The organism is Micromonospora sp. NPDC048887, from assembly GCF_040649715.1.
In the GTDB taxonomy this organism is placed as follows: Bacteria; Actinomycetota; Actinomycetes; order Mycobacteriales; family Micromonosporaceae; genus Micromonospora.
In genome coordinates, this window is record NZ_JBEZGA010000003.1 from 106064 (window position 1) to 158715 (window position 52652).

A 52652-nucleotide genomic window follows, 5' to 3' on the forward strand; every position below is an offset into this window, starting at 1 on the left:
CCAGGAAACGGGTGGCGGGGTGGGGGAGCGGGGCGCAGGATTGGCGGGTGATCGAGGCGTACCCGAAGCAGGCTCCTGTCCGTGCGGCCAGCGCCGTGCGCCGACAGCGCACCCTGCCGCCGGTCGCCTCGCCGCACCTTCCGTCGTCGTGACCGGGGCGTTCCTCGCCGGCCTGGTCGCCGGTTACGGCGTCGCCATCCCGGTCGGTGCGATCGCGATCCTCATCCTCGGGCTCAGCGCCCGTACATCCTTCCGCGTCGGTGCGGGGGCGGCGCTCGGCGTGGCGAGCGCCGACGGTCTCTACGCGGCGGTCGCGGCTCTCGGCGGCACCGCGGTGGCGAGCGGCCTCGCGCCGTTCGCGGGTTCGCTGCGATTGCTCGCCGCGGGCGTGCTGCTGGTCCTCGCCGGCCTCACCGCCTGGCGCGCCCTGCGCCCGCCGGTCACGACCCCCGAGCCGAGCGTGCGGGGTGGTCTGGACACGCCGGTGCGGGCGTTCGGCGCGGTGCTCGCGTTGACCCTGCTCAACCCGGCCACAGTGGTCTACTTCGTGGCGCTCGTCCTCGGCCGGGGCGACGTGCTCGGCCCTGGTCCGGCGGGCGCGGCCGTCTTCACGGCCGGGGTGTTCCTGGCCTCGGCCAGTTGGCAGTTGCTGATCGCCGGGGGCGGCTCGCTGATCGGCCGGGCCCTCACCGGGCCCCGCGCGCGGCGGGTCACCGCGCTGCTGTCCAGCGTCATCGTCGCGGGCCTCGCGGTCGCCACGCTGCTCGGTGTGTGACCGGCGTGGACATGCCCGTGTGTCAGCCGGATTGCGGACCGGTTCATGATCCGTTACCGGGGGATCGGCCGAAACGGCAGTTCCGGACGGCGGAAAGATCCATTGATGGTCCCGCATCCGACCAAAGGTGTTCTCGGCCGTCAGGTCGGCCGGCTCTGTCCTCGGAAGCGCGGATCCCGCGTGCCGGGACGACGCGGATCACCGTCCAGGTAGAACCGCATCCACCTTCCGGGTGATGTCCGCGGTCGCGGGTGGTCCTAGGGTCACGGAACAATCCGTGGGCCGTACACGTACGTCCGGTCATCCCCGCCGGTCGTATGGCAGTCCATACTCGACCCAGCAGGGAGAAGACTTGAGGATCACCCTGTGGCGTCCGCCGCGCGACCGGCAACTCGCCGGTCGGCCTGGGCGCGGACGGACCGCTGCCCTCCTCGTCGCCGCGCTCGCCGCCGCGACGCTTCCCGTTCTCGCGGCGCCCGCGCCCGCCTCCGCCGCACCCGGCGTCCACGGACCGTGGCAGAAGGTGGACGGCAAGCCGGCCGCCACCAAGGCGGGGCGCAAGGCCGCCGTCAAGGCCAAGCGGCTGGCCGCGTACAAGCTGGACCGCGGCACCATGAAGGGCCTGCTCGACAAGGCGCCCGCCGAGAAGCGCGTGGCGGTGGCCCGCGTGGCGAAGCAGGTCGTGTCGCTGCCCGCTCCGGACGGCACGTTCCAGCGTTTCGAGCTGGTCGACTCACCGGTCATGGAGGCCGGCCTGGCCGCCAAGCACCCGGAGATCACCACGTACGCCGGCAAGGGTCTGGACGACCCGGCGGCGACCGTCCGCGCGGACCTCACCCCGCTCGGGTTCCACGCGTCGGTCCGGTCGGCCAAGGGCAACTGGTACATCGACCCGTACTACCAGCGCGACCAGAGCCTCTACGCGAGCTACTTCGCCCGCGACCTGGAGCACCCGGAGGGCGAGTTCGTCGAGCGTGAGGACGTCACGCAGGAGGCGCACGCGCTGGCCGGGGAGATCGCCACGGCGGAGGTTCCGGCCGGGCCGCTGGTGAAGCTGCGCACCTACCGGGTGGCGCTGGTGACCGACCCGTCGTACGCCACCTACTTCGGCGCGGAGAACGTCACCGCCGCGAAGGTGACGCTGATGAACCGGGTCACCCAGATCTACGAGGACGAGACCGCGATCCGGCTCGTGCTGATCAACGACACCGACAAGACCAACCTGAACACGCCGGCCCTGGCCACCGAGCCGAACGGCCCGTGCGGCGCGGCGGCCTGCTTCACGCCGGCGCAGCTCACCTCGTGCGGCAGCGGCACGCTCAGCCGTAACCGGATCGTGCTCGGCCAGCTGGTCGGCGCGAGCAACTACGACGTGGGCCACATCGGCCTTGGCGTCAACGGCGGCGGCGTGGCCAGCCTCGGCGTGATCGGCGGCAACGGCAAGGCGCAGGGCTGCACCGGCCTGCCGACGCCGGTCGGCGACTTCTACGCGGTCGACTACGTCTCGCACGAGATGGGTCACCAGTTCGCCGGCAACCACACCTTCAACGGCACCCAGTACAACTGCTCGGGCGGCAACCGCAGCGCGGCCAACTCGTACGAGCCGGGCAGCGGCTCGTCGATCATGGCGTACGCGGGTATCTGCCAGCAGGACAACCTCCAGCCGCACAGCGACCCGTACTGGTCGCACCGCAGCTACACCGAGATCACCAACTACGTGACCTCGAACCGCCCGGCGATCAACGAGGTGCAGACCGTCTCGCTGTACGGGTTCGACGCCGACGGTGAGTCCTTCACCGTCCGCTACGCGGGCAACGACTCGGCGCCGATCGTGCGGGGCGTCAACTACACCACCGCCGGCATCAAGGCGGCCGTCGAGGGCATCGCCGGCTGGCCGGCCGGCGCGACCGTCACGGTGGCCGCGTTCGGTGGCAGCGGCGCGCTCAACGACAACGGCTTCCAGGTGACCTTCGGCGGCACGCTGGCGACCACGAACGTGGCGTCGCTGGAGCTGACGAACGTCTCCGGCGCCTCCGGCTTCGTCGGCGAGACGGCCAAGGGCGGCGCCATCGACAACGGCGGCTGGCTGGTCGAGGAGACCGGCAACCACGCCCCGGTGGTCACCGTGCCGGACACCGTCACCATCCCGGTGCGTACGCCGTTCGCGCTGACCGGCAGCGCCACCGACGCCGACGACGACACCGTGACGTACCTGTGGGAGCAGAACGACAGGGGCGCCTCGGCCGGCACCGCGCTGGTGAACAACACGAAGGTGAACGGTCCGCTGTTCCGGGTGTTCGGCGAGGCGGCGATCGTGTCGCCGACCGACACGCTGAAGTACCACTCGCCGGGCCTGAACTCGGTCACCACCGACTCGACCCGGGTCTTCCCGGACATGCGGCAGATCCTGGCCGGCAACACCAACGCCGCGACCGGCGCCTGCCCGGCCGCTCCGGCGCCCCCGGCCACCGGTGGCGCGTCGAACGTGCCGGCCGAGCTGGTGGACTGCTACTCCGAGTTCCTGCCCACCCGCGACTGGGTCGGCATGGCCGGCGACCGGACCCTGCACTTCAAGCTCACCGCCCGGGACGGGCGGCTGGGTGGCGGCGGCATCGGCAGCGCCGACGTCGCCGTGGTGCTGGCGCCGGACGCGGGCCCGTTCCTGGTGACCTCGCAGGACACCGCCGCCGTCCTGGACGGCGGCTCGACCCAGACCGTGACGTGGGACGTAGCCGGCACCGACGTGGCGCCGGTGAACGCCGCGCAGGTGAAGATCTCGCTGTCCGCCGACGGCGGGCAGACCTTCCCGTACGTGCTGGCCGAGCAGACCGCCAACACCGGCACCGCGACCGTGTCGCTGCCGAACGTGGCCACCGAGAAGGCCCGGATCAAGATCGAGGCGGTCGGTAACGTCTTCTTCGACGTCAACGACGCCGACTTCACGATCCGGTCCGCCCCGGTCGTCACCAGCACCGCCCCCGACGGTGGTGTGAGCGTGCAGTACAGCGACGCGCTCTCGCCGGCCGTCACCGTCACCGCCACCGACGGCGACACCGCCGGCGCGGACCTGAGCGCTGCGGCCACCGGGCTGCCCGCCGGCCTGTCCCTGGCCGTCACGAACACCTCCGCGACCGACGCCCGTCCGGGTACGCGTACCTGGGCGGTCGCCGGCACCACCACGGCGGCACCGGGTGACTACCCGGTCACCGTGACCGTGTCCGACGGCTCCGGGCTGACCGGCAGCACCTCGTTCACCGTCACCGTCGCCGCCGAGGACGCGGCGGTCAGCTGGGCCGGTGACACGCTGGTGAACACCGCGACCGGCGGCGCGTCCGGCACGGCGCTGCTGCGGGCCGTGGTCCGGGACGGCTCGGTGCTGCCCGGTGCCACGGACACCACGGCGGGCGACATCCGTACCGCCACCGTCACCTTCACCAAGGACGGCGTGACGCTCTGCACCGCCGCGCCGGCCCTGCTCGGCACGGCCACCACCAGCGCGTCCGCGGCGTGTGAGGCCACCCTGCCGAAGGGCACGCACACCGTCACCGCGACAGTGGGCGGCAACTACACGGGCAGCACCACCGCCCAGGTGACAGTGGCCGTCTCCGACGGTGGATTCCTCACCGGCGGCGGGGAGTTCACCGCCACCCGCTCGGCGGGAAGCTACCCGGCCGACGTGAACTCCACTGTCGAGGTGGAGCTGAACGCGAAGCCGGGTAAGGCGAACAAGGCCCCGTCGGGCAAGGCCGAGGTCGAGTTCCGCTCCGGCGGGAAGTCGTACACGATCAAGGCCGACACCGTCGACGCGCTGGGTGTCACCTCGGCGGGTAAGGTCGCCCAGGTGCGCTACCAGGCCGCCCTGTACGACAGCAAGGGCAAGCTGGTGTCCTCCGGCCTGACCCTGGCCGTGACGGTGACCGACCGGGGCGCCCCCGGTAGGAACGACAGCGTCGGGCTCACCCTGTGGAAGGGTGGCGCCCTGCTCCTGTCGTCGGACTGGACGGGCGGCGCGACCGCCGAGGTCAAGCTGAAGGGCGGCAACCTCACCGTCCACTGATCCACGCGGTAGACGCGGGAGGGCGCCGGCACGGTGTCCTCCCGCGTCGCGTCTCCCGGCCCGTCGATGGCGTACCGTCGGGCCATGAGCAGCCGACCCGCCGCCGGGGGCGGCCGGTGGGTCGAGGTCGACCCCGGCCGCGTCGCCCGCTGGGTCGAGGGCTTCACCGACCGGCACGGCCCGCCGACCACGACAGTCCAGGAGTACGGGCTGCTGCTCACCGCCCCGGACGGCGCCACCGCCGAGCTGCACACCCCGCCCGGCGCGAGCGCGTCGGCGGACGTACCCGGATTCGTCGTCTCCGCCACGGCGGCCCGCCGGCTCGGTCTGCTGCTGGCCCGCAAGGGCGCGGTCGCCCTCGGCGTCGCCGACGGCGCCGACCTGGTGGTCTCCAAGGTGGACACCCGGTACGTGCAGGGCCGTACCGCGGCGGGTGGCTGGTCCCAGCAGCGGTTCGCCCGGCGGCGGGACAACCAGGCCAAGGCCGCCCTGGGCGACGCGGCGGAGCTGGCAGTGCGTCTGCTGTTGCCGGAGGTGGGCACGCTCGCGGCGCTGGTGTGCGGCGGTGACAGGCGCGCGGTGGACACGGTGCTTGCCGACCGGCGGCTGGCCCCGCTGACGGCGCTGCGCGCGCCGCGCCTGCTGGACGTGCCGGAGCCCCGGCACGCGGTGCTGGTGGCCGCGGTCGCCGCCGCCCGGGCGGTCCACATCCTGGTCCGCTGAACAGGAAAGATCACCTCAAGACGGCGCAATCCCGTTCCCCGATGGTGCATCGAATCGACTCGATGCCTATCGTCGGTGTCACGAAGCCGGGTCTCCGGGCGACCCGCAGGGCAGCTTCGCCTCCGCCATCACGCGCCGACATCGTTGGGAGAGAACAACTTCATGAGCGGATATCAGGACGGCCGGCTGCGGGCCCGGTGGCGCCGTGCGACGAGGCTCCTCGTCGCGGCGGCGGCGATGAGCGCCGGAAGCCTCGTGCTCACCGCCACGCTGACAGCCGGCACGGCCAACGCGGCTCCGGTGCGGGGCGCCGCGCTCGCCGCGCCCACTGTCACCAGCGTCACCGCGGGCGGCGCGCACACCTGCGCGATCAGCACCGACGGGGGACTGTGGTGCTGGGGCTCCAACTACGCCGGCCAGCTCGGCGACGGCACCACCACCAACCGCAGCGCCCCGGCGCGGGTCGGCACCGCTACCTGGACCGGTGTCGACGGCGGCTCCGGGCACACCTGCGCGGTACGCACGGACGGCACGCTGTGGTGCTGGGGCTCGAACTTCCGGGGCCAGCTCGGCGACGGGACCACCACCAGCCGCAGCACCCCGGTGCAGGTCGGCACCGCGACCACCTGGGCCCGGGTCGACGCCGGCCCCCAGCACACCTGCGCGATCCGCACCGACGGCACGCTCTGGTGCTGGGGCTTCAACCGGACCACGCAGCTCGGCGTCGGCGCCTCGCCGTACGTCGCGAACACCCCGCTGCAGGTCGGCACGGCCACCGACTGGGTGAGCGTCTCGACCGGCTACGGGCACACCTGCGGTGTCCGCACCGGCGGCACGCTCTGGTGCTGGGGGTCCAGCTCGGACGGCCAGCTCGGGCTCGGCAACCTGGCACCCCAGACCGCGCCCGCGCAGGTCGGCACCGCCACCGGGTGGACCGGCGTGGCGGCCGGATACGCCCACACCTGCGGGATCCGCTCCGGCGCGCTGTGGTGCTGGGGTGAGAACGGATACGGCCAGCTCGGCGTGAGCGGCACCTACCGGACCGCGCCGGTGCAGATCGGCACCGCCACCACCTGGAACCGGATCGCCGCGAGCAGCGACACGAGCTGCGCGTCGCGTACCGACGGCACCCTGTGGTGCTGGGGCAAGAACTCGGCCGGGCAGGTGGGCGACGGCAGCACCACCCACCGGTCCGCGCCCGCCCAGGTCGGTTCCGCCACCAGCTGGACCGGCGGACTGGCGGTCACCGACCACGGCTGCGCGATCCGTACCGACGCCGGCCTGTGGTGCTGGGGCGACAACAGCGGTGGTCAGCTCGGTGACGGGACGACTGTCAACCGGTCCACTCCGGCTCAGGTGACCCTGCCGGCCTGACCGGCCCCGGAAACGACATCGGCCCGCACCGCCGGTCTGCGGCGGTGCGGGCCGATGCGCGGCGCGGGGATCAGGCCCCGGCGCCGAAGGTGTCGCAGGACTTCGGGTCGCCGGTGGTGAAGCCCTTGGTGAACCACTGCTTGCGCTGCTCGGAGCTGCCGTGGGTGAACTCGTCCGGGTTCACCGGCCGGCCGGAGCGCTGCTGGATGGCGTCGTCGCCGATCTTCTCGGCCGTGTCGATGGCCTGCGAGATGTCCTGCTCGGTGATGCTCTTGAAGATCTTCTGGCCCTGCTCGTCGGCGGTGCCGGTGGCGTTCTTCGCCCAGGCCCCGGCGTAGCAGTCGGCCTGCAGCTCCAGCTTCACCGAGAGCGCGTTCGCGCTCTGCGGGTCGCGCTGCTGCTGGCGGCGCATCTGCGCCTCGGTGCCGAGCAGGTCCTGCACGTGGTGGCCGTACTCGTGGGCAAGTACGTACGGCTGGGCGAACTCGCCCTCGGCGCCGAGCTGGTCGGCCAGCAGCTTGTAGAAGCTGAGGTCGATGTAGACCAGGTCGTCGGCCGGGCAGTAGAACGGGCCGACGCCGGAGTCGGCCGCGCCGCAGGCCGTGCTGACGTTCTGGCTGAAGAACACCGTCTTCGACGGCTTGTACTGCTCGCCGAACGCCTCCGGCATGGCGGTGCGCCAGTACGCCTGGATCGAGTTGACGTAGAGCGCGTTGCGGCAGTCGAGCTGCTTCAGCGCGTCCTGCGCCGAGCACTTCTGCTCCAGCGAGGTGTTGTCGCCCTGCTCGGAACCGCCGCCGTTGGTGGCGGCGTTGAGGCCGAAGCCGCCGCCCACCAGGGCGACGAGTACGGCGATGATGATGCCCACGATCCCGCCCCGGCCGCCGCCGATCGGGATCGGAATGCCCATCCCGCCGCCTCCGCCGGACCCTCGCCGGTCGTCCACCTGGCTGGTGTCGACCCGCGCGTTCTCGTTCAGCTCCATGTTGACCCCGATCACCGATGTGTCCGTATGTGGTGGTTGCGGTACCGGACCGGGTCCGGACGGCGGTTTCCGTACCCGATGATCTTGCACGGTAATCCGGGGGAGCGGGTCCGTGGGGCCCGGTACACTTGCCCCCGTGCTGCGCTGCGAAGGCTGAACGGCCCCGCGCCGACGGGAAATCACCACCCGCCGGCGCTTTCGCGTGCCCTGAGTCAGCCCTTCCGGACCCGAGAGCGAGTACTCCGAAATGATCACTGCCACCGGCCTGGAACTGCGTGCCGGTTCCCGGATCCTGCTGTCCGACACCACCCTGCGGGTGCAGCCGGGGGACCGGATCGGCCTGGTCGGCCGCAACGGCGCCGGCAAGACCACCACACTCAAGGTGCTCGCCGGTGAGGGCCAGCCGTACGCCGGCCAGATCGACCGGCGCAGCGCCATCGGCTACCTGCCGCAGGACCCGCGTACCGGTGACCTGGACGTCACCGGCCGGGACCGGGTGCTCTCCGCCCGCGGGCTGGACGTGCTCATGGCGCAGATGAAGGAGCTGGAGAACAAGCTCGCCGAGGGCGCCGACGACGAGCGGCTGGTCCGCCGCTACGGCGCGCTGGAGGACCAGTTCGCCTCGCTCGGCGGCTACGCGGCCGAGGCCGAGGCGGCCCGGATCTGCGCCAACCTCGGCCTGCCCGACCGGGCCCTGGCGCAGACCATCGGCACGCTCTCCGGCGGCCAGCGCCGCCGCATCGAGCTGGCCCGGATCCTGTTCCGCGACGCCGGGGAGAACGGCGGCGGCATCCTGCTGCTCGACGAGCCCACCAACCACCTCGACGCCGACTCGATCACCTGGCTGCGCGGCTTCCTCGGCAACCACAAGGGCGGCCTGATCGTGATCTCCCACGACGCCTCGCTGCTGGAGGCGGTGGTCAACAAGGTCTGGTTCCTGGACGCCACCCGGTCCGTGGTCGACACCTACAACCTGGGCTGGAAGGCGTACCTGGAGGCGCGGGAGACCGACGAGCGGCGCCGCCGCCGGGAGCGCGCAAACGCCGAGAAGAAGGCCGGCGCGCTGATGGCGCAGGCGGACAAGATGCGGGCCAAGGCCACCAAGACCGTCGCCGCGCAGAACATGGCCCGCCGCGCCGAGCGGCTGCTCTCCGGCCTGGACGAGGTCCGCGTCGCGGACAAGGTCGCCAAGGTACGGTTCCCGAGCCCCGCGCCGTGCGGCAAGACGCCGCTGACCGCGACCGGCCTGTCCAAGTCGTACGGGTCGCTGGAGATCTTCACCGACGTCAACGTGGCTGTGGACCGGGGCTCACGGGTGGCCATCCTCGGCCTCAACGGCGCCGGCAAGACCACGCTGCTGCGGATGCTCGGCGGGCTGCTGGAGCCGGACACCGGCGAGGTGCGTCCCGGCCACGGGCTGCGGCTGGGCTACTACGCCCAGGAGCACGAGACGCTCGACGTGGACCGCACGATCCTGGAGCACATGCGCAGCGCCGCGTCCGACCAGACCGACACCGACCTGCGCAAGATCCTCGGTGCGTTCCTGTTCTCCGGCGAGGACGTGGACAAGCCGGCCGGTGTGCTCTCCGGCGGCGAGAAGACCCGGCTGGCGCTGGCCACGCTGGTCTGCTCGGGCGCCAACGTGCTGCTGCTGGACGAGCCGACGAACAACCTCGACCCGGTGAGCCGCGAGCAGGTGCTCGACGCGATCGCCCGCTACCCGGGCGCGATCGTGCTGGTCACGCACGACCCGGGCGCGGTCAGCGCGCTCAAGCCGGACCGCGCCATCCTGTTGCCCGACGGCGACGAGGACGCCTGGTCCGACGACCTGCTGGAGCTGGTCGAGCTCGCCTGACCCCTTCCCGCGCCGCCTGCCCGCGCCCCTTGCCGGTTGATCATGAAGTTGGCGGCACTCTTTGAGATCCAGATCGCCGTCAACTTCATGATCGACGGAGAAGACGGGCGGGGGCGGTCAGGCCAGGAGGGCGGCCAGGTGGGGGAGGACGCCGGAGGTGAGCAGGATGGTCGCGCCGATGGCGATGAAGATCGCCGGGACCAGCCAGTGGCCGGCGCGGCCGACCAGCGCCACCACCCGGGGGTGCCCGCCGAGCGCGGCGGCGACCGCGCACCACACGGCCACCAGCACGGCGAACACCAGCAGCCAGATCAGCCCGGTGAGCGGGTCGAGGGCGCGGAAGACCGGCACGTAGACGGCGATGTTGTCGGCGCCGTTGGCCACTGTGACCCCGGCGACGCCGGCCAGGCTGCCGACCACCGCCGGCGGCTCGTCGTCGTCGCGCCGGGCCGACAGCGCCCGGGCGCCCAGCCCGATCGGCAGCAGGCCGAGCAGGCCCGGCCACGGGTCGGGCACCACGAGCAGCCCGGCGGCGGCCACCGCCGCGATCGCGACGAGCGCGCCGATGCCCGCGTACTGCCCGGCGACGATCTGCCACGGCCGGGGACGCCCGGTGTGCCGGGCGGCCACGAACAGCACCGTGAGCACGACGATGTCGTCGAGGTTGGTGGCGGCGAAGACGCCTGCGGCACCCGCCGCGGCCGTGATCATGTCAATCACCCCGGGCACGATACGGCCCGTCGCACCCGCGCACCCACCGCCGGCATGATCCATGCCGACGCGCCGACGCGCAGGCGTCCGGAGCGCGGCGAGGCGGTCCCGTCGAAAGTGGTGCCGATCAGGCGGGAGGATGCCGCCAGTTCGTCGAACCGGCGCGGAACGAATCGTCGTCAGTCGATCGAAGGGCCGATTGGCGGCGCCTCTCGTGCTCTCGCCGGCATGGACGGGCCGACCACGGAGAGGGCGTTGGCCCGTCCATCCACTGAGATGCCGCCACCTCGCCGAACCTGGGGCGACGGGCTCGTCCGGCGGGCCGGTACGGATCAGCCGGCCGGAAGGATCACTCTATCGGGAAGCTGACATTGCGTAGCGTGTCGGTTGGCGAATAGTTGATATCTGGCGCATGATCGTCCGAGGCGGTCTAATAGGTGGGACCGTATCCGAACCGCACAGTCTGGGACGTGAGGAATCAGCATGGCAGCCACTGGCACAGCCACCAGCACTGAGAAGGGTCGCCGGATCGTCGGGGCCGAGCGTCAGACGCTCGCCAAAGACCTGGTAAAGCGGTACACCGGCGGAGAGAGCATTCGTGCTCTGGCGGCCTCGACCGGCCGTTCCTACGGGTTCATCCACCGGGTGCTCACCGAATCCGGGGTGCAGCTGCGGCAGCGCGGCGGCGCCCGGCGCCGGAAGAAGGCGTGATCCGCCCCCCAGCGTCGTCCACCCGCGCGTTCCGGGGCGTCCGGTGACCGCCGAGACGACCGGAGTGCGCTTCGACTGCGACGGGCCGGTCGCGACGGTGACGTTGTGCCGGCCCGACGTGCTGAACGCCCAGACCCCCGCGATGTGGCGCGCGATGAGCGACTTCTCCCGCGACCTGCCGGGCGACGTGCGCGTCGTCGTCGTACGCGGGGAGGGGCGTGCCTTCTCCGCGGGCCTGGACCTGGCGGTCGCCGGCGCGACCGGGCCGGGCTCCTTCGCCGAGCTGGCCGCGATGCCGGAGGCCGAGTGCGCCGACCGGATCGCCGAGTACCAGGGCGGTTTCACCTGGCTGCACCGGCCGGACGTGGTGTCGATCGCCGCGGTGCAGGGCCACGCCATCGGCGCCGGCTTCCAGCTGGCTCTCGCCTGCGACATGCGGGTCCTCGCCGCCGACGCCAAGCTCTCCATGGCCGAGGTGACGCTCGGGCTGGTCCCCGACCTGGCTGGTACGCGCCGCCTGGTCGAGCTGGTCGGCTACTCCCGGGCGCTGGAGATCTGCGCCACCGGCCGGCGGATGGACGCCACCGAGGCGGACCGGATCGGCCTGGCCACGCTCGTGGTGCCGAACGACGAGCTGGACGGCGCCGTGCGTGACCTGTCCGCCGGGCTGCTGGCGAACAACCGGGACGCGATCATCGAGATCAAGGCGCTGCTCGCGGGCGCGGCCGGGCGCTCGCATGCCGAGCAGCAGCGCGCCGAGCGGGAGGCGCAGACCCGGCGGATCCGGGACCTGGCCGGGCGGGGCGAATAGCCGGTACGGCGATTTCGTAAGGACCGTTCGGGAAGATCTGGGTTACTCGCGAGGTTGTCACAGGCGTCGGGAGAATGGACTCCGACGGTTCCTGCTGCCCTGACGACCCGGAGGTGACGAGTGTCCCACCCGATGGCCGGCGGCGGCATGGGCGGCTGGAGCATGCTCCGGTCGCTGCGCAACCGTGACGAGGTCTCCGCCCACGAGCTCAAGCGCGGCACCGCCCGGCGGATCGTCGCGTTCGCCCAGCCCTACCGGCGCGACATCATCGTCTTCCTGATCACCGTGATCGTCGCCGCGGTGATCGGTGTGGCCACGCCGCTGCTCGCCGGTGACGTCATCGACGCGATCGCCGGCGCCGGCCCGGACGCCCGCTCGACAGTCGTGCGGCTCGCCCTGATCATCGCCGCGCTGGCTGTGGCCGACGCCCTGTTCTCCCTGGTCCAGCGGTGGTATTCGGCCCGCATCGGCGAGGGCATCATCCTCGACCTGCGCACCCGGGTGTACGACCACGTCCAGCGGATGCCGTTGCAGTTCTTCACCCGCACCCAGACCGGCGCGCTGGTCAGCCGGCTCAACAACGACGTGCTCGGCGCCCAGCGCGCGTTCACCTCGACGCTGTCCGGCGTGGTCAGCAACGTCATCCAGCTCGTGCTGACCGCCGGGGCGATGCTCGTGCTGTCCTGGCAGATCACCGTGCTGGCGCTGGTGCTGCTGCCGATCTTCATCATCCCGGCCCGTCGGGTCGGCCGGCGGCTGGCCGAGATCACCCGCGAGTCGTACAACCTCGACGCCAAGATGAACGCGACGATGACCGAGCGCTTCGGTGTGGCGGGCGCGCTCCTGGTCAAGCTGTTCGGCGCACCGGAGGTGGAGGCCGACCGGTTCGCCCGCCGGGCCGAGCGGGTGCGCGACATCGGCATCCAGTCCGCGATGTACTCGCGGACGTTCTTCGTCGCGATGCTGCTCGTCGCGTCCCTGGCCCAGGCCCTGACGTACGGCGTCGGCGGCTGGCTGGCGGTCACCGGCGCGGTCAGCGCCGGCACAGTGGTCAAGCTGGCGCTGCTGCTGACCCGCCTCTACGGTCCGCTGACCGCGCTGTCGAACGTCCGGGTCGACGTGATGAGCGCGCTCGTCTCGTTCGACCGGGTCTTCGAGGTGCTCGACCTGCGCCCGACCATCGCCGAGAAGCCCGAGGCGGTGCCGGTGCCGCGCGGCAGCGGCCGGGTCGAGTTCCGCGACGTACGCTTCCGCTACCCGAGCGCCGCGGAGGTGTCGCTGGCCTCCCTGGAGGAGGTGTCGACGCTCGACCGGACGGTCAACGAGCCGGTGCTCAAGGGCGTGTCGTTCGCCGTCGAGCCGGGGCAGATGGTGGCCCTGGTCGGTCCCTCCGGCGCGGGCAAGTCGACGCTGTCCATGCTGATCTCCCGGATCTACGACGTCAGCGACGGCCAGGTGCTTGTCGGTGGCGTCGACGTACGGGACGCCACGCTCGCCTCGCTGCGCGACGAGATCGGCGTGGTCACCCAGGACTCGCACCTGTTCCACGAGACGATCCGGGAGAACCTGCGCTACGCCAAGCCGGACGCCACCGACGACGAGATCTGGGCGGCGCTGGCCGGCGCGCAGGTCGCCGACCTGGTCCGGGCGCTGCCGGACGGGCTCGACACGACTGTCGGTGAGCGGGGCTACCGCTTCTCCGGCGGCGAGAAGCAGCGCATCGCCATCGCCCGCCTGCTGCTCAAGGCCCCGTCGATCGTGATCCTCGACGAGGCCACCGCGCACCTGGACTCGGAGAGCGAGGCAGCTGTGCAGCGGGCGCTGGCGGTGGCGCTGACCGGGCGTACCGCGCTGGTCATCGCGCACCGGCTCTCCACGGTGCGCGACGCCGACCAGATCCTCGTGCTCGACGAGGGCCGGATCGTGGAGCGCGGCCGGCACGACGAGCTGGTGGCCGTCGGCGGCCTGTACGCCGAGCTGTACCGCACCCAGTTCGCGATCACCGACTCGCCCGCGCCGCACGCCGAGGCCGAGCAGCCCGAGCCCGTGGTGACCACGGTGCCGATGGGCACCTACGTCGCCCACGAGGCCATGCCCCCGGCCGCGGCCAACTAGCCCGCGACGACAGCGGCACGCAGCTCGGCGAACGCGGCACCAAGCGTCTCCGGGGTGAAGTGGGCGTTCAGGCCGCTCGGGTTGGGCAGCACCCAGAGCCGGGCCGCCGCGAGCGTTTCCGGCTGCGGCCCGAATCCGGCCTTCGGCCGGGCGAACCCGATCCGGTACGCGGTCACCCCGACCACCGCCACCCAGCGCGGCCGGTAGCCCTCGACCTTGGCGGTGAGCGTGGCGGCGCCGTCGACGAGTTCCGCGGGGGTGAGTTCGTCGGCGCGGGCGCTGGCCCGGGCCACCATGTTGGTGATGCCGAGGCCCAGCGCCGGGAGCGTGTCCTGCTCGCTGGGGTGCAGCAGGCGCGGCGTGAAGCCGCCGCGGTGCAGGGCGGGCCAGAAGCGGTTGCCGGGGCGGGCGAAGTGCCAGCCGGTGGCTGCCGACCACAGGCCCGGGTTGATGCCGACGAACAGCACGTCCAGGCCGGGCCCGATCACGTCGGGCAGCAGCCGGTCGGCCGCCGCGGCGAGCTGTTCCCGGCTGGGCCGGGGGTGGCTTCGGGCGGGTGTGCCCGGGCCGGGCGCGGCCTCGGGCCGCCCACCGGCCGGACGCCGTCGATCGCTCACCGTCCCTCCGCCCCGGGTGCCCGGCCCGCCGCGACCACCCGCACCCCGCTCACCAGAGCAGCCGCCACGGGAGGCCCGTTCACCGCGCCCACCGTCACAGCCCGCGCAGCGCGCCGCCGTCGACCGGCACGGTCACCCCGGTGACGTACCCGGCGGCGGGGGAGAGCAGGAACGCGGCCACCCTGCCGAACTCCGCCGGGTCGCCGATGCGCCCGAGCGGGATCGCCGCCTCGGCCTGCGCGCGGGCCCGCTCCGGATCGCCGGAGCCGGCCAGCAGCTCCCGGTTGCGGTCGGTCATGATCCGTCCCGGCAGCAGGCTGATCACGCGTACGCCGCGCGGGCCGAACTCGTCGGCCATGTCCTTCGCCACGCCGGCGAGGCCCGGCCGCAGGCCGTTGGAGATGCCGAGGCCGGCCAGCGGTCCGCGTACCGAGGTGGACAGCACCAGCCCGATCGCGCCGCCGTCGGTGAGCGCGCCGGCCACCGTCCGGGCGAGCCGGACGCTGCCCAGGAAGACCGTCTCGAACGACTCGCGCCACTGCTCGTCGGTGACGGAGGCGGCGGTGCCGGGAGGCGGGCCGCCGACCGAGATCAGCGCGCCGTCGAGACGGCCGAAGTGTTCGCGGGCGGCCGCGACGAGCCGCTGCGGCGTGGCGGGGTCGGTGAGGTCGGCGGTCAGCCCGATCGCCTGCCGTGGATCGCCGAGCGCCTCGATCGCGGCGGCCACCCGTTCCGGGGTACGCGCCGAGATGACCACCCGGGCGCCGTCGGCGACGAGTTGCTCGGCGGTGGCGAGGCCGAGGCCGGCGGAGGCGCCGGTGAGCACATACACCCGATCGGCGAGTCCGAGATCCATACCCCGATCCTGCCGTACCGGCGGGTGCCTGTCAGCGCGGGGCGGGCCGCACCAGGCGTACCCGGCCGGCGACCTGAACCGCGACGGCGCCGCCGGCCCGGGCGAGGGCCGGCCACCGGCGAGGCCGGGGCGGGTGGTGGCCGTCGTAGCGGCTCGCGGCCTCCCGCTCGGCCAGCTCGTCCGCGCCAAGCGGCGGCAACGCGTCCCGCTCACGCAGGTCGCGGGCCAGGTCCCAGCCGTCGCGCAGCGAACCGTTCGTGGGACGGCCGTCGGCCCACGCGGTGAACGTGGCCGGCCAGCCGGGCCCGAGCCCGGCGGCGAGCAGCGGCCAGTGCCGGGCCACGTCGCCGGCCCGCTTGCGCAGCAGCGCCCGGCGGGCCGCCTCGACCGGGGCCGGGGCGAAGCCGGGCGGCAGCGGCCCACCGGCGACGAGCGCGGCGACCAGCTCGGTCTGCCGGGCCGCGAGGTCGCCGCTCACGTGACCACCGGGTGGCCGGACACGGCGGCCAGCGCGTCCAGCTCGTCGCGCAGCTCGGCGGCGGGCGGATAGCGCCCGTCGCGTTCCAGCAGCAGCGCGGGCGGCCGGCGCCGGGCGCACAGCTCGCGGACCAGGTCCAGCACGGCGGCGGGCACCGGGTCGGTGTGCGTGTCGTGGTAGAAGCCGCCGTGTTCGGCGCCGCCCGCCACGTGCGCGTAGGCGATGCGCTCCAGCGGCAGCCGGTCCAGCAGCGCCGCCGGGTCGCCGCCCCGGTTGCGGGCGTTGGCGTGCACGTTCGCGACGTCGAGCAGCAGCAGCGCGCCGGTGGCGTCGAGGATCTCGGTGAGGAAGTCCGCCTCGTCCAGCTCGTCGTCGGGCCAGTCGAAGAGCGCGGCGATCGGCTCCAGGGCCAGCGGCACCGGCAGCTCCGCCTGCGTCCGCCGGACGTTCGCCACCACCGCCGCGACCGCCTCGCGGGTGCGCGGCAGCGGCAGCAGGTGACCGGCCTCCAGGCCGCCGGCCCGCACGAACGCGATGTGCTCGCTCACCAGCGGCGCGTCCAGGGCCGCGGCCACAGCGGCCAGGTGCGCCACCCGGGCCGAATCCACCGGTTCCGCGCCGCCGAGGGACAGCCGCACCCCGTGGGGTACGACGTCGACGCCGCGTCCGCGCAGCTCGGCGAGCCCGTCCGGGAGCGGCCCGGCCGGTGCGACCGCCTCCGCGACCACCTCGACGAAGCGCAGCCCCGGCAGCCCGGCGACGAAGCCGGCGATCTCGGGGCGCCAGCCGATGCCGACGCCGGACGGGCCGGTCATCCGCCGCACCCGCCTCCGCCGCAGCCACCGCCTCCGCCGCAGGAGCTGCCTCCGCCGCACGAACTGCCGCCGGCAGTCGCCCCTCCGCCGCAGGAGGTGCCGGAGCTGGTGGCGCCGGTGCTGCCCATCGCCTGCCGCTGGATCTCGGCCTGCTCGGCGAAGCCGGGGTCCATGGTCCAGAGCGTCGCGGTGCCGAACAGCGCCACGCCCAGCGCCACCTCGGCCGGGCCGTACGTGGTGTACGCGGGTCCGGCGGCCGGGCGCAGCCAGGCGTGCCGGCGGCGCATGTCGTCGAGCGCCGCGGTGGCCGCCCGGGTGCGCCACGGCACGCGGTTGAGCAGCACGAACGCGAGGCCGAGCGGGAACAGGCTGAGCAGCAGCCAGCCCGTGGGCCGGTCGTTGAGCAGCCCGGAGACCGCGCGCACGATGCCGATCACCAGCAGGAATCCGATCAGCAGCGCGCCGCGCCGCAGCGTCCGGCGCCGCTCCTGGTCCAGGGCCAGGCCCCGGCGTACCAGGCCGTCGCGCAGCTCGTCGAGCGCACGCCGCACCCACTCGTCGACGGCCAGCTCCCGGGTCCGCAGACCTCGGCTCGCCGCGTGGTGGACCGCCTGGTCCAGCGGGGTGGCCCCGGCCGGCAGCGGACCGCCGGTGGTGAGCCGCCGGTCCGGCCGTACGCCGACCGCACCCGCGTGGCGCAGCCCGCCCAGCGCGGCCCAGACGGCGAGCTGGTCACCACCGTTGAGGTAGGCGACCTGCTGCGGCCCCAGGTTGCCGTGAACGCTCACCGGCGTGCCCGCGAGCAGGCGCCGCCGGTACACGATCGCACCGACGACCAGGACGACGGCGAGCAGGAGGTACCAGCGCAGGAATACGGGGCCGGGGATGCCCCAGGTGTCGGAGGGGGTCATCGTCTGCTCCTGTCGCGAGGAGGGGTCGCGGCTCATTGTGGAGCAGGCGCGCCAGAGTCGATCTCCTCGGGCGGGGTAGTTACCGGACCGAGACCGGCACGGTTCAGTGCCGGCGGACGGCCTCCTCGACCAGGTCGAGCACGCGGGCCAGGTCGCCGGCCGGCCGGCCCATCGCCAGGTGCAGTACCAGCCCGTCGTAGGCCAGCTCCAGGAACTGGGCGAGCACGTCGATCGGCACGTCGTCGCGGAGCACGCCGGCCTCGCGCTGGCGCAGCAGGCGTTCCCGGGTGGCCGCGGCGATGGCCTCGGAGCGTTCCGCCCAGCGCTTGGCGAAGGCGGGGTCGGTGCGCAGCCGGCGGGAGACCTCCAGCTGGCTGCCGAGCCAGCCGGTGGTGTCCGGCGAGACGGCCCGGGCCAGCAGGTCGCGCATCACCTGCACCAGGCCGTTGCGGGCGACGGTCTCCACCATGGCGGCGGCGTCGTCCTCGGCCACCGCGAGGAAGAGGGAGTCCTTGTCCCGGAAGTGGTGGAAGATCGCGCCCCGGGACAGGCCGGTGGCCTCCTCCAGCCGCCGCACGGTGGCGCCCTCGTAGCCGTGCCGGGCGAAACACGCCCGCGCCGCCGCGAGGATCTCCTGCCGGCGCGCGTCGAGCTGGTCCTGACTTACTCTGGGCACGAACGGATCGTCGCAGGTGGAACCGCCCGATGCAAACCGTACGTACGGCTTGAGATCCGGTGACGGATGATCATCTGCCGTCGCCGGGGTGGTTACCATCGGCGGGTGACCGCCCTCCCCGCGCGCCCGCTCACCGTCGCCGCCGTCCAGGCCCAGCCCGTCCCGGGCGACGTGGCCGGCAACACCCGCACCGCCGCCCGTCTCGTGGGCCGGGCCGAGGGCGCCCGCGTCGTCGTGCTGCCCGAGCTGTTCCTGCCGGCGTACCACCCGCCGGCGCTCGGCGCGGATCCGGACGGCACGGACGTGGCCGCCGACGCCGACGGCCGGGTGACCGACGCCCGGCTGGACCCGCTGCGCGCCGCCGCCGTCGAAGCGGGCGCCGCGGTGGTGATCGGCGCCGCCGTGCGCCACCCCGACCGGCGGCGCACCATCTCCTCGCTCGTGGTGGACCCGGCCGGCGCGGTCACCGCCGCGTACGACAAGCAGCAGCTCTGGAGCGGCGAGCGGGAGCTGTTCGACGCCGGCGTCCGGGGCGCCACGATCGAGGTCGACACGTGGCGGCTGGGTCTGGGCGTCTGCTACGACGGCTGTTTCCCGGAGCACGCGCGGGCCGCCGCCGGCGACGGCGCGCACGGCTACCTCTGCCCGAGCGGCTACCTGGCCGGCTCGGCGCACCGCCGCGACCTCTACTACGCCGCCCGCGCGCTGGACAACACGATGTACGTGGTGTTCGCCAACTCGGTCGACGGCGCCGATCCATGGCGGTTCAACGGCGGCGCGGCGGTGTACGACCCGGAGGGCCGGCCGCTGGCCCGGGGCGCCGACACCGGCGAGGACGTGCTGGTGGCCACGCTGGACCCGGACGCGCTGGCCGCCACCCGCGCGGCACACACGATGCTGCGGGACCGCCCGCTCGACGCCGGGGCGGCCCGCGCCGTGCTCGTCGCCTGAGCGCCGCGCCGGGGCCCTTGGCCCTGTCGGTGCTCCGGTGTGTCCCGTAGGGTGCCCAGGTGCCGTTGCTCCTGCTCGATCTGGACAACACCCTGCTGGACCGCGACGGGCCGTTCCGTGTCTGGGGAGAACGCTTCCTGGCGGGCATCGGCGCGCCGCCGGCCGACCTCGACTGGTTGGTGTCCGTGGACGCGGACGGGCTGACCAACCGCTGGGACGTGGCGGACGCGATCCGCGAGCGGTACGCGCTGCGCATCCCCTCGATCGACCTGGTCGACGAGCTGCACGACGGCGTGGTGGCGCACATGCGGCTGGATCCGCTTGTCGCGTGCGCGTTGCGGATCGCGGCGGACGCGGGCTGGGTGCCGGTGGTGGTCACGAACGGCGCGGCCCGCCAGCAGGACGCCAAGATCCGTACGACCGGCCTGGACCGGTACGTCGCCGACTGGGTGATCTCCGAGGAGGCGGGCGTCAGCAAGCCGAACCCGAGGATCTTCGCGCTCGCCGCCCAGCGGGCCCGGATGCCGCTGCGCGGCGCGTGGGTGATCGGCGACAGCCCGGAGGCGGACATCGGCGGGGCGACGGCGGTGGGCCTGCCCAGCGTCTGGCTGCACCGGGGACGCCGCTGGTCCGACCCGAGGTACGCGCCGACCCGGATCGAGGACGGGCTGATCGCGGCCGTGGCGGCCGTGCTGGCCGGCTGACGGCGGCACCGGCGCGGCGGGCCGGCGGCGGCGCGGTAAATCCGTTGACCCGAGCCGGGCGGGGCACGAGCATGGTGCCGCGCGAGTGCGCAGCCGGGGGTCGCCCGGTCGAGGAGAGGAGGTCGGTCATGGCCGTCTTCGCAGGGTCGTTCCACCTGCCTCCACCAGCCTCGATCGAAGGACAGATCCACCCGTGCGCGATCACGACTTCCCGGCGCCGCAGCGCCGTGGCCGCGGCAAGAGCCGCTTCGACGACGACGAACCCGACTTCCTGAAGCGGGGGCGGCGCACGCCGGCCCTCGCCGACCCGGACGCCGAGCCCGACGTGGAGGACGCCTGGTCCTCCTGGGACCAGGCCGTCCACGGCCCCGAGCCGCGCCCGGAGTGGCTGGTCACCGAACTGGCCGCCCGGGACACCGAGCTCGGGGTGCTCAAGACCGGCAAGGAGGCGGACGTCCACCTGGTCCGCCGCGCGGTGCCGGGTACCGACCGCGGCTGCCTGCTGGCGGTGAAGCGCTACCGCGACGCCCAGCACCGGCTGTTCCACCGCGACGCCGGTTACCTGGAGGGCCGCCGGGTACGCCGGTCCCGCGAGATGCGGGCGATGACCGGCCGCACCGCGTTCGGCCGGCAGATGATCGCCGGGCAGTGGGCGGCGGCCGAGTTCGCCGCGTTGTCCCGGCTCTGGGAGATCGGGGCCGCCTCCGGGCGGATCGCGGTGCCCTACCCGGTGCAGCTGCTCGGCACCGAGCTGATGCTGGAGTTCGTCGGCGACGCCGGGGCGGGGGAGGCCGCGCCGCGGCTGGCCCAGGTCCGGCCCGACGACGACGAGCTGCGCGACCTGTGGGACCAGCTCGTCGAGGCGCTGACGGTGCTCGCCCGGGCCGGGTACGCGCACGGCGACCTGTCCCCGTACAACCTGCTGGTGCACGCGGGCCGGCTGGTGCTGATCGACCTGCCGCAGGTGGTCGACGTGGTGGCGAACCCGCAGGGGGCCGAGTTCCTGGCCCGCGACGTGCGGGTGGTGGCCGCCTGGTTCACCGCCCGTGGGATGCCGGCGACGGTGACCGACCCGGCGGCGCTGACCGAGGCGCTGCTGCGGGAGGCGGGCATCCGCTGACCGTCCGGCGTCCCGGGCGGGAGACCGCCCGGGACGCCGGACCGGGTCACTGGAGGTAGCGCTCGACCTCCGGCACCGGGCGCTCGCCCTGGGCGTCCGGGTCGCCGTGGGCCTGGCGGGCGGCCCGCCGGCGACGCAGCAGGTCCCAGCACTGGTCCAGGGACTCCTCCAGCGCGCGCAGCCGCTCCCGCGCCTCGTCGTCGGTGCCGGCCTCGTTCTGCTGCGCGCCGGCACGCAGCCGGTGCTCCTCGTCGACGAGTTCCGAGATCCGGCTCAGGATGGTCTTGTCGTCCATGCCCGAAGCTTGGCACAGCGGACGGTGCCGCGCCCGCGGCACCGGATAGGTGAGCCGTCCTCGCGCTCCGCGGCGGCCACTGTGTACGCGAGTGACGCACGTCCCACGGCTTCCATTCTCGACAAAGAGATTGTTGTTACGTGAAATATCCTCCGACCTGCCTTTTGATCTGCGGCTCGTGATGGCATGCTCGCGGCAACATCACGGGTCGGTACGAGGTCGCGACCCTGAGTCAACCGAGGGAGCGTTCAGGTGCCCGAAACGACGGACACACCGAGGCCCACCGGCCGACCCCGAATCGTGCCACTGCGGCAGATCCTGCCCGCGGTGCTCCGCGACCCCGCCCGGGCCCTCATCGACATCGGTAACCGTACCGAAGGCGAACTGGTCCGGCTCAACCTCGGCTCCTTCCGCCCCTACCTGGTCACCCACCCCAAGCACGTGCAGCACGTCCTGCGCGACCGGGCGGACAACTACGATCGCGCCGGTGACGGGCTGTTCTGGCGCCCGGTGAAGCGGCTGTTCGGCGAGGGGATCCTCGGCGAGGGGCAGATCTGGTCGGCCAGCCGGCGCATGCTCCAGCCGATGTTCACCGCGAAGCGGGTGGAGGCGCTCGTCGACGGGATGGCAGACGCGATCCGTGACGCGGTCGGCGAACTGGACGAGCCGGCCCGCGCCGGGCAGCCGGTCGACATCGGCGTGGAGCAGGCGCGCATCGTCAGCCGGGCGATCATGAAGGTGCTCTTCGCCGACCGGATCTCGGTGCCGGACGCGATGCGGGTGATCGAGGCGCAGGACCGGATCGCGACCGCCGTCATCCCGCGCATCATCGTGCCGTTCGCGCCGCTGTCGCTGCCGATGCCGGGCGACCGCACGTTCGCCCGCGCCGTACGCGTCGTCGACGACGTGCTGGTGCCGATCGTCCGCGAGACACGGGAGTCCGCCGAGCAGGGCGACGACGTCATCTCGACGCTCTGGCAGGCCCGCACCGACGACGGGCGGCAGCTCGACGAGCGGCAGGTCCGCAACGACACGGTGGCGATGTTCGCCGCCACCACGGAGACCACCATCAACGTGCTGACCTGGGCCTGGCCCCACCTGGACCAGCATCCCGAGGTGGCCGAGCGCCTCTACGCCGAGATCGACGAGGTGGTCGGCGGCGAGCCGGTACGCCGCGAGCACCTGAGCCGGCTCACGTACACCCGGATGGTGCTGGACGAGCTGCTGCGGCTCTACCCGATCGGGTGGATCATCCCGCGCCGCGCGGTCGCCGGGGACGTCATCGACGGTGTGCCGATCGAGCCCGGCGCGACGATGGCGGTCAGCCCGCTGATCACCCAGCGGATGCGGCAGTTCTGGGATCGCCCGGACGAGTTCGACCCGGAACGCTTCCGCCCCGAGCGGGTCCGCGCCCGGCACCGCTACGCCCACTTCCCGTTCGGCGGCGGGCCGCACCAGTGCCTGGGCATGTACCTGTTCTATCTGGAGGCCCAGCTCATCCTCGCCACCATGCTCAGCCGCTACCGGTTCCGGCTGCACCGTCCCGGCGTACCCGGGTTGCGGCTGGCCGCGGCGCTGCGGCCGCGCGAACGGGTGGAGCTGACACTCGTCGCCGCCGGGCGGACGGAGGGGGCATGACCGACGGCGCGACACCGGATCCGCTCGTCGTCGCCGCCGAACAGGGCCGGGTCTGCGCGCTGGCCGCGCAGGGCCAGCGTGGCCTGCGCAGAGCCGCCGCCGCGCACCCCGAGCTGTTCCCCGGCGACCCGTTCGACGCGACGCTGTTCAGCAGCATCGCGCAGGCGATGGCGTTCAGCGCCCCCTGGCACAGCGCCGCCGAGCTCGCCGTGACCAACCGCGCGGTGCTGTGGGGCTTCGCCGTGGACTGGCTGGTCGACCACCAGGCCACCAGCCGGGCCGAGGTGGACCGGATCGCCGGCGTCTGCCTGGACGTGCTCGACGGCGCCGACTCCGCCGACCCGCTGGGCCGGTTCCTCGCCGAGCTGCGCGACGACGTCGCCGCCGCGCCGGCCTATCCGGCGCTGCGCGACCACTGGCGGGACACGATGGCCCGTACGCTCGACGCGATGGCCCGCGAGTGGGACTGGCGGCGCACCGGCCGCCCCACGCTCGCCGACTACCTGGCAAACGCCGACAACCTCGCCGCGACTGTCGTGAACGTCGCGCACTGGATCCACACCGGATCGGTGTCCGAGGCCGGCACGCTGGCGCGGCTGATCGAGGTCGGTGACGAGGTCCAGCGGGCCCTGCGCCTGGTGAACGACCTCGGCACCCACCGCCGCGACGCCGAGTCCGGCGACCTCAACGCGCTGCTGCTGGTGGACGACCCGGCCGAGGTGGAGCGGCACTTCGCCGAGCAGGTCGACCACTGCCGCGTCCTGCTGGCGAAGCTGGCCGGCGAGGTGCCGCGGGAGGCCGACTTCCTGTCCCGGCAGCTCGGTTTCACCACCGGCTTCTACCGGAACACCGACTTCTGGGGCGTGCGGTGACGCTGACCGCCGGACCGGTGCACGCCACCCGGCCCGGGACCGCGCGCGACCTGATCGCCGCGCTCGGCGGCGAGCCGGAGGGGCAGACCTCACCGTCGGTCTACGAGACCGGACGGCTGATCGCGCTCGCGCCCTGGCTCGACGGCCACGACCGGCGCCTGGCCTGGCTGCTGGACCGGCAGCGTCCGGACGGCGGCTGGGGCGGCCCCGGCGGCTACGCGCTGGTGCCGACGCTGAGCGCGGTGGAGGCGTTGCTGACCGTGCTGCACCGCGACGGGCCGGCCGCCGCGCCCGCCGCCGCCGCGCACCGGGGGCTGACCTACCTGGCCGGCGCGTTGCGCGCGGGCGCCCCGCCGGACCTGCCGGCCACCGACCTGATCGTGCCGGCGTTGCTGGCCGCCGTGGACCGGCACCTCGACGGTCCGGCCGGGCCGCCCCACGGCCTGGCCGAGTGGGCGGGCCGGCCCCGCCTGCCGCTGCCGGCCGGTCTCGACCCGGTCCGGCTGACCCGGGTACGCGGACTGCTCGCCACCGGGCGGCCGGTGCCGGAGAAGCTGGCGCACGCGCTGGAGGTGGCGGGCGAGCTGGCGTACCGCGCGCCCGGGGTGCGTCAGTCGGCCAGCGGCGCGGTCGGCGCCTCACCGGCCGCCACCGCCGCCTGGCTGGGCGGGCCGGAGCCCGGACCCGCGCTTGGCTACCTGAACGCTGTCGCCCGGCCCGGCCCGGTGCCCTGCGCGAGCCCGATCACCGTGTTCGAGCGGGCCTGGGTGCTCGGCATCCTGGTCCGGGCCGGCGTGCCGGTCGGCACGCCCGAGCCGGTGCTGACCGAGCTGCGCGCCGCGGTCGGGCCGTCCGGCGCGGCCACCGCGCCCGGCCTGCCCGCCGACGCGGACACCACCGCTGTCACGCTCTACGCGCTGGCCCGGCTGGGCCGCGCGCCGGGCGTCTCACCGCTGGCCGGGTTCGACACCGGACGGCACTTCTGCACCTGGCCGGGGGAGGACGGGGCGTCGCTGACCACAAACGCGCACGTGCTCGACGCGCTCGGCGAGCACCCGAGCGGGCCCGGCGTCACCGGCGCCCGACGCCGGGTCACCGAGTGGCTGCTGGACCGGCAGGAGCCGGACGGGCGGTGGGAGGACCGCTGGCACGCCTCGCCGTACTACGCCACCTACGCGGTGCTGCTGGCGCTGGCCGACCACGCGCCGGACGGCGCGGCGCGTACCGCCGTCGAGCGGGGCGTGGCCTGGCTGCTGGCCACGCAGCGCCGGGACGGCTCCTGGGGACGGTGGGACGGGACCGCCGAGGAGACCGCGTACGCGGTGCTCGCGCTGGCCGACGCGGGCCGGCCCGGCGACGTCCGGGTCACGTCGGCGCTGGCGCGGGGACGCCGGCGACTGTCCGAGCTGGACGGATCCGACGGCGAACCGGCACTATGGCACGACAAGGACCTCTACCGCCCGACGCGGATCGTCCGCGCCGCGGTGCTGGCGGCCTCCGGCCGCGCCGGGGCGGCCCGGACGGAGGCCGCACCCACCATGATCAGGATCGCTTGAATGAGGTTCACGACGGCTGCTAGCGTGCGCCGGAGTCGATCGGATTTCGGACCGACCGAAGACCGGGCCAGGACGGTGTGATGGGTTCCCGCAGTACGAATCTCCGTACGAAGATCATCGCGCTGCTGCTGTCGCTGACCGCGCTCTGGGCGTTCGCCGCGTGGGTGACCGTACGGGACGGGTTCAACCTGCTCGGCGTGCAGACGCTGAACGCGCGCGTGTTCGAGCCGAGCGACCCGCTGCTGCAGGAGCTGCAGGCCGAGCGCCGGCTGTCGCTGCGCTACCTCGGTGAGTCCGACCCGAGCCGGCTGCGGGAGCTGGAGGCCCAGCGGGCCCGCACCGACGAGACCGCCACCGCCCTGTGGCGCTCGGTACGGGACTGGCGCACCGAGATCCCGGCCAGCGAGGAGCTGATGCGGCGGCTCGACGAGCTGAAGACCGAACTGGACCAGCTCGGTCAGGTGCGCGCCGACGTCAGCCGCAAGACCATCGACCGGACCAGCACGCTCCTCGCGTACGACGAGGCGGTCGACGGGATCTTCGCGGTCTTCGACGCCCTCGGCGGCCTCGACGACGACGAGATCGCCAAGGACACCGCGGCGCTCATCGACCTCAACCGGTCCCGGGAACTGCTGTCCCAACAGGACGCCCTGCTCACCGGCGCGATAGCGGCCAACCGGATCACGGTGGGCGAGCAGACCGCGTTCGCCCGCCTGGTCGGCGCGCAGTGGTTCCTCGCCGACCGTACCGCCCGGGAACTCGCCCCCGGCGACCGCGTCCGCTTCGAACGGATGGTCGAGGGCGAGGCGTTCCAGCAGCTCCGCACACTTCAGGACCAGGTGCTCGCGGCCAAGGGCGCCGAAGTGCGCCCGCCGGTGACCGTCGCGGCGTGGCAGGCCGCCGCCGAGAAGGCGATGGCCGACCTGCGCGAGGTGATCCTGGCCGGCGGTGAGGACATCGTCTCCCGGGCCATGCCCGTCGCGATCGGCGTCATCGTGCGGCTGGTGCTCGCCGCCGGACTCGGTCTGATCGCCGTCATCGCCTCCGTGGTCGTCTCGATCACCACGGCGCGGGCGCTCGTACGCCAGCTCGAACGGCTCCGCGAGGCCGCCTTCAAGCTGGCCCACGAGCGGCTGCCGAGCGTGGTGGAACGGCTGGGCCGCGGCGAGGAGGTGGACGTCGCCCGCGAGGCGCCACCCTTGCAGTTCGGCGACGACGAGATCGGCCAGGTGGGCAAGGCGTTCAACGTCGTGCAGGAGACCGCCGTCCGCACCGCTGTCGAGCAGGCCGAACTGCGCCGCGGCGTACGCGACGTGTTCCTCAGCCTGGCCCGGCGCACCCAGGCGCTCGTGCACCGGCAGCTCACGCTGCTGGACGCGATGGAGCGGCGGGAACACGACGCCGAGGAACTGGAGGACCTGTTCCGGGTCGACCACCTGGCCACCCGGATGCGGCGCAACGCGGAGAACCTGATCGTGCTCTCCGGCTCGACGCCGGGCCGGGCCTGGCGGCGCAACGTGCCGATGGTCGACGTGGTGCGCGGCGCGGTCGCCGAGGTCGAGGACTACACCCGGGTCACCGTGCGCCCGCTCGGCGACGTGTCGCTGACCGGCCGCGCCGTCGGTGACGTTATCCACCTGCTGGCCGAGCTGATCGAGAACGGACTCTCCTTCTCGCCGCCGCAGACCACGGTGGAGGTCCGGGGTCAGCTCGTGGCGAACGGCTTCGCCATCGAGATCGAGGACCGCGGCCTCGGGATGAGCGCCGACGAGCTGGCCGCCGCCAACGCGCGCATCGTCGACCGCTCCGAGCTGAACCTGGCCGACGCGGCCCGGCTCGGCCTGTTCGTGGTCAGCCGGCTCACCGAGCGGCACGGCGTCAAGGTGCAGCTCAAGGAGTCCGCGTACGGCGGGACGACAGCTGTGGTGCTGATCCCGCGTGAGCTGATCGCGGCCGCCGGCACGCCCGACGACCTGCCCGCCCCCGGGACGCCCCTGCCGGTGACGCCGGTGCCGGATCCGGGGGGAGGCACGCCGCCCGGCGACGTGTCCGAGCCGGCGACCCCGTCCGGCCCGGACGGCGGCCCCGAGCCGGAGCAGCCGTCCGAACCCGCCCCGCAGGTGCCGGAGCCGGTGGCGCAGGCACCCCGGTTGACCCCCTCCGGGCTGCCGGCGCGTACCCGCAAGCGGCAGTCCGCGGTGGCGGCGCCCACCACGGAGCTGGCGGTGGTGGAACGCCGGCCCGCCGCCCCGGCGGACGCGGCCGAGCCTTCCCCGGCGCAGGCGCAGGCGCCGGCATCCGAGCCGGAGCCGGCGCCCGTCACCGACGTGGGGCTGCCGGTCCGGGTACGCCAGGCCAGCATCGTGCCGGAGCTGCGGCACGACCAGACCGGGGCGGACGACGACGACGCCGACGACACGGCGCGTGCACCGGAGCAGGTGCGCCGGATGATGAGTTCCTACCAGAGCGGCACGCGACGCGGCCGTACCGATGCCGCGCGCTTGCTCGGCGGAGCGCGGGAGGCCGGCGGTGCGCCGGCCGACGCGGACGAGCAGGTTACCTGACCGGGACGTCGACGCGACGGGACCGGAAGCTGACGGCACACAGCCGGGAAGATGAGGACGACGAGTGGCGCAGAAGACGGCTTCGAGCGCGGATCTGACGTGGCTGCTGGATGACCTGGTCGGCCGGGTCAAGCAGGCGGAGCACGCCGTGGCGCTCTCCACCGACGGACTGTTGATGGCCTCGTCCCGCGGATTGAGCCGCGACGACGGTGAGCACCTGGCGGCCATGGCGGCGGGCATCCAGAGCCTGGCCCGTGGCGCGGGCAAACGGTTCGGTGGCGGGCACGTACAGCAGACCATCATCGAGATGCAGTCCTCCTTCCTGTTCGTCACAGCGGCCGGGCGTAACGCCTGCCTGGCGGTGCTGGCCACGGAGGACGCGGACGTGGGCCTGATCGCTTACGAGATGGCCATGCTCGTCACCCGGGTCGGCCGGTTCGTCGCGTCACCCACCCGGGAACAGCCCCTCGGCGAGAACACGGCACGATGACCGGCCGGAGGGACTCCGCGGAGCAGGAGTGGGTCGACGACCACGCCGGCCCGGTGGTGCGCCCGTACGCGGTGACCGGAGGCCGGGCCCGCCCGGTCACCGGCACGTTCGACCTGATCTCGCTGGTCACCTCGACCCGCACCGATGTCGGGTCGGAGTCCGGGCTGGGCCCGGAGCACGTGGCGATAGTCGGCCTATGCCAGCGGATCCTCTCCGTGGCCGAGATCGCCGCCCATCTCGACCTGCCGGTGGGCACGGTCCGGGTCCTCCTCGGAGACCTGGCCGCCCGCAGCCTGGTACAGGTACGCGAGCCGCGCGCGACCCCCGCCGGCCTTCCCGACGAGCATGTTTTCGAGGCGGTTATCAATGGACTACGGGCGCTCTGAGCGGCCGGCGGGCGCCGCGCCGCTGCCCACCGCGATCAAGATCCTGATCGCGGGCGGGTTCGGCGTCGGCAAGACCACAATGGTCGGCGCGGTGAGCGAGACCAAGCCGCTGCGCACCGAGGAGGTGCTGACCGAGACCGGCATCGGCATCGACGACCTGTCCGGCATCGAGGAGAAGTCGACCACCACCGTGGCGATGGACTTCGGCCGCATCACCATCAGCGACGACCTGGTGCTCTACCTGTTCGGCACGCCCGGACAGGACCGCTTCTGGTTCGTCTGGGACGAGCTCGCGCTCGGCGCGCTCGGCGCGGTGGTGCTCGCCGACACCCGCCGGCTGGCCGACTGCTTCCCGTCGATCGACTACTTCGAGGGACGCGGCACGCCGTTCGTGGTGGCGGTCAACTGCTTCGAGGGCGCCAAGCAGTTCCGTCTCGACGAGGTGCAGGCCGCGCTGGATCTGGACCCGGGCGTACCGGTGGTGCTGTGCGACGCGCGCAAGCGGGAGTCGGCCAAGGAGGTGCTGATCACGCTGCTGGAGCACGCCATGAAGCTGCGCGAGGCACGCCGCCGCGCCGCCGAGGACTGACCGGTCACACATCGACGGGGGAGTGGCGATGACCGAGGTGACAGTCCGGGCGATGACTCCGGACGAGTTCGACAGCTGGCAGGAGGAGCTGGCCGCCGGGTACGCGCGGGAGCACGTCACGGCCGGTAACTGGACGGCCGAGGAGGCGCTCGACCGGGCCCGGGAGGCCACCGCCGGCTTCCTGCCGCAGGGCATGGCCACGCCCGGCATGCTGTTCCTGGTCGGCGAGCTGCCTGACGGCTCACCGGCCGGCTGGCTGTGGATCGGCCTGACCCACCCGCGCGGTGTCGCCGGCTGCGCGTTCCTCTACGACATCGAGGTCGCCGCCGGGCACCGGGGCCGGGGCCTCGGGCGGGCGCTGCTCGCGGCCGGCGAGCGGGCGGCCCGGGAGCACGGCGCCCGGGCGCTGGAGCTGAACGTCTTCGGCACCAACGAGACGGCACGCGGGCTGTACGAGACGTCCGGCTACCGGGTGGTCACCCAGCAGATGCGCAAGGACCTGTCGTAGCGCCGGTTCCTACAGGCGGGTGGCGGTGCGGACCAGCGCGGCCAGCGCCCGCGACCGGCTGTGCGGCGGCCACGCGATGACCGTGGTGACCGTCGGGGCGTCCGGCACCGGCACGGCGACCATGTCCGGCCACAGCAACGACCGGCATGACTCCGGCAGCACCACAGCGGTACGCCCGAGCGCCACCAGTTGGAGCAACTGGGAGTGGTCCCGGACCTCGGGGCCCGGCCCGTCGGGGTAGGTGCCGTCGTGCAGCGGCCAGCGCGGCAGCGGCAGGTCGGGCAGCGCCTCGACGTCGGCCATCCGCAGCTGGGCCCGACCGGCCAGCGGGTGCGTCGCCGGTAGCACCATGACCTGCTGTTCGGTCACCAGCTCCTCGGTGTCCAACCCGGTGATCGAGTCGAACGGCAGGTGCAGCAACGCCACGTCGGCCCGCCCGTCGCGCAGCAGCCGTTCCTGCTCGCCGATGCCGGACAGCAGCACCTCCACCCGTACCGAGTCCGGCTCGGCGGCGTACGCGTCGAGCAGTTTCGGCAGCAGCTCGCTCGACGCCCCCGCCTTCGTCACCAGCACCAGCCCGGCGCCGCCGTGCGCGGCCTCGCCGGCACGGCGGGTGCGGCGGTCGGCGGCGTCCACCGCGTCCAGGGCCGCCCGGCCCTCGCGGAGCAGCACCGACCCGGCCGCGGTGAGCGCGACACGGCGGCTGTCCCGTTCCAGCAGCGTCACGCCGAGGCGCCGTTCGAGCTGACGGATCGCCCGCGACAGCGGCGGCTGGGCGATGCCGAGGCGGCGCGCGGCGCGGCCGAAGTGCAGTTCCTCGGCGACCGCGACGAAGTAGCGAAGCTCCCGCGTCTCCATCCCGCCACCGTACCGCCGGATCGATACCCGCCGGGTATCGCCCGCTACCGAAGTGGTGTTGGAGGCCCGGCCGCCGCGCGGACAGGATCGAGACCATGAGCGAACGGACGATCGCGCTGGTGACCGGCGCGAACAAGGGAATCGGGTACGAGATCGCGGCCGGCCTGGGGGCGCTCGGCTGGCGGGTGGGCGTCGGCGCCCGGGACGAGCAGCGGCTCGCCGAGGCGGTCGCGAAGCTGCGCGCGGGCGGTGTGGACGCGTTCGGCGTACCGCTGGACGTGACCGACGACGCGAGCGTGACCGCCGCCGCCCGGCTGCTGGAGACGGAGGCCGGCGGTCTGGACGTGCTGGTCAACAACGCGGGCGTGACCGGCGGTGTGCCGCAGCACCCGGGTGACGTCGACCTCGGGACCATCCGGACCGCGGTCGAGGTGAACGTGATCGGGGTGGTCCGGGTGACCGAGGCGATGCTGCCCCTGCTGCGCCGCTCGGCGTCGCCGCGGATCGTCAACATGTCCAGCGGCGTCGGCTCGCTGACCCGGCAGAGCGCCTCCACCGGAGAGGAGCAGACCGGCCCGCTGTCGGTGGCGTACTCGCCGTCGAAGAGCATGCTCAACGCGGTGACCATTCAGTACGCGCGGGCGCTCGCCGGCACGAACATCCTGATCAACGCCGCCTGCCCGGGGTTCACCGCGACCGACCTGAACGGCTTCCGGGGCGTGCGGACGCCGCAGCAGGGCGCGGCGATCGGAATCCGGCTCGCGACGCTGCCGGACGATGGGCCGACCGGCGGCTACTTCGAGGACGCGGGCGTCATCCCGTGGTGAGCGCGGCTCGTCAGCACCACATGACCGGGTTGCCGGTCGCGACCGACGCCGCGCAGAGCCGGCGCAGCGGCTCCACGACGTAGGCGAAGTCGTCGCCCGACCGGCTGCGGGTCCGGACCGCGAGCCGCTCGGGCGGCGGCTCACCGTGATCGCTCACCGGCCGCATCGCCACCACCGTCCGCGTCCCGCCGACCGAGAACTCCACCCGGTCGCCGGGTAGCGGCCGCTGCCCGCACCGCACGGCCCGGAACAGCGTCACCGGCGGGTCGGCGCGGTCCTGTACGAAGAAGCCGTCCGGATCGACGCCGGCCTGGAAGCCCGGGCCGTACATGAACACCCCGCGGTAGACCTCGACGTACGGCATGAGCACCCGGCCGGTCGCCTCGTCGACGAGCTCCACCTCGTCGATGACCCGGTCGGTGCGCACGAACGCGTCCAGCTCGGCGAGCGCGACCGCCGCCCGGTCGGCCGGCAGGGGGCCGTCGCCGACGTCCGGCAGCGCGGCGGCGAGCGTCGGGAAGCGATGCTCGCCCGCCGCGCGCAACGCCTGCTGGAACAGGCGTACGCCGGACCAGTTGGACGCGTGCTCGTTCACCAGACCCATGGTCTCGTGCGGACAGGCGCTGTCCACCCAGGCGAGGAACGTGTCGTGTGCGGCCTCGTTTCCCTCCCACGGCCGCAACAGCGTGAGCACGCCGTTCTCGTCGTATCCGACCGGCCCGATCGGGCAGGGCGCGGCGAGGCCGTCCTGCCAGCAGCGGCAGGACACGTACGCGTCGAGCCCCACGCCGGCACGCTACCGGTTTCCGGCGACTCAGGTGATGGCGAGCAGCACGGCCTCTCCGCGCGCCGCCGCGTCGCGGTAGAAGGTGCACAGCGCGGCGAAGTTCGGCAGCAGGTAGCTGTCGAACTCGTCGTCGCCGTCGTCCCAGATGTGCGGGTAGATCTCGGCCTCGGACATGGCCGCCGGGTCGAAGCGGGCCCGCAGCGTCGCGTCGTCCACCGCGTCGAGCCCGGCGGCCACGGTGCGCACGGCGTCGGGCATGAGCAGCCGGGCCGGGCCCATGCCGAGGTCCGGCCCGATCGGGTCGCCGCCGACGATCGCCGGCCCGGCGTCGCCGCGGACCTCGTACGTGGTGCCGTTGAGCAGGTAGTGCAGGCCGTGCCACGCCTTGTCGAGGTCGAGTTCGTCGGGACCGCCGTCGAACAGTGTGCCGACCGTCTCCGGGTCGGCCAGCACCGTCGCCAGTTGCTCGCCGGACAGCCGGCGTGCGGTGAACACCATGCCCATGTGGTCGTCTCCCAGGGGTGGTCTGTCGCGATCCGCGGCAGCTTAGCGTGAGCGTCGGACACCCGTGCCATCATCGGCGGGTGGTGAGTGAATCCCGGCATCTCAGCGTCCACATCGACCGTCCGGTGGCGGAGGTCTACGCCTTCGCCGCCGACCCGGCGAACCTGCCCCGCTGGGCGCCGGGCCTCGGCGGTTCGGTGGCCCGGGTCGAAGGTCAGTGGTTCGTGGACACGCCCGAAGGGCGGGCGCGGCTGACGTTCGCTCCCGCGAACGAGTACGGCGTGCTCGACCACGAGGTGCTGACGCCGTCCGGCGAGACGGTGTACGTGCCGCTGCGCGCCATCGCCGACGGCGACGCGACCGAGGTGGTGTTCAGCCTGCGGCGGCCGCCCGGCATGAGCGACGCGGACTTCGACCGGGACACCGCGCTGGTCGAGGCGGACCTGGCCCGGCTCAAGGCCGTGCTGGAGAGCGCCGGCGGCTGATCGCCTGTCCGTGCCGCCGTGGCGGGGAATGCCGTCGGGGCCCTCGTAGAGGTCTAGCCCGACACCGTTCCGTGAACGGTGGCCGGCACGCACGCCGGCTTAATGGGAATTGTGCGTCGGCGTTAGTATCCGGCCCACGCGATCCACCGAACACAATTCGCGATTCAGTCGCCGACCGCGTCCCGCATTCTTTCCCTGGTCCAGTATTCGGCGGGGTCGGTGGCGCCGGGGCTCGGATTGTGCGTCGCGACCACCGGGCCGGGCGGCTCGGGTCGCCCTGCGTCGCCGTCGCGCGTCGCGAGGACCACGACGGCCGCGGCGACGGCGAGCGCCGCGACGGCGGCCGCGCCGAGCAGCACACGATGGGACATGTCGCCTCCTCCGGGGCCGGGTGCCGGTCCGCCTGGTGCCGGTCCGCCTGGCGCGCCGGGCGGCACACCAGGCGGACCGCCGGTCACCAGGTGTCGTTCGCGTACGTGTTGTAGAGCGTCCCCACCACAGCGGCGGAGAAATACGGCGAGCCGTTCGTGTTCGAGCCGCTCGAGTAGCTCATCACCCCGTGCACGTCACCACGTCTGGTGGTGTTGTCGTAGCTGTAGTACCACGGGCCGCCGCTCGAACCGCCCCCGAAGCCGCAGTTCATCTCGATCCGGTTGCTGCCCGCGTCCCTCGACGTGCCCGAGCAGACCCACTGGATCTCGCCGCTGTCCTTGTTGCTCGGGTAGCCGAAGATGTCGTAGTGGTACTCCCGGCCACCGCCGGTGAGCAGCCCGTTCGCGCCGACCGCGTCCACGATCGACCGGCTGCCGTAGACGAGCGCGACGGCCACGTCGTACTGCCGCTCACGGGTGCTGATCCAGCCGCTGGGCACCGCGAGCGTGGACCAGTCCCAGGTGCCGTACGGCTGCGCGCCGTTGCGGTACGATGGCACGAACATCCAGTTCGCGGTGTGCCAGTCCCGTCCCGGCCCGTCGTGCACGCAGTGCGCGGCGGTGAAGACCATGTTGCGGGCCGGGCTGTTCACCACGCTCGCCGAGCAGTAGTGGCCCAGGCCGTCGGTGGAACTGGTGTAGAAGATCTTCCCCACCGTGATCGATTCGTTGAGCTGGGTGCCGAAGCCGCTGCCGTCCTTCGGCGCCACCGCCTCCGCGAAGCGCCGCACCGGCTCCGCCGTGGGGCTCTGGGTGACCGGGCCGGCGGACTTCTCCACCTCGTCGGCGGGAGTGGCCGCCGCCATGCGCTCGGCCGTCCAGTAGGCCCTGGCCTGCGAGGACGACCCCGCCTTTCGCTCGATCGACGTGACAGCGGCCGGAGCGGCCGTGCCTGCGGCGGTGCCGGTACCGGCCAGTGCCGGCGTGCCGGCGAGGATCGCCGGCAGGATCAGGGCCGGCAGGGCCAGAAGTCTGATCGTCGTCTTCATGAAATCCTTCCCAGTGTTCGATTCCCGGATCGAAACTGGAGCGCCCCGTTGTGCATCGCGATGTCGGCAACGTATCGACGGAATTCGGAGCGTGTCAACGAATCATGGACGTCGATTGTTTGCAGTGTCGGATGTGCGATCGGGGGCGAGGGGCATCATCGAATTGCAATTTCGCATGAATGCGGTTACCACCTGCGGGCCGGGGTGCAGGGTCGCGGATTCGCCACGGAGGCGGCGGCCGCGTGTCGCGACCACGCGCGCTGCCGGCTGGGCGTCGACCGCCTCGTCGCGATCATCCACCCGGACAACGCGCCCTCCAAGCGGGTCGCGGAGCGGATCGGGCTGAGCTTCGAGCGTGCGACCACGTCCGAATCGGGGGATCCGGCGCACGTGTACGCCGCGCGCCTGGCCTGACCGGGCTCAGCGGCGAGTCGACGTCACGAACCGGGTGCACGCGGCCGGGGTGAAGGTGAGTGCCGGCCCGGCCGGGTCCTTCGAGTCGCGGCCGCCGACCACGCCGGGCAGGTTGCCGGCGGCCTCGACGCAGTCGCCGCCGCTGCTCTCGCGCCACCGGGCGCCGCTCGGAGGAAGTGACTGAATTCGATTAGATGCTGGACTCGGGCGCTCTGGTGCGGAGAGCATGAACGCCGTCCGTGATCGACTGAACACCCAGTGAGAAGGAGTTCCCACATGCGCTTCGCTCGCAATGCCCTCGGCGTCGGGATGGTGTCGGCAGCGCTGCTGTTTGTCGGCGCGACACCCGCGCTGGCCGCCGACGGCCACGTCTACGCGCACGTCCAGACGTATCCGTCCGGTGGTGACTCGGGTGGATCGACATACGCGGATCTGAATTTCACCTCGACACGTTCGGTGACGTACAACAACTGGGTCATCAACGACACCTGCCCGGGTGACGGATTCCGGGTCATCGCGCGGGCGCGTGCCCTGCTCCGGGACGGCAGCTGGGCCAACGGCGCGTGGCACGAGGACGACGGCACCTGCGGCGGCGACGCGTGGGGTCCGTACGACGGCAAGGTGCTGAACACCAGCCGCGACATCATGAAGGCCGGACTGCAGGTATGCGTCGATCTCGGCGACTCGCTGAAGTGCGCGGCGGACTTCCGGGACAACAACTACACCTCGTAGCCGACAGAACCGCTCCCTCGCACCTCCCGTGCGAGCACGCGAACAGCGCAAAAGCCGCCCGGAGGAATCCCTCCGGGCGGCTTCGCCGCCGCGGGGTCAGGGACCACGGCGTGGTCCCTGACCCCGCGGGTTCAGCTCGCGATCATGCGGCGCAGCACGTACTGCAGGATGCCGCCGTGCCGGTAGTAGTCCGCCTCACCCGGGGTGTCGATGCGGACCACGGCGTCGAACTCCACGCCGCTGTCGGTGGTGACCTTGACGGTGCGCGGGGTGTCGCCGTCGTTCAGCGCGGTGACGCCGCTGATCGAGAACGTCTCCGTGCCGGTCAGGCCCAGCGACTCGGCGGTCTCGCCGCCCGGGAACTGCAGCGGCAGCACGCCCATGCCGATCAGGTTCGAGCGGTGGATCCGCTCGTACGACTCGGCGATGACCGCCTTCACGCCCAGCAGCATGGTGCCCTTTGCCGCCCAGTCGCGCGACGAACCCGAGCCGTACTCCTTGCCGGCCAGGATGACCAGCGGGACGCCCGCCTCCTGGTAGGCCATCGAGGCGTCGTAGATCGAGGTCTGCTCGCCGGTCAGGTGGTTGACCGTGAAGCCGCCCTCGACACCCGGGACGAGCTGGTTGCGCAGCCGGATGTTGGCGAACGTGCCCCGGATCATCACCTCGTGGTTGCCCCGGCGGGAGCCGTACGAGTTGAACTCGTGCCGGGCCACGCCGTGCTCGGCCAGGTACTTGCCGGCGGGGGAGTCCGCCTTGATCGAACCGGCCGGGGAGATGTGGTCGGTGGTCACCGAGTCACCCAGCTTGGCCAGCACCCGAGCTGGACCGATGTCGGAGACAGGCGCCGGCAGGCGCCGCATGCCCTCGAAGTACGGGGGCTTGCGCACGTACGTCGACTCGCCGTCCCAGGAGAACGTGTCACCGGTCGGGGTCGGCAGCGACTGCCAGCGCTCGTCACCGGCGAACACGTCGGCGTACGCGGCGCTGAAGCCGGTCGCGCCGATCGCCGAGGCGATGACGTCCTGGATCTCGGCGCTGTTCGGCCAGATCTCGCGCAGGAACACCGGGTTGCCCTGGGAGTCCTCACCGATCGGCTCGTTCGCCAGGTCGATGTCCATGGTGCCGGCCAGCGCGTACGCGACCACCAGCGGCGGGGACGCCAGGTAGTTCATCTTGACGTCCGGGTTGATCCGGCCCTCGAAGTTCCGGTTGCCGGACAGCACCGACACGACGGCCAGGTCACCGTCGTTGACGGCGGCGGAGACCTCCTCCGGCAGCGGGCCGGAGTTGCCGATGCAGGTGGTGCAGCCGTAGCCGACCAGGTTGAAGCCGAGCTTCTCCAGGTACGGCGTGAGGCCGGCGCGGTCGTAGTAGTCCATGACGACCTTCGAGCCCGGCGCCAGGGTGGTCTTCACCCACGGCTTGCGGGCCAGGCCCTTCTCCACCGCGTTGCGGGCCAGCAGCGCGGCACCGATCATGACCTGCGGGTTCGAGGTGTTGGTGCAGGAGGTGATCGCGGCGATCACCACGGCGCCGTGGTCCAGTTCGTACTCGACGCCGTCGGCGCCGGTCACGCGTACCGGATTGCTGGCCCGGCCGCCCGCGCCGACCGCGGCGGTCTCCAGGTCGCGCGGCGCGTCCGCCGGGTCGTTCACGCCGTTGGCGGGGGAGTCGCTGGCCGGGAAGGACTCGGCCGACGCCTCGTCGGCCGGGCCGTCGGCGCCGAACGGCTTCTCCTGCTGCGGCACGCCCGGCTTGCGGCCCGGGTCGCCGCCGGTCTCGTCGGCTGCCACGTAGTCGCTGAGCGCGGCGCGGAACAGCGTCTTGGCGCTGCCCAGCGGCACCCGGTCCTGCGGGCGCTTCGGGCCGGCCAGCGACGGCTCGATGGTGCCGAGGTCCAGCTCCAGGCGCTCGGAGTACTCCGGCTCGCGCTCCGGGTCGTGCCAGAGGCCCTGCTCCTTGGCGTACGCCTCGACCAGCGCGACCTGCTGTGCGTCGCGGCCGGTCAGCTCCAGGTAGCGGATGGTCTCGGCGTCGATCGGGAAGATCGCCACGGTCGAGCCGTACTCCGGCGACATGTTGCCGATGGTGGCGCGGTTCGCCAGCGGCACGGCGCTCACGCCCGGGCCGTAGAACTCGACGAACTTGCCGACCACGCCGTGCTTGCGCAGCATCTCGGTGATGGTCAGCACCAGGTCGGTGGCGGTGGTGCCGGCCGGCATCTCACCGGAGAGCTTGAAGCCGACCACGCGGGGGATCAGCATGCTGACCGGCTGGCCGAGCATCGCGGCCTCGGCCTCGATGCCGCCGACGCCCCAGCCCAGCACGCCCAGGCCGTTGACCATGGTGGTGTGCGAGTCGGTGCCGACGACCGTGTCCGGGTACGCCTGGCCGTTGCGCTCCATGATCGTACGGGCCAGGTACTCGATGTTGACCTGGTGCACGATGCCGGTGCCCGGCGGGACGACCTTGAACTCGTTGAACGCGGTCTGGCCCCAGCGCAGGAACTGGTAGCGCTCCTTGTTGCGCTCGTACTCCAGCTCGACGTTGCGCTCGAAGGCGTCCTCGCGGCCGAACAGGTCGGCGATGACCGAGTGGTCGATGACCAGCTCGGCCGGGGCCAGCGGGTTGACCTTTGTGGCGTCGCCGCCCAGGTCACGGACCGCCTCGCGCATGGTGGCCAGGTCGACCACGCAGGGCACGCCGGTGAAGTCCTGCATCAGCACCCGGGCCGGGGTGAACTGGATCTCCACGCTCGGGTCGGCGGTGGCGTCCCACGCGCCGAGCTGCTGGATGTGGTCGGCGGTGATGTTCGCGCCGTCCTCGGTCCGCAGCAGGTTCTCCAGCAGGATCTTCAAGCTGTAGGGCAGCCGCTCGTGGCCCTCCACCTTGTCGATCCTGAAAATCTCGTAGCTCGCGTCTCCGACGCGTAGCTGGGTCTTCGCACCGAAGGTGTCGAGGCTCGCCACGTCGTACTCCTTCACACCAGCGACCGTGAGTAGTCCTGAGCAGTTTGTCGCACCGACCGGGGCGCTGCCCTGCTTAGGCAACACTTACCTGCGTCGGTCTCTACAAAACCGTACGTCCGTCTTGCTATTCACGCAACCTCGTGCCACGCTGCGGGACGAGGAGGTGCCACCATGATCCATCACGTCCTGCTCGCCTGCCCCCGCGGCTCCGAGGACGCGTCCCGCTCCTTCTACACCGGCCTGCTCGGCCTCACCGAGAAGCCCAAACCCCCGGCCCTCGCCGCCCGCGGTGGTTGCTGGTTCACCGGGTACGACGCCGAACTGCACCTGGGCGTCGAGGACGACTTCCGTCCCGCCCGCAAGGCGCACCCCGCGCTCGTGCGCACCGACCTGGACGAGCTGGCCGCCCGCCTGGACGCCGCCGGGCACACCGTGACCTGGGGCGACGACGAGATTCCCGGCATGCGGCGGTTCCACACGTACGACCCGCACGGCAACCGGCTGGAGTTCCTGGCCCCCGCGGGCTGACCCGGCGCGGGTAGGGTCGACTGGTGGTCGACGTTCAGCACTGGCTCGCCGCGCTCCCGCCGGCCCTGATCTGCCTGCTCGTGGGCGGCGTGATCGGCGTGGAGAGCATGGGTATCCCGCTCCCCGGCGAGATCGTGCTGGTCAGCGCCGCTCTGCTCGCCGCCACCGGCGCGGTCGGGCCCGAGTGGGTGGCCGCCGCCGCGGCCACCGGCGCCATCGTCGGCGACTCCATCGGGTACGCGGTGGGCCGGCGCGGTGGCCGTCCCCTGCTGGAACGGCTCGGCCGGCGCTTCCCGAAACACCTCGGCCCGGCACACCTGGCCCGCGCCGAGCTGAGCTTCGCCCGGCACGGCGTCTGGGCGGTGTTCTTCGGGCGGTTCGTCGCGCTGCTGCGCATCCTCGCCGGGCCGCTCGCCGGGGCGCTGCGCGTGCCGTACCGCCGGTTCCTGGTCGCGAACGCGGCAGGCGGGCTGGTCTGGGCGTTCGGCACCACCTACCTGTTGTTCTACGTCGGGCAGGCCGCCGAGCACTGGCTCAAGGACATCTCCTGGGCCGGGCTGGTGCTGGCGGTGCTGGCCGGCGTGGCCAGCACCGCGTGGCTGCGCCGCCGCGCCAAGCGCCTGGAGCCGGTGGAGACCCCCGAGGAGCCCACCCCCCTCCCCACAGCCGACCGCTGACCCACCCCGCCCCCCTCCCGCCCTCGCCCCCCGGGGGCCCTTCCCGGTGATCAAGGAGTTCGCGTCCTGCGGCGGCTCTCGCAGTGACCCAAACTCCTTGATCACCGATGGCGATGAGGGCGGGAGGCAGGGGAGGAGAGCGGGATGGAGCGCGGGCGGGGCCCGGCCGGTCGGAGTGCGCCGGGTGGACGGGGTGCGCGCGATCCCTGGCGCCGACCGACCGCCTACCCCCGTCCCTGCCCTTGCCCTCCGCCCTCCCCCGCCCTCGACCCGGTGATCATGAAGTTGGCGGCGACAAATCAGACAGAGGCCGCAGTCAACTTCATGATCGCCGGGGCGGGGTGGTGAGTCGGTGGAGATCTTGGTACGAAACGGCCCTCAGAGGGGCCGTTTCGTACCAAGATCTTGTGCGGCCTGTGCTCGGGACGGGGCGGGGTGGGGTCAGGGGGTGGTGAGGAGGGTCAGCAGGGTGTCTCGGGCGGTGCGGACGGCGGCGCGGGACTCCTCTGTGTGATCGAGCGCGTCGAAGCCGTGCTGCCCGTTCGGCACGTCCACCACGTGCAGCGGGATGCCGCGCCGCCGCGCGACTGCGGTGAACGCCTCGATGGTGGGGGCGACCTCGGGCCGCTCCCGCCCGGCCCGGGTCAGCACGAGCGCCGGCCGCGCCGCGCCCTCCGCCGGCCGCGTCGCGCCCTCCCCCCGTGCGGCGTCGACGACCGCGTCTGCGGGCGGGTCGAGGGCGTCGATCGGGCGGAAGCGCGGGTCGACCGGCGGCCATCCGGGCAGCGGGGCCAGCAGGGGATAGGTCGCGGCCACGCCGCGCAGCCAGGCGGGCGGGTCGCGGAGCCAGTCACCGAGCAGCAGGCCGGCGCCGGAGAAGAACCAGAGGCCGAGCCGGTCGGGATCGACGCGCGGATCGGCGCGGAGGTGCGCGGCGGCGTCGGCCACCCGCGCGGCGACCGCGTACATGTCGTCCGGGCTCGCCACGGTGAGCCGGGGGATCGCGGCCAGCACGCCGGCCTCGGCGAGCAGCGCGCCGTAACCCCGGTAGAGCGGCCAGTCCCGCGCGTCGGGGGCGTCGGGCGGGCCCGGTACGCCGTGCACGACGACCACCGCGGGATGCCGCCCGTCGCCGGTGGGCACGTGCAGGTCGACGTCGCCGTGCCGCTCCACGGCGGCCGGTGGGGGATCGAGGACGAACGGACTCTCCCAGAAAACGGTCTCCATCGTTGCGATGGTAGGAGAATCCGACCGTCCGATCAGGACGAGGAGGCCTTGGTGTGCCGCTCGCGCAGCCGGTCCCGGATCTCCTCCGGCGTGTACGCCCGGCGTCGCCGTTCCGCCCGGGCGACCACCACTCCGGTCGCCGCGACGCCGGCGAGACCCGCGAGACCGAGTACCTTCCACCACCGCATCCGTTGCCGCATCCGCATAGGGTAGTCCTCCATGAGCATCAGCCTGGACGAGGCCGTGGAGCTGACCCGTACCGGCGATCTGTGGGTGTTCCGCGGACGCAGCGTGCCCGACCGGGCCATCCAGTTCACCACGAACAGCCCGGTGAACCACGTGGGCATGGCCGTGGTGCTCGACGACATGCCGCCGCTGATGTGGCACGCCGAGCTGGGCCGAACGCTGCCGGACATGTGGACCGGCACCCACCAGCGCGGGGTGCAGTTGCACGACCTGCGGGACGCGGTCTGCGTCTGGGCCAACCGGTACGGCCAGCGGGGCTGGCTGCGCCAGCTCGAACCGCCGGCCGACACCGCGATGGAGGAGGCGGTGCTGCGTACCGTGGCACGGCTGGACGGGACGCCGTTCCCGTCCACCGCGCAGCTCGCCTGGCGGTGGGCCCGGGGCCGGCTGCCGGATCCGCGCCGCCTGAACCTCGGTGCCGTCACGGGAAGGATCGGCGACCGGGGCCGCACCGGTGACGGAGGCGGAAGTGTGGACGGGGGCGAGACCGCGGACGGGGGTAGGAACAGCGACAACGCGCTGGAGACGGCGTACTGCGCCGAGGTGGTGGCGGTGACCTACGAGGCGATGGGTCTGCTGCCCGCCGGCCGGCGGCCCAACTGGTACGACCCGGGCCGGTTCTGGAGCGGCGACGACCTGGGCCTCAGCGGCGGCGCGCACCTCGGCGCCGAGATCGAGGTGCGGGTCCCGCCGCGCTGAGGAAGGTTTGCCGCCGGCGCGGGCCGGTAATGAGGAGCGTCGTGACGGCTTCCACCGACCTCGACACGCTCACCGACTTCTTCGACCGGTACGGCGTGGCGCTGACCACCGCCGACGTGCCGGCCATCGCCGGCTGCTACGCCCTGCCCGGGCTGGTGGTCGCCGACACCTACAGCTTCTCGTTCACCTCGCCCGCGGCGGTGGCACTCAGCTTCGTCGGCGCCGCCCCCGACTACCAGGAGCGGGAACTCGTCGCCGCCAACGCGCAGATCGAGGACGTACAGCAGATCTCGGCGCTGCTCACCGAGGTGGCGGTGCGCTGGGAGTTCCTGGACAGCCAGGGCGGCGCGGTGCCCGGCGAGCGCTACCGCTACCTGCTGCGGGCCACCGACGACGGCCCGATGATCTGCACCGTCATCCGTACCGCCTGATCGTGCCGCTGTGGCGGCCGGCCGCGCGGGCCGGCCGCCACACCGGTGTCAGCGGTGGTGGGCGCCGGCCCAGCGCTCGGCCTCGGGGGCCGGGTGCAGGCCGGGCTCGTGCAGGCCCTCCTCGGTGACCTGGCCGATCCGGCGGTACGTCTCCGGCCGGCTGGTGCGCAGCACCACGCCCCACAGCAGGCCGAGCACGCCCGCCGCCACCGGGATCGCCGGCAGCAGCCACTTCAGGTAGCTCGCGGTGTCGGGGGCGAGCAGCGCGTCGAAGTTGAACAGCAGCACCAGCAGCACGGCGGTGAGCAGGATCGTGCCGAGCGCCGGAGCGATCGACCGCTGCCACGCGCTCTCCGGGCCGGGACGGCCGCGGAAGAAGCCGACAACGGCGGCCGAGGTGAGCGTCATCAGCAGCACGACACCCACAGCGGCCGCGCCGGACAGCCAGGTGAACAGGTCGATGACCGGGTCACGGCCGGTCATCGCGAACGCCAGGAACACCACCACCGCCAGGACGCTCTGGACCACCGAGCCCGCGACCGGCGCGCCGCTGCGGCTGGAGGTGGCGCCGAGGAAGCGCGGCAGGACCCGCTCCCGGCCGAGCGCGAACAGGTAGCGCGCCACGCCGTTGTGGAACGACAGCAGGGCGGCCAGCACGCTGGTGATGAACAGGACGTTGGCGATGTCCGCGACGACGGCGCCGGTGTACTGGTCGAGCGCGCCGAAGATGATGCCCGGACCGGCCTCGGCGCTCGCCGCCGGTGCGTTCTCCGGGCCGGTGAGCACGGTCAGCGCCCAGGCGGAGAAGGCGTAGAACAGGCCGGTGAACGCGACAGCGATGTAGGTGGCCCGGGCCACGGTGCGCCGCGGGTCCTTGACCTCCTCGCTGTAGATGGCGCCGCTCTCGAATCCGGTGAAGGAGGCGATGGTGAACGCGAGCACCGCGCCGAAGCCGGCGCCGAACAGGTGGCCGGGGCTGATGCCCGCGGTGGTCACGGCGCCGCCGTCCGGGTTGGCGAAGGCCACCAGGTCGAAGATCAGCACGGCCACGCACTCGAGGATGAGCAGCACCGCGAGCACCGTGGCGTTGAGGTCGATGCGCAGCACACCGAGCGCGCCGATGAACACCCAGGCCAGCAGCGCCCAGACCCACCAGTCGAGGCTGATGCCGGTCTTGGCGTCCATGAAGTCGCCCAGGATCGCGCCGAGCAGGCCGTACAGACCGATCTGGATCGCGTTGTACGCGGCCAGCGCGACCGCCGAGCCGGCCACCCCGCCGGCCCGGCCGAGGCCGTTGGCGATGTACGCGTAGAACGCGCCCGCGTTGGCGACGTACCGGCTCATCGCGGCGTAGCCGGTGGCGAAGACGGCGAGCACGGCGGCGAGCAGCACGTATCCGAGCGCGGCGCCGATGTTGCCGCTGACCGCGTACATGGTGGTCACACCACCGCCGAGAACGGTCAGCGGGGCGGACGCCGCGACGGTGAAGAAGACGAGGTGAGCGGTGCCGAGACGACCGCGGCGCAGCCCACCGTCGGAGAAGAACGGATCGGAGGACAAGGCTTCTCCAGGGGAGGGGGTAAGGGAATTGAGGTGTCTACTTCGGAACAACCTGAAGCAGGGTATTGGTGATCACGTATTGTGACAACCCCGCTTCGATATCGATTGGGGTGCGCGTGATCCGGCGGAATTGAGCTGTGCGTGGTCATGCCGTACCGTCCCGTGTCGACGATCACGGCCACCGTTCGAGGATGGACCATGACCTACCCCGGGGCGCAGGCCACTTACCGGCTTGCGGATGCGCTGTTCCTTATCGGACATGACGAGTTCACCGGCAAGCCACACGTCGCCGTCGACCGGCTGGAGTGCGGGCTGGCCGGCGCCGCGCTCGCCGAGCTGATGTTCGAGGGCCGGATCGCCCTCGACGGAGGGGGGATCGCCGCGGTGGATCCGCGGCTGTGGCAGGAGCCGCTCACCGACCTGCTGATAACCGAGATCCTGCGCCGCGAGGGAGCGCATCCGGCCCGGCTGTGGATCCGCTACCTGCGGACCCAGCTCAACATCAACGAACGGGTGGGCACCCGGCTGGTCACCGCCGGCGTGCTCCGCCGCGAGCAGGGCAAGCTGATCGGCCGCGCGGTGCGCTGGCCGGCCAACGACCCGAACCAGGCGGCCTCACCGCGGGTGCGGCTGACCGCGATGCTGATGCACTCGTCCCCGGCCGAGCTGGACCCGGGCACGCTGCTGCTGGCGACGCTCGCCGAGGCGGTCGGGCTGGCCGCGCACATCTTCGACCCGCAGGTGGCCACGCGGATGCGCGACTGCCGCCGGTTCCTGCCGGCGCAGCTCGACGGGCTGCTGGCCGCCGTCGTGGGCGCGCTCGACGTCAGCACCACCACGGTACGGCGATGACGTCCCGCCCCGGGCCGAGCCGGGGCGGGACGGCACCGGTCAGGCCGGGTCGCGCCACATCGGGTAGAGGCTGGGGCCCTCCGGCAGGTCGAGCGTGACCGGGCGGCGCCGGAACCCGAGCCGCTCGTAGAGCGCGGCGTTGCGCGGCGAACTGGCCTCCAGGTACGCCGCCGTGCCGGCCTGATCCAGCTCGGCCAGCCTGTTACGCAGCAGTGCCGACCCGACGCCCTTGCCGTGATGGTCCGGGTGCACGCCGATGAAGGGCAGGTACCAGTGCGGCTCACCCGGGTGCCGGGCGCTCATCATCTCGTCCAGCATGGCGAACCGCTTCATGGCCTCCGCGCCGATCGCGGCCTCCATCCCGTCGAACTCGCCGCTGTCCTCGGCGTCGTGGCCCTCGCCGGTGGGCAGCCACAGCGTGGCCCCCAGCCCGTCACCGGCGACGTACACCTCACCGGTGCGCAGCGCCAGCGCGACGAACGGTCCGAAGAAGGCGGCATGGACCCGCGCGCGGTGGTCGTCGTCGGGGAAGACCCAGCCGCTCACCGGATCCCGCATGAACGCCTCGGCGAGAATCGCTGTCACGGCGGCGGCGTCCGCCGCGGACGCCCGCCGGATACTGCCCTGCCACTCAGTCACTGGCCAACCGTCCTACCGGCTCGACGAGCCATTGTGGTCATTGATCGGCGTGCAAGGTATCAGGTGTGCGGTGCCGTGCGGCAGGGCTCGACAGCGATGCTCGCCGCGACCCGGTCCGGGTGGCTACTCTGGCCCGGACCCCGACAGGAGGACCATGTCCCGCACGCGTCGTCCCGGACCGCAGCCCGGGGCCGCCATGACCTCGTCCCCCTGGATCCTCGTCGCCGCCGGGGCGCTCGTGATGGTGGTCCTGCTGGTGGTGGCGCTCGGTTCGGTGCGGGGCCGCAGCACGTTCCCGTCGGCCGGACCGGCCGATCCGGTGATGTCGCTGCCCGGCATGCCGCTGACGCCCACGGCGGTCAGCGCCACCGGCCCCTCGCCGGTCGCCGCCACCGCGCCGGTGCCGGGCCTGTCACCCCGGTCCACGATGCTGCCCGCACGGCCGACGCCGGCCGCGCCGCCGCCGAGCCCGCGGGGCGTGGCCCGGCCGGTGCTGCCCCCGCCGCCTCCGCCCTCGCCGCCCGCGCCCTCCTCGGCGGTGGCCGGCCGGTACAGCGTGATGAGCTCCTTCGACGGCGGTTTCATCGGTGAGGTGCTGCTCGTCAACACCGCGCGTACGCCGCACGGCTGGACGGTGCGGGCGGTTTTCCCCGGTGGCCGGCTGGTCACCGCCTGGGTCGAGGGCGCCGAGCAGGGCGTCTTCGGCTTCGCCGACGGCGTGTTCACCTACCGCAGCGGATTCGACCTGGCCCCCGGGCAGTCGTTGCCGGTGCGCTTCCACATCGAGCGTGCCGGCACGCGTCCGGCGAGCTGCACCGTCGACGGCACGCCCTGCGCCGAGCGGTAGGTCCGGCACCCCGGGGCGGGGCCGGCATATGCGCCTCCCTTGCAAGGTAACTGCTTTGTTGCGGCATGGTTTGCAAGGTATTGCAGAATGTTTCGGCAAGGGCTAGCGTGCGGGCGAATCAGCGACCAGAGAAAGGCCGTCGATGAAACCCCCGCCGATATCCCCCAAGGCGCTGCTCGCCCTGGTCACCTCCCTCGTGCTCACTCTCGTCGGCGTGCCGGTGGCCCTCCACCAGCTCGGCGCCGACGCCGCCGGACCGGCCGCCACCCCCGACGTCCTGGCCGCCGGCAACGCTCCCCAGTGGAACCGCGAGCCGTCCCCTGACGCACTCCTCGAGGCCGCCACCAACACGGCGAAGGCCGAGCAGTTCTACTTCGTCCTGCCCGACCGCTTCGCCAACGGCGACAGGCGCAACGACACCGGCGGCCTGACCGGCGGCCGGCTCACCACCGGCCTCGACCCGGCCGACAAGGGCTTCTACCACGGCGGCGACCTCAAGGGCCTGATCGACCGGATGGACTACATCCAGGGTCTCGGCACCACCGCCATCTGGCTCGCCCCGATCTTCAAGAACCGGCCGGTGCAGGGCGCCGGCGCGGACGTCTCGGCCGGCTACCACGGCTACTGGATCACCGACTTCACCCAGGTCGACCCGCACTTCGGCACCAACGCCGAGTTGAAGAAGCTGGTCGACCTGGCCCACCGGCGGGGCATCAAGGTCTACCTGGACATCATCGTCAACCACACCGCCGACGTGATCCGGTACGCCGAGGACAAGTACGGCTACGTGGACAAGAAGACCGCCCCCTACCGCGACGCGCAGGGGCGCCCCTTCGAGGACCGCAACTACGCCGACGGTACGCGCAGGTTCCCGGCGGTGAACGACAAGTCGTTCCCGTACACCCCGGTGTTCGCCACCCCGGCCGACGCGAAGGTCAAGGTGCCGGCGTGGCTCAACGACCCGACCATGTACCACAACCGCGGTGACTCCACCTTCGCCGGGGAGAACAGCGAGTACGGCGACTTCTTCGGCCTTGACGACCTGTGGACCGAGCGTCCCGAGGTGGTCCGCGGCATGACCGACATCTACGCCCAGTGGATCGGCAAGGTCGGCGTGGACGGGTTCCGCCTCGACACCGTCAAGCACACCAACCTCGACTTCTGGCCGCAGTTCGCCGGCGGAATCGACGCCGCCGCGAAGAAGGCCGGCAAGAAGGACTTCTTCATGTTCGGCGAGGTCTACAGCGCCGAGCAGGAGATCCAGTCGACGTACGTACGGCAGGGCGGGCTGCCCGCCACGCTCGACTTCTCCTTCCAGGAGGCGGCACGCGGGTACGCCGCCGCCGACGGCTCGGCCAGGACGCTCGCCGACGTCTACGCCAAGGACGACCTGTATTCGGCGCGGGACACGAACGCCAACCGGCTCACCACGTTCCTGGGCAACCACGACATGGGCCGGATCGGCTCGTTCGTCGCCGCCGCCGGCGGTGACGACGCCACCCAGTTGAGCCGCAGCCGGCTCGCCCACCAGCTCATGTTCCTCACCCGCGGCCAGCCGGTCGTCTACTCCGGTGACGAGCAGGGCTTCACCGGGCCGGGCGGCGACAAGGACGCCCGGCAGGACATGTTCGCCTCGCGGACCGCCGACTACCTCGACGACGACCTGATCGGCACCACCCGCACCCACGCCGTCGACCAGTACGACACCCGCCACCCGCTCTACCGGACCATCGCCGAGCTGGGCGAGCTGCGGGCGGCGCACCCGGCGCTGCGCGACGGCGTGCAGGTGACCCGGTACGCGGCCGACGGGCCGGGCGTCTTCGCGTTCTCCCGCGTGCTGCCCGCCGACCGGATCGAGTACGTGGCGGCGGTGAACAACGCCGCGACACCGCAGACTGTCACAGTGGACACCTGGTCGGCCGGCGCCCGCTTCACCGGCGTGTACGGCGGCGCCGCGGGCGCGACGGCCGGCACGGACGGCAAGCTGAGCGTCACCGTGCCGGCCATGTCGGCGCTGGTGCTCAAGGCCGACCGGGCGATCCCGCAGGCCGGGGCCCCGAAGATCACGATCACCGAGCCGGGCGGCGACCCGGTCCCCGGCAAGGTCGCCGTCACCGCCCAGGTCACCGGCGACCCGCTCGCCTCGGTCACGTTCGCCGCCCGGGTCGCGGGCGGGAAGTGGACGCTGCTCGGCAGCGCGCACCGCGCGCCGTACACCGTGCACCACGACCTTACCGGCCTGCCCGGCGGCACCCGGGTGGAGTACAAGGCGGTGGTCCGCGACGGCAAGGGCCGCACCGCCACCGCCCGCGCCACCGGCACGGTCGGCACCCCGGCGCAGGGCGCGTCGCGGGACTGGGCGATCGTGCACTACCAGCGCCCGGCCGGCGGGTACGACGACTGGCGGCTCTACGCCTGGGGCGACATCGACCCGGCGTACGTGACGCAGTGGCCCGCCGGGCAGCCGTTCGCCGGTGAGGACTCCTACGGCCGGTTCGCCTGGGTAAAGCTCAAGCCCGGCGCGAAGTCGGTCGGTTTCCTCGTGATCGACGGCGACGGCAACAAGGACGTGGCGAACGACCGCACCATCGACGTGACTGCCACCGGCGAGGTCTGGGTCAAGCAGGGCGACCCGGCGGTCTACCCGACGAGGCAGGCCGCCACCGGCGAACCGGACCCGCCCGTCGCCCAGGACACCGCGCTGATCCACTGGCGCAAGGCCGACGGGAAGTACGACGGCTGGGGCCTGCACCTGTGGGACGGCGCGGCGAACCCGACCGACTGGGCCGCCCCGCTCAAGCCGGAGAAGATCGACGCGTACGGCGCGGTGTTCCGGGTGCCCCTCGCCGCCGGGGCGACCGGGCTGAGCTACATCATTCATTCCGGCGACGAGAAGGACCAGCCCGAGGACCAGCGGCTCGACTTCGCCTCCGCCGGACGCGAGGTGTGGCTGCTCGCCGGCGTGAAGGGGCGGCTGCTGCCGACCACCACGTCCGGCGCCGCCAAGGATCTCGACCTGACCAAGCAGAAGGCGCAGTGGATCGACAGGTCCACAGTCGCCTGGGCCACCGGGCCGACCGACGGCAGGCGGTACGCGCTCGCCGTCGCCCCGGCCGGTGGGATCGGCCTCGCCGACGGCGAGCTGACCGGCACGTACACCACGATCCCGCTGCGGGCGCAGCGCAACGGGTTGACCGAGGCGCAACGGCAGGCGTACCCCCATCTCTGGGCCTATCGCGCCTTCTCGCTGGACCGCGCCGACCTGGGCAAGGTGCCGGCGGCGCTGCGCGGCCAGATCGTGGTCACCGAGCGGGACGCCGAGGGCGCGCTGCTCGCCGCCACCGGCGTGCAGATCCCCGGCGTGCTCGACGACGTCTACGCGGCGGCGACCGGCGCGAAGCTCGGCCCGACGTTCGCCGGACGGGTGCCCACGCTGGCGGTGTGGGCGCCGACCGCGCGCACGGTGTCGCTGGAACTGTTCGACTCGCCCACGGCGCAGCCGGCCACCGTGGCGATGCGCCGCGACGACCGCACCGGCGTCTGGTCGGTGCGCGGCACGAAGGCGTGGAACGGCCGCTACTACCGCTACCGGGTGCAGGCGTGGCAGCCGGCCACGCAGAAGATGGTCACCGCGTCGGTGACCGACCCGTACTCCGTGGCGCTGGCGCCGGACTCCACACACAGCCAGATCGTCGACCTGACCGACCCGGCGCTCGCGCCGGCCGGCTGGGCCGACCTGCGCAAACCGGCCGCGCCGCCGGCGGCGAAGGTGCAGATCTCCGAGCTGTCGGTGCGGGACTTCTCCATCGCCGACACCACCGTCCCGGCCGACCGGCGGGGCACCTACCTGGCGTTCACCGACCCGGACACCGCCGGCATGAAGCACCTGCGCAAGCTCGGCGACGCCGGGGTCAACCACCTGCACCTGCTGCCGGCCTTCGACTTCGCCACCATCCCGGAGAAGCGGGCCGACCAGGCCCGGCCGGACTGCGACCTGGACGCGCTGCCGCCGGACTCCGACAAGCAGCAGAAGTGCGTCGCGGCGGTCGCCGGCACCGACGGCTACAACTGGGGGTACGACCCGCTGCACTACACGGTGCCCGAGGGCGGGTACGCCACCGACCCGAACGGCGCGAAGCGCACCACCGAGTTCCGCCAGATGGTCGCCGGAGTGAACAAGGCCGGCCTGCGGGTGGTCATGGACGTGGTCTACAACCACACCTCGGCCGCCGGCGCCGACCCGAAGTCGGTGCTCGACCAGGTGGTGCCGGGCTACTACCACCGGTTGCTGGAGGACGGGACCGTCGCCAACTCCACCTGCTGCGCCAACACCGCCCCCGAGCACGCCATGATGGGCAAGCTCGTGGTGGACTCGCTGGTCACCTGGGCCAAGGCGTACAAGGTCGACGGTTTCCGGTTCGACCTGATGGGCCACCACCCGAAGGCGAACATCCTGGCCGTACGGGCCGCGCTGGACAAGCTCACGCTCGCCCGCGACGGCGTGGACGGGCGGAGGATCCTGCTCTACGGCGAGGGCTGGAACTTCGGCGAGGTCGCCGACGACGCCCGGTTCACCCAGGCGACCCAGGCCAACATGGCCGGCACCGGCATCGGCACGTTCAACGACCGGCTCCGCGACGCGGTTCGCGGCGGCGGCCCGTTCGACGCCAACCCGCGGGTGCAGGGCTTCGCCTCCGGCCTCTACACCGACCCGAACGGTGACGAGGTGAACGGCTCGGCCGCCGAGCAGCGGGCCCGGCTGCTGCACCAGCACGACCTGATCAAGGTGGGGCTGACCGGTAACCTGCGCGGCTACCGGTTCACCGACTCCACCGGCAAGCGGGTCACCGGCGCGCAGGTCGACTACAACGGCGCTCCGGCCGGGTACACCGCCGCGCCGGGCGAGGCGGTCACCTACGTCGACGCCCACGACAACGAGATCCTGTACGACGCGCTGGCGTACAAGCTGCCGCAGGGGACCTCGGCGCAGGATCGGGCCCGGATGCAGGTGCTCGCGCTGTCGACCACCGCGCTCGGGCAGGGCGCCGGGTTCGTCACCACCGGCTCGGAGCGGTTGCGCTCGAAGTCGCTGGACCGCAACTCGTACAACTCCGGTGACTGGTTCAACCAGATCCGGTGGGACTGCGCCCAGGGCAACGGGTTCGGCGCCGGCCTGCCACCGGAGGCCGACAACAAGGACAAGTGGTCGTACGCGAAGCCGCTGCTGGCCGATCCGTCGCTGGTGCCGGACTGCGCGGCGATCGACCTGGCCGACGCCCGGTACGCGGAGTTGCTGCGCATCCGCCGGTCCTCGCCGGTGTTCGGCCTCGACACCGCCGAGCAGGTGCAGAAGCGGGTGGCGTTCCCGCTGTCCGGCACGAAGGAGACGCCGGGCGTGCTCACCATGACGCTCGACGCGCGCGGACTGGACGGGAAGTGGAAGTCGGTGACAGTCGTCTTCAACGCCACCCCGGAGACGGCGAAGCAGACAGTCACCGGGCTGCGTGGGGCGAACGTGGCGCTGCACCCGGTGCTGCGGAACTCGGCCGACCCGGCGCTGCGTACCGCGTCGTTCGACAGGGGCGCCGGCACGTTCACGGTGCCCGCGCGCAGCGTCGCGGTGTTCGTCCAGAGCTGACCGTACGGCCGACCGGCCCCCCGCCACGTCACAGTGGCGGGGGGCCGGTCGCATACCCCGGACCGTCAGGTCAGTTGAAGCAGTCCTCGACGGTGTTGGCGCAGTTGGTGGGGTCGTTGTTGCTGATGAGGGACTTGTCGTCGAGCTTGACGCGTCCTTCGTTGTT

50 protein-coding genes are annotated in these 52652 nt (G+C 72.8%); 30 read left to right on the forward strand and 20 right to left on the reverse strand.

All coding sequences use genetic code 11. The annotated features are described in order from the left end of the window. Positions 1-148 precede the first annotated feature (148 nt). From AB0C17_RS06115 to AB0C17_RS06130, 4 genes are all read left to right on the forward strand, one after another. Positions 149-775, forward strand: coding sequence for a LysE family transporter (locus tag AB0C17_RS06115; protein ID WP_357476924.1), 627 nt, complete (start codon positions 149-151; stop codon positions 773-775). A gap of 352 nt (positions 776-1127) precedes the next feature. Beyond that, positions 1128-4832, forward strand: a complete 3705-nt coding sequence (locus tag AB0C17_RS06120) for a M12 family metallo-peptidase (RefSeq protein ID WP_357476927.1) — start codon at positions 1128-1130, stop codon at positions 4830-4832. Positions 4833-4916: 84 nt separating this feature from the next. Continuing rightward, positions 4917-5555, forward strand: a complete 639-nt coding sequence (locus AB0C17_RS06125) for an acVLRF1 family peptidyl-tRNA hydrolase (protein ID WP_357476930.1) — start codon at positions 4917-4919, stop codon at positions 5553-5555. A 162-nt stretch (positions 5556-5717) separates the two neighbouring features. Next, the gene (locus AB0C17_RS06130) at positions 5718-6929 is read left to right on the forward strand and encodes a hypothetical protein (protein ID WP_357476933.1); all 1212 of its coding nucleotides are present in this window, start codon (positions 5718-5720) and stop codon (positions 6927-6929) included. A 70-nt stretch (positions 6930-6999) separates the two neighbouring features. Here the strand turns inward: AB0C17_RS06130 and AB0C17_RS06135 are convergent, their stop codons facing one another. Beyond that, complete coding sequence (locus tag AB0C17_RS06135; RefSeq protein WP_357477269.1) at positions 7000-7914, reverse strand: neutral zinc metallopeptidase; 915 nt, start codon at positions 7912-7914, stop codon at positions 7000-7002. A 247-nt stretch (positions 7915-8161) separates the two neighbouring features. On the opposite strand from AB0C17_RS06135, the gene AB0C17_RS06140 reads away from it, so the two are divergent. Beyond that, entirely contained in the window at positions 8162-9769 is a 1608-nt protein-coding gene (locus AB0C17_RS06140; protein ID WP_357476936.1) for an ABC-F family ATP-binding cassette domain-containing protein, read from the forward strand. 117 nt (positions 9770-9886) lie between these two features. Here the strand turns inward: AB0C17_RS06140 and AB0C17_RS06145 are convergent, their stop codons facing one another. Next, complete coding sequence (locus AB0C17_RS06145; RefSeq protein ID WP_357474531.1) at positions 9887-10480, reverse strand: cadmium resistance transporter; 594 nt, start codon at positions 10478-10480, stop codon at positions 9887-9889. 483 nt (positions 10481-10963) lie between these two features. Here AB0C17_RS06145 and AB0C17_RS06150 point away from each other — a divergent pair, with 483 nt between their 5' ends. The 3 genes from AB0C17_RS06150 (at position 10964) to AB0C17_RS06160 (ending at position 14117) form a co-directional block, all read left to right on the forward strand. Further along, positions 10964-11191: a helix-turn-helix domain-containing protein gene (locus AB0C17_RS06150; protein ID WP_007072022.1), complete on the forward strand. Its 228-nt coding sequence runs from the start codon at positions 10964-10966 to the stop codon at positions 11189-11191. Positions 11192-11234: 43 nt separating this feature from the next. Next, on the forward strand, positions 11235-12002 hold the full coding sequence (locus AB0C17_RS06155) for an enoyl-CoA hydratase/isomerase family protein (RefSeq protein WP_091420376.1): 768 nt from the start codon (positions 11235-11237) through the stop codon (positions 12000-12002). Positions 12003-12134: 132 nt separating this feature from the next. Beyond that, positions 12135-14117, forward strand: a complete 1983-nt coding sequence (locus tag AB0C17_RS06160) for an ABC transporter ATP-binding protein (protein ID WP_357477272.1) — start codon at positions 12135-12137, stop codon at positions 14115-14117. Here AB0C17_RS06160 and mug read toward each other — a convergent pair. The 6 genes from mug to AB0C17_RS06190 all read right to left on the reverse strand — a co-directional run bounded on the left by mug (position 14114) and on the right by AB0C17_RS06190 (position 18470). Further along, positions 14114-14734: a G/U mismatch-specific DNA glycosylase gene (mug, locus tag AB0C17_RS06165; protein ID WP_357476940.1), complete on the reverse strand. Its 621-nt coding sequence runs from the start codon at positions 14732-14734 to the stop codon at positions 14114-14116. The genes AB0C17_RS06160 and mug overlap by 4 nt on opposite strands. 94 nt (positions 14735-14828) lie before the next feature. Next, on the reverse strand, positions 14829-15590 hold the full coding sequence (locus tag AB0C17_RS06170) for an SDR family oxidoreductase (RefSeq protein WP_357381069.1): 762 nt from the start codon (positions 15588-15590) through the stop codon (positions 14829-14831). Between the two features lie 31 nt (positions 15591-15621). After that, positions 15622-16068, reverse strand: coding sequence for a hypothetical protein (locus AB0C17_RS06175; RefSeq protein ID WP_357476943.1), 447 nt, complete (start codon positions 16066-16068; stop codon positions 15622-15624). Further along, on the reverse strand, positions 16065-16883 hold the full coding sequence (locus AB0C17_RS06180) for a DUF692 domain-containing protein (protein ID WP_357476946.1): 819 nt from the start codon (positions 16881-16883) through the stop codon (positions 16065-16067). Before AB0C17_RS06180 ends, AB0C17_RS06175 begins: the two co-directional genes overlap by 4 nt. Next, positions 16880-17794: a TIGR04222 domain-containing membrane protein gene (locus AB0C17_RS06185; protein WP_357476949.1), complete on the reverse strand. Its 915-nt coding sequence runs from the start codon at positions 17792-17794 to the stop codon at positions 16880-16882. The genes AB0C17_RS06180 and AB0C17_RS06185 overlap by 4 nt, the downstream gene beginning before the upstream one ends. A gap of 103 nt (positions 17795-17897) precedes the next feature. Next, positions 17898-18470 (reverse strand): TetR/AcrR family transcriptional regulator, encoded by a 573-nt coding sequence (locus AB0C17_RS06190; RefSeq protein ID WP_194803152.1) that lies wholly within the window; start codon positions 18468-18470, stop codon positions 17898-17900. 105 nt (positions 18471-18575) lie between these two features. On the opposite strand from AB0C17_RS06190, the gene AB0C17_RS06195 reads away from it, so the two are divergent. From AB0C17_RS06195 to AB0C17_RS06205, 3 genes are all read left to right on the forward strand, one after another. Continuing rightward, positions 18576-19421, forward strand: coding sequence for a carbon-nitrogen hydrolase family protein (locus AB0C17_RS06195; RefSeq protein WP_357476952.1), 846 nt, complete (start codon positions 18576-18578; stop codon positions 19419-19421). Positions 19422-19480: 59 nt separating this feature from the next. Beyond that, entirely contained in the window at positions 19481-20125 is a 645-nt protein-coding gene (locus tag AB0C17_RS06200) for an HAD family hydrolase (RefSeq protein WP_357381080.1), read from the forward strand. A 193-nt stretch (positions 20126-20318) separates the two neighbouring features. After that, the gene (locus AB0C17_RS06205) at positions 20319-21245 is read left to right on the forward strand and encodes an RIO1 family regulatory kinase/ATPase (RefSeq protein ID WP_357474518.1); all 927 of its coding nucleotides are present in this window, start codon (positions 20319-20321) and stop codon (positions 21243-21245) included. A gap of 46 nt (positions 21246-21291) precedes the next feature. Here AB0C17_RS06205 and AB0C17_RS06210 read toward each other — a convergent pair whose 3' ends face one another. Continuing rightward, positions 21292-21540 (reverse strand): DUF2630 family protein, encoded by a 249-nt coding sequence (locus tag AB0C17_RS06210; protein WP_357381084.1) that lies wholly within the window; start codon positions 21538-21540, stop codon positions 21292-21294. Between the two features lie 300 nt (positions 21541-21840). On the opposite strand from AB0C17_RS06210, the gene AB0C17_RS06215 reads away from it, so the two are divergent. The 8 genes from AB0C17_RS06215 (at position 21841) to AB0C17_RS06250 (ending at position 30143) form a co-directional block, all read left to right on the forward strand. Then, entirely contained in the window at positions 21841-23178 is a 1338-nt protein-coding gene (locus tag AB0C17_RS06215; RefSeq protein WP_357472629.1) for a cytochrome P450, read from the forward strand. Then, positions 23175-24050, forward strand: coding sequence for a terpene synthase family protein (locus AB0C17_RS06220; RefSeq protein ID WP_357381086.1), 876 nt, complete (start codon positions 23175-23177; stop codon positions 24048-24050). Before AB0C17_RS06215 ends, AB0C17_RS06220 begins: the two co-directional genes overlap by 4 nt. Continuing rightward, positions 24047-25606, forward strand: a complete 1560-nt coding sequence (locus tag AB0C17_RS06225) for a prenyltransferase/squalene oxidase repeat-containing protein (protein ID WP_357476955.1) — start codon at positions 24047-24049, stop codon at positions 25604-25606. Before AB0C17_RS06220 ends, AB0C17_RS06225 begins: the two co-directional genes overlap by 4 nt. 80 nt (positions 25607-25686) lie before the next feature. Next, positions 25687-28170: a nitrate- and nitrite sensing domain-containing protein gene (locus tag AB0C17_RS06230; RefSeq protein ID WP_357472621.1), complete on the forward strand. Its 2484-nt coding sequence runs from the start codon at positions 25687-25689 to the stop codon at positions 28168-28170. 64 nt (positions 28171-28234) lie between these two features. After that, positions 28235-28660 carry a roadblock/LC7 domain-containing protein gene (locus AB0C17_RS06235; RefSeq protein ID WP_357476959.1) on the forward strand — a complete coding sequence of 142 codons (426 nt, stop codon included), beginning with the start codon at positions 28235-28237 and terminating at the stop codon, positions 28658-28660. Then, positions 28657-29046, forward strand: coding sequence for a DUF742 domain-containing protein (locus AB0C17_RS06240; RefSeq protein WP_357381094.1), 390 nt, complete (start codon positions 28657-28659; stop codon positions 29044-29046). The genes AB0C17_RS06235 and AB0C17_RS06240 overlap by 4 nt, the downstream gene beginning before the upstream one ends. Beyond that, positions 29027-29635 (forward strand): ATP/GTP-binding protein, encoded by a 609-nt coding sequence (locus tag AB0C17_RS06245; RefSeq protein ID WP_357381096.1) that lies wholly within the window; start codon positions 29027-29029, stop codon positions 29633-29635. Before AB0C17_RS06240 ends, AB0C17_RS06245 begins: the two co-directional genes overlap by 20 nt. A 28-nt stretch (positions 29636-29663) precedes the next feature. Then, positions 29664-30143 carry a GNAT family N-acetyltransferase gene (locus tag AB0C17_RS06250; protein ID WP_357381097.1) on the forward strand — a complete coding sequence of 160 codons (480 nt, stop codon included), beginning with the start codon at positions 29664-29666 and terminating at the stop codon, positions 30141-30143. Between the two features lie 9 nt (positions 30144-30152). Here AB0C17_RS06250 and AB0C17_RS06255 read toward each other — a convergent pair whose 3' ends face one another. Continuing rightward, positions 30153-31001, reverse strand: coding sequence for a LysR family transcriptional regulator (locus AB0C17_RS06255; RefSeq protein ID WP_357472618.1), 849 nt, complete (start codon positions 30999-31001; stop codon positions 30153-30155). Positions 31002-31096: 95 nt separating this feature from the next. Between AB0C17_RS06255 and AB0C17_RS06260 the strand changes: the two genes are divergently transcribed. After that, positions 31097-31828 carry an SDR family oxidoreductase gene (locus tag AB0C17_RS06260; protein ID WP_357472615.1) on the forward strand — a complete coding sequence of 244 codons (732 nt, stop codon included), beginning with the start codon at positions 31097-31099 and terminating at the stop codon, positions 31826-31828. Positions 31829-31838: 10 nt separating this feature from the next. Here AB0C17_RS06260 and AB0C17_RS06265 read toward each other — a convergent pair whose 3' ends face one another. Next, complete coding sequence (locus AB0C17_RS06265; protein WP_357472612.1) at positions 31839-32615, reverse strand: hypothetical protein; 777 nt, start codon at positions 32613-32615, stop codon at positions 31839-31841. A 27-nt stretch (positions 32616-32642) separates the two neighbouring features. Then, complete coding sequence (locus tag AB0C17_RS06270) at positions 32643-33119, reverse strand: YfbM family protein (protein ID WP_357472609.1); 477 nt, start codon at positions 33117-33119, stop codon at positions 32643-32645. An 80-nt stretch (positions 33120-33199) separates the two neighbouring features. Here AB0C17_RS06270 and AB0C17_RS06275 point away from each other — a divergent pair, with 80 nt between their 5' ends. Next, the gene (locus AB0C17_RS06275; protein ID WP_357476963.1) at positions 33200-33604 is read left to right on the forward strand and encodes an SRPBCC family protein; all 405 of its coding nucleotides are present in this window, start codon (positions 33200-33202) and stop codon (positions 33602-33604) included. Between the two features lie 164 nt (positions 33605-33768). On the opposite strand, the gene AB0C17_RS06280 is transcribed toward AB0C17_RS06275, so the two are convergent. Beyond that, positions 33769-33975 carry a hypothetical protein gene (locus tag AB0C17_RS06280; protein WP_357476966.1) on the reverse strand — a complete coding sequence of 69 codons (207 nt, stop codon included), beginning with the start codon at positions 33973-33975 and terminating at the stop codon, positions 33769-33771. A gap of 83 nt (positions 33976-34058) precedes the next feature. Beyond that, positions 34059-35024 (reverse strand): hypothetical protein, encoded by a 966-nt coding sequence (locus AB0C17_RS06285; protein WP_357476969.1) that lies wholly within the window; start codon positions 35022-35024, stop codon positions 34059-34061. Between the two features lie 60 nt (positions 35025-35084). Between AB0C17_RS06285 and AB0C17_RS06290 the strand changes: the two genes are divergently transcribed. After that, positions 35085-35438, forward strand: a complete 354-nt coding sequence (locus AB0C17_RS06290; RefSeq protein WP_357477275.1) for a GNAT family N-acetyltransferase — start codon at positions 35085-35087, stop codon at positions 35436-35438. A 6-nt stretch (positions 35439-35444) separates the two neighbouring features. On the opposite strand, the gene AB0C17_RS06295 is transcribed toward AB0C17_RS06290, so the two are convergent. Beyond that, entirely contained in the window at positions 35445-35624 is a 180-nt protein-coding gene (locus AB0C17_RS06295; RefSeq protein WP_357477278.1) for a DUF397 domain-containing protein, read from the reverse strand. A 90-nt stretch (positions 35625-35714) separates the two neighbouring features. On the opposite strand from AB0C17_RS06295, the gene AB0C17_RS06300 reads away from it, so the two are divergent. After that, positions 35715-36170, forward strand: a complete 456-nt coding sequence (locus AB0C17_RS06300) for a hypothetical protein (RefSeq protein WP_357476972.1) — start codon at positions 35715-35717, stop codon at positions 36168-36170. Between the two features lie 131 nt (positions 36171-36301). Here AB0C17_RS06300 and AB0C17_RS06305 read toward each other — a convergent pair whose 3' ends face one another. Continuing rightward, on the reverse strand, positions 36302-39157 hold the full coding sequence (locus AB0C17_RS06305) for an aconitate hydratase (protein ID WP_357476975.1): 2856 nt from the start codon (positions 39155-39157) through the stop codon (positions 36302-36304). A 156-nt stretch (positions 39158-39313) separates the two neighbouring features. Here AB0C17_RS06305 and AB0C17_RS06310 point away from each other — a divergent pair, with 156 nt between their 5' ends. Next, positions 39314-39670, forward strand: coding sequence for a VOC family protein (locus tag AB0C17_RS06310; protein WP_357472599.1), 357 nt, complete (start codon positions 39314-39316; stop codon positions 39668-39670). 23 nt (positions 39671-39693) lie between these two features. Beyond that, positions 39694-40347 carry a DedA family protein gene (locus AB0C17_RS06315; protein ID WP_357472595.1) on the forward strand — a complete coding sequence of 218 codons (654 nt, stop codon included), beginning with the start codon at positions 39694-39696 and terminating at the stop codon, positions 40345-40347. Between the two features lie 441 nt (positions 40348-40788). Here AB0C17_RS06315 and AB0C17_RS06320 read toward each other — a convergent pair whose 3' ends face one another. Continuing rightward, positions 40789-41574 (reverse strand): hypothetical protein, encoded by a 786-nt coding sequence (locus AB0C17_RS06320; RefSeq protein WP_357476978.1) that lies wholly within the window; start codon positions 41572-41574, stop codon positions 40789-40791. 32 nt (positions 41575-41606) lie between these two features. Next, complete coding sequence (locus AB0C17_RS06325; protein WP_357477296.1) at positions 41607-41795, reverse strand: hypothetical protein; 189 nt, start codon at positions 41793-41795, stop codon at positions 41607-41609. Here AB0C17_RS06325 and AB0C17_RS06330 point away from each other — a divergent pair. After that, a complete protein-coding gene (locus tag AB0C17_RS06330; RefSeq protein WP_357472589.1) occupies positions 41794-42519 on the forward strand; it encodes a hypothetical protein in 726 nt (241 codons plus the stop codon). The genes AB0C17_RS06325 and AB0C17_RS06330 overlap by 2 nt on opposite strands. Before the next feature lie 41 nt (positions 42520-42560). Continuing rightward, entirely contained in the window at positions 42561-42950 is a 390-nt protein-coding gene (locus AB0C17_RS06335; protein WP_357381130.1) for a hypothetical protein, read from the forward strand. 48 nt (positions 42951-42998) lie between these two features. Here the strand turns inward: AB0C17_RS06335 and AB0C17_RS06340 are convergent, their stop codons facing one another. Beyond that, entirely contained in the window at positions 42999-44510 is a 1512-nt protein-coding gene (locus AB0C17_RS06340) for an APC family permease (protein ID WP_357381132.1), read from the reverse strand. Positions 44511-44708: 198 nt separating this feature from the next. Here AB0C17_RS06340 and AB0C17_RS06345 point away from each other — a divergent pair, with 198 nt between their 5' ends. Continuing rightward, entirely contained in the window at positions 44709-45362 is a 654-nt protein-coding gene (locus AB0C17_RS06345; RefSeq protein WP_357381134.1) for a GPP34 family phosphoprotein, read from the forward strand. 39 nt (positions 45363-45401) lie between these two features. Here AB0C17_RS06345 and AB0C17_RS06350 read toward each other — a convergent pair whose 3' ends face one another. Beyond that, positions 45402-46001: a GNAT family N-acetyltransferase gene (locus tag AB0C17_RS06350; RefSeq protein WP_357472583.1), complete on the reverse strand. Its 600-nt coding sequence runs from the start codon at positions 45999-46001 to the stop codon at positions 45402-45404. 196 nt (positions 46002-46197) lie between these two features. Here AB0C17_RS06350 and AB0C17_RS06355 point away from each other — a divergent pair, with 196 nt between their 5' ends. Next, positions 46198-46848 (forward strand): cellulose binding domain-containing protein, encoded by a 651-nt coding sequence (locus AB0C17_RS06355; protein WP_357472580.1) that lies wholly within the window; start codon positions 46198-46200, stop codon positions 46846-46848. Between the two features lie 142 nt (positions 46849-46990). Next, the gene (gene pulA, locus AB0C17_RS06360) at positions 46991-52486 is read left to right on the forward strand and encodes a pullulanase-type alpha-1,6-glucosidase (protein WP_357476982.1); all 5496 of its coding nucleotides are present in this window, start codon (positions 46991-46993) and stop codon (positions 52484-52486) included. Positions 52487-52652: the final 166 nt, after the last annotated feature.

Coding starts and splice junctions, on each gene's coding strand:
- AB0C17_RS06250 (WP_357381097.1), top strand. CDS start 29,664: ATGACCGAGGTGACAGTCCGGGCGATGACTCCGGACGAGTTCGACAGC.
- AB0C17_RS06170 (WP_357381069.1), bottom strand. CDS start 15,590: ATGGATCTCGGACTCGCCGATCGGGTGTATGTGCTCACCGGCGCCTCC.
- AB0C17_RS06125 (WP_357476930.1), top strand. CDS start 4,917: ATGAGCAGCCGACCCGCCGCCGGGGGCGGCCGGTGGGTCGAGGTCGAC.
- AB0C17_RS06255 (WP_357472618.1), bottom strand. CDS start 31,001: ATGGAGACGCGGGAGCTTCGCTACTTCGTCGCGGTCGCCGAGGAACTG.
- AB0C17_RS06310 (WP_357472599.1), top strand. CDS start 39,314: ATGATCCATCACGTCCTGCTCGCCTGCCCCCGCGGCTCCGAGGACGCG.
- AB0C17_RS06355 (WP_357472580.1), top strand. CDS start 46,198: ATGACCTCGTCCCCCTGGATCCTCGTCGCCGCCGGGGCGCTCGTGATG.
- AB0C17_RS06245 (WP_357381096.1), top strand. CDS start 29,027: ATGGACTACGGGCGCTCTGAGCGGCCGGCGGGCGCCGCGCCGCTGCCC.
- AB0C17_RS06290 (WP_357477275.1), top strand. CDS start 35,085: ATGTCGGCAACGTATCGACGGAATTCGGAGCGTGTCAACGAATCATGG.
- AB0C17_RS06280 (WP_357476966.1), bottom strand. CDS start 33,975: ATGTCCCATCGTGTGCTGCTCGGCGCGGCCGCCGTCGCGGCGCTCGCC.
- AB0C17_RS06345 (WP_357381134.1), top strand. CDS start 44,709: ATGACCTACCCCGGGGCGCAGGCCACTTACCGGCTTGCGGATGCGCTG.
- AB0C17_RS06220 (WP_357381086.1), top strand. CDS start 23,175: ATGACCGACGGCGCGACACCGGATCCGCTCGTCGTCGCCGCCGAACAG.
- AB0C17_RS06135 (WP_357477269.1), bottom strand. CDS start 7,914: ATGGAGCTGAACGAGAACGCGCGGGTCGACACCAGCCAGGTGGACGAC.
- AB0C17_RS06330 (WP_357472589.1), top strand. CDS start 41,794: ATGAGCATCAGCCTGGACGAGGCCGTGGAGCTGACCCGTACCGGCGAT.
- AB0C17_RS06160 (WP_357477272.1), top strand. CDS start 12,135: ATGGCCGGCGGCGGCATGGGCGGCTGGAGCATGCTCCGGTCGCTGCGC.
- AB0C17_RS06260 (WP_357472615.1), top strand. CDS start 31,097: ATGAGCGAACGGACGATCGCGCTGGTGACCGGCGCGAACAAGGGAATC.
- AB0C17_RS06210 (WP_357381084.1), bottom strand. CDS start 21,540: ATGGACGACAAGACCATCCTGAGCCGGATCTCGGAACTCGTCGACGAG.
- AB0C17_RS06140 (WP_357476936.1), top strand. CDS start 8,162: ATGATCACTGCCACCGGCCTGGAACTGCGTGCCGGTTCCCGGATCCTG.
- AB0C17_RS06150 (WP_007072022.1), top strand. CDS start 10,964: ATGGCAGCCACTGGCACAGCCACCAGCACTGAGAAGGGTCGCCGGATC.
- AB0C17_RS06145 (WP_357474531.1), bottom strand. CDS start 10,480: ATGATCACGGCCGCGGCGGGTGCCGCAGGCGTCTTCGCCGCCACCAAC.
- AB0C17_RS06230 (WP_357472621.1), top strand. CDS start 25,687: ATGGGTTCCCGCAGTACGAATCTCCGTACGAAGATCATCGCGCTGCTG.
- AB0C17_RS06325 (WP_357477296.1), bottom strand. CDS start 41,795: ATGGAGGACTACCCTATGCGGATGCGGCAACGGATGCGGTGGTGGAAG.
- AB0C17_RS06285 (WP_357476969.1), bottom strand. CDS start 35,024: ATGAAGACGACGATCAGACTTCTGGCCCTGCCGGCCCTGATCCTGCCG.
- AB0C17_RS06130 (WP_357476933.1), top strand. CDS start 5,718: ATGAGCGGATATCAGGACGGCCGGCTGCGGGCCCGGTGGCGCCGTGCG.
- pulA (WP_357476982.1), top strand. CDS start 46,991: ATGAAACCCCCGCCGATATCCCCCAAGGCGCTGCTCGCCCTGGTCACC.
- AB0C17_RS06185 (WP_357476949.1), bottom strand. CDS start 17,794: ATGACCCCCTCCGACACCTGGGGCATCCCCGGCCCCGTATTCCTGCGC.
- AB0C17_RS06240 (WP_357381094.1), top strand. CDS start 28,657: ATGACCGGCCGGAGGGACTCCGCGGAGCAGGAGTGGGTCGACGACCAC.
- AB0C17_RS06320 (WP_357476978.1), bottom strand. CDS start 41,574: ATGGAGACCGTTTTCTGGGAGAGTCCGTTCGTCCTCGATCCCCCACCG.
- AB0C17_RS06270 (WP_357472609.1), bottom strand. CDS start 33,119: ATGGGCATGGTGTTCACCGCACGCCGGCTGTCCGGCGAGCAACTGGCG.
- AB0C17_RS06180 (WP_357476946.1), bottom strand. CDS start 16,883: ATGACCGGCCCGTCCGGCGTCGGCATCGGCTGGCGCCCCGAGATCGCC.
- AB0C17_RS06300 (WP_357476972.1), top strand. CDS start 35,715: ATGCGCTTCGCTCGCAATGCCCTCGGCGTCGGGATGGTGTCGGCAGCG.